Below are 57,671 nucleotides of genomic sequence, written 5' to 3' on the forward strand. Positions count from 1 at the left end.
GGGCCGCTGCGCCGCTTCGCGGCGGACCCTCCTCGAGGTCGGGTCGTGCGGGGCTGGGAGTGCGGGCATGGCGGACTCGGGGAATCCCATTCGAGTTGCTGGTGTGGCTCGCCATAAACTCCCCTCGTGGCTGCCTACTCCGCTGACCTGGACCTTGCTCTTCGATTGGCCGATGAGGCCGATGCCATCTCGAAGGAGCGCTTCGGTGCTGTCGACCTGAAAGTCGACTCGAAACCGGACCTCACTCCCGTCTCGGATGCCGACCTCGCGGTGGAACAGGTGATCCGTCGGGTGCTGAGTGCCGAACGCCCGGACGATGCCGTTCTCGGTGAGGAGTTCGGCGGTGATGCCGAGTTCACCGGCAGGCAGTGGGTGGTCGACCCGATCGACGGGACCAAGAACTTCGTTCGTGGCGTTCCTGTGTGGGCCAGCCTGATCGCCCTGCTCGAGGACGGTGTTCCGGTGGTCGGGGTGGTCAGCGCCCCGGCACTCGGTCGGCGCTGGTGGGCGGCGGCGGGGTCGGGGGCGTGGGCTCAGGTTCATCCCGGTGCTCCGAAACCCATCACGGTGTCGGCGGTGGGCGAGCTGGATTCGGCGAGTTTGGCGTTCTCCTCGCTGTCGGGCTGGCACGAACGCGGGCTGCGGGAGAAGTTCATCGACCTCACCGACGAGGTGTGGCGGGTCCGGGGGTACGGCGATTTCTTCAACTATTGCCTGGTGGCCGAGGGGGCGGTGGATATCGCCGCCGAACCGGAGGTGTCGCTGTGGGACTTGGCGGCACTCGACATCCTGGTCCGCGAGGCGGGCGGCACGTTCACCGCCCTGGACGGGCGCCCCGGTCCACACGGCGGCGACGCGGTGGCGACCAATGGCCCCCTGCACTCCGAGGTCCTTGCCCGTTTGCGGGCGTGAGAGGCGAGTTGTCCACATGTGAGCAGATCCCGGTCACGGCGGTGATCGGGGTCGGCGGCGGGGCTGCGGTCCCGGCGCTCGCTCGTAGGATGGCCCGGTGAGCAATTCCGGCGCCACAGCACCCGACGACTTCCCTCCGGAAGACTTCCCGCCCGACGACCCCTACTCGTCGGGCGGCGGTTACGTCTCCGAACACGATTTCGACGACACCGGCGGCTTCCACTTCGACGACCTCGCCCCCGCCACTCCGGGCCGGGCGGCGGCCCCCGCACGCGGTGAGACGGCCGACGAGGTCTTACGCCGGGTCTTCGGCTACGACAGCTTCCGTGGTGACCAGGCCGCGATCGTCGAACAGGTCATCGGCGGCGGTGACGCACTCGTTCTGATGCCGACCGGTGGCGGCAAATCCCTGTGCTACCAGGTGCCCTCGCTGGTCCGCCCGGGTGTCGGTGTCGTCGTCTCACCGCTGATCGCGCTCATGCAGGACCAGGTCGACGCGCTGAGTGCCCTCGGGGTGCGGGCCGGGTTCCTCAACTCCACCCAGTCGCCCGATCAGCGCCGCACGGTGGAGGCGCAGTTCGTGACGGGCGAGCTGGACCTGCTGTATCTGGCGCCGGAACGCCTGCGCCTGGAATCCACGCTGCGGCTGCTCGATCGCGGCACGGTCGCCCTGTTCGCCATCGACGAGGCGCACTGCGTGTCGCAGTGGGGCCACGATTTCCGGCCGGACTATCTCGCGCTGTCGCTGCTGCACGAACGCTGGCCCGATGTGCCGCGCATCGCGCTCACCGCCACCGCCACCGCGAAGACCGCAGCCGAGATCGTCGAACGACTCGATCTGGGTGAGGCGAAGCAGTTCGTCGCCAGCTTCGACCGGCCCAATATCCAGTACCGGATCGAGGGCAAGAACCGCCCCGACCGGCAGCTGCTCGAGTTCATCCGCACCGAGCATCCCGGCGACGCGGGCATCGTCTACTGCCTCTCGCGCAATTCGGTGGAGAAGACCGCCGCCATGCTCAACGAGAACGGTGTGCGGGCGGTGCCGTACCACGCGGGTCTGGACAACCGTGTGCGCGCGGAGAACCAGGCTCGGTTCCTGCGCGAGGACGGACTGGTCGTGGTGGCGACCATCGCCTTCGGCATGGGCATCGACAAACCCGACGTGCGGTTCGTAGCCCACCTCGACCTGCCGAAGTCGGTGGAGGGCTACTACCAGGAGACGGGCCGCGCGGGCCGCGACGGTCTGCCGTCGACGGCGTGGATGGTCTACGGGCTGGCCGATGTGGTGCAGCAGCGCAAGATGATCGACTCGAGCGAAGGCGACGCCGCCCACCGCAGGCAACTGCAACTGCACCTGGACGCCATGCTCGCCCTGTGCGAGACGGTCAATTGCCGACGCGCGCAACTGCTGAACTATTTCGGTCAACAGCCCACCGGACAGGGCTGCGGCAACTGCGACGTGTGCCTGAACCCACCCGAAACCTGGGACGGTACCGTCCCCGCGCAGAAACTGCTCTCCACGGTGCTGCGTCTCAAACGTGAACGCGGACAAGCCTTCGGCGCCGGTCACCTCGTCGACATCCTCCTCGGCAAGACCAACCCGAAGATCACCCAGCACCGCCACAACGAGCTCACCGTGTTCGGTATCGGCACCGACCTGCGCGACACCGAGTGGCGCGGGGTGGTCCGTCAGCTGCTGGCCGGCGGATTCCTCGCGGTACAGGGCGAATACGGTGTGCTCGCCCTCACCGACGCGGGCAACGAGGTGCTCTTCGAGGGCCGCAAGGTGGCGTTGCGTCGCGAACCCGAACGCCCCACCCGGCCCGCACGCGCACCCAAGGCGGCGAAGGCCGCGGCCGACCTGCCCGCCGCCGATGTGCCACTGTTCGAACGCCTCCGGGCCTGGCGCGCGGCCACCGCCAAGGAACAGGGTGTCCCCGCCTACGTGGTGTTCCACGACGCGACCCTGCGCGAGATCGCGGCCCGCAAACCCGGCGACCTCGCCGCCCTCGGCACCGTCGCCGGGGTCGGCGAGAACAAACTTGCCCGGTATGGGGAAGGGGTGCTGGCCACGCTGGCGGGCGACTAGCGGGAAGGGAACTCGCGACGGATCAGGGGGTGCCGCGTTAGTGTCGATTCATGGCCAATGGTGAAGGCTCCGAGTCGGAGACGTCGGGTGGGTCGAGCTCGGGTGGCGCGGATGCCCTCGCGCCGATGCCGCATCGGCATATCGACCCGGCGGTCGCACCGTCCTTGCTCGGCGGCCACCGCCCGGTGCACCGGGGCAGACCGCGCTGGTCGACGGTGGCACTCGTCCTCGTCTTCGCCTCCGCGCTCGCCCTCTATCTGCTGTTGCGTCCGGGCGGCTGACCCGGCGGCGACCGTAATGTTTGTGATGGCGCGGACCAGCAACGCCCACCACACCCTTGTGAATTCCGGTAGCCGCACGTCATAGCCCTTCCTGCGCCGCCTTCCGCGGCGCACCGTTGGCCTCCTCGACCGATCGAACGGTGATCGGTCCGCGCAAGGAGGCGACGGCCATGGCTTGGACCAAGTGGGCGATCCGAGGGGTGTGCACGGCCCTCACCGCAACCGGATTCGTCTGTGCCGCAGCACAATCGGTGTCGGCGGAACCGGCGGTGGTCACTGTGATCCAGGATCTGCGCCGGATCGTCGCGCCCGCTGTGCCGGGTACCTACGGCGGCGACACGGCGGTGGTCATCCTCGGGTACGGACTCACTCCGGAGGGCACCATGCGCGAAGAACTGCTGCGCCGGTTGCGGACCGGCTATGTGCAGGCGGTGTTCGCGCCGTGGTCGCCGATCATCGTCACGGGCGGCAACCCGCAGGCGGGTCGCAGCGAGGCCGACGCCATGGCGAGCTGGCTCGAGGACGCGGGTATCGACCCCGCCCGCATCCTGCGCGAGCCACACGCCGACTCCACCATCGGCAATGCCGACCACACCGCCGCCCTGATGAGCGAGCACAACCTGACCTCGGCCGTCCTCGTCACCTCCGCCGACCACGTCACCCGGGCGCGAGCCGCCTTCGACGCGGCCGGGGTCACCGTGGTCGGCGAACTGACACCCGACACCGCCCCCTGGCCCCACCTACCGCTGAGCATCGACCAGTTCGGCCCCATGCTGCCCGCGGACTAGCCGACGGTACGGCCCACTGTGATCGCACACAGTATTCCGCGACTGTGCCGACGCCCGCCACGACCTGGGCCGATCGTAGGGGCACGGACTCCGAGTCCTCTCCCGCAACTTCGAGGTGACACCAGATGCAGCTCCACCTGTCCGACCGCGACATCCTCGCCGAGCTCGAATCGACGGCCGAGGACAACCTCAACGACCACCTGGCCAAGGCCAAGGACTGGAACCCGCACGACTACGTGCCGTGGGACGAGGGTCGCAACTTCGCCGCCATGGGCGGAATCGATTGGGAACCGGGGCAATCCAAGCTCAGCGAAGTGGCGCGGGCGGCCATGATCACCAACCTGCTCACCGAGGACAACCTGCCCTCCTACCACCGTGAACTGGCCGATACCTTCGGCCTCGACAATGCCTGGGGCACCTGGGTCGGGCGCTGGACGGCCGAGGAGAACCGGCACGGCATCGTCATGCGCGACTACCTCGTGGTGACCCGCGCGGTCGACCCGGTCGCCCTGGAACAGGCACGGATGGCGCACATGACCGCCGGTATCGCCAAGCCGGAGAAGGGTTCCCAGTTCCTGCGCGGCGTCGCCTACGTCACCTTCCAGGAACTGGCCACCCGCATCAGCCACCGCAATACCGGCACGCTGTGCGGCGATCCGATCGCCGACCGGATGCTCGCGCGCATCGCCGCCGACGAGAACCTGCACATGATCTTCTACCGCAAACTGTGCGGCGCCGCCCTCGACCTCACTCCCGACGCCGCCATGGCCGCGATCACCGATGTCATCCTGCGTTTCCAGATGCCCGGTCTCAACCAGCCCAACTTCCGCCGCAACGCCGTCCTGCTCGCCAAGCACGGCGTCTACGACCTGCGCCAGCACCTCGACACCGTGCTGAAGCCGGTCCTGCGCACCTGGCGGATCTTCGAACGCTCCGACTTCGGCCCCGAGGGCGAACGCGCCCGCGACGAACTGCACGCCTATCTCACCGATCTCGAGGTCAAGGCCGCCCGCTTCGAGGAACAACGCGACCGCGCACTGGCCCGGGCCGCCGCCCGCGCCTGATCCGGCCATGGAATAAACCGCTGGCGCCGTCACTTACAGTTGACCGTTATGAAGGAGAAAGGCCGGAAGGTCATCGCGACCAACCGCAAGGCCCGGCACAACTACACGATCCTCGACACCTACGAGGCGGGGATCGCGCTGGTCGGCACCGAGGTGAAGAGCCTGCGTGAGGGCAAGGCCTCGCTCGTCGACGCCTTCGCGACTGTCGACAACGGCGAAGTGTGGCTGCGTGGCCTGCACATCCCGGAGTTCAGTCACGGCACCTGGACCAACCACGCGCCCCGTCGTAACCGCAAGCTGCTGCTGCACAAGCGTGAGATCGAGCACCTGGTCGGCAAGTCCCGCGAGGGCAACCAGACGCTGGTGCCGCTGTCGATGTACTTCTCCGACGGCAAGGTGAAGGTGGAGCTGGCCCTGGCCAAGGGCAAACAGGACTACGACAAGCGCCAGGATCTTGCTCGCCGCCAGGCCGAGCGTGAGGTCACCCGCGAGATCGGTCGGCGGGTCAAAGGCATGCGTTGATCTCCGTCGTCCTCGCCCTGATCGCGGCGGCGGGTTACGGAGTCAGCGACTTCTTCGGCGGCATCGCGGCCCGCAGAGTCACCGCTCTGCGGGTCGTCGTCGTCTCGTATCCGTGGTCGGTGCTGCTGGTCCTGCTGATCGCACCGCTGGTCGGCGGGCATCCCGACACCGCATCGATGCTGTGGGGGCTGGCCGCCGGTGTGGCGAGCGGGCTCGCGGTGTGGTGGTTCTACGCCGCGCTGGCCGACGGGCCGATGGCAGTGGTTTCCCCGGTCACGGCGGTACTGGTGGCCGGCATTCCGGTGGTCGCGGGCTTCTTCCTGGGTGAGCGCCCGGGCCCGGCCGCGATCGCGGGTATCGCGCTCGCGCTGGTCGCGGTGGTGCTGGTGAGCCGTGAGGCACCGGACGAGACCACCGAGGAGATCATCGGCGGACGGCAACTGCGCTTCTCCCGTCGCGTCGCCCTGCTGACCGTCGGTTCCGGCGCCGCGTTCGGATTCGCCTTCTTCTTCCTGCACGAAACCGACCCGGCCGCCGGGCTGTGGCCGCTGCTCGGCCAGCGCGGCGCCGCGACGGCGGTGGTGTGGATCTGCGCGCTGGCCGCCGGTCAGTTCGCCGGTCTGCACGGTGAACCGCTGCGGTTGGCGTTGTGGATCGGCGTGCTCGACGTGATCGCCAACGCCGCCCTGCTCTACGCCTTCCACGGGGCGATGCTGTCGGTGGTCAGCGTGATCGGTTCGCTGTACCCGGCGGCGACCGTGCTGCTGGCGATGGTGCTGCTCGGCGAACGAATCAGCCGCACCCAGAAATTCGGGCTGGTACTCGCGCTCGCGGCGGTCGCGATGATCGCCGCGGGCTGAGACCTACAACCGGGTGCAGGGTTCGTGCAGGCCGAGCCTGGCCAGCGTCGAACCCTGGTAGCCGACCGCGATCGGCCGCGCACCCATCGGCGCGCTGTCGTCGGGCTGGAACACCACGGTCCACTCCTTGCTCAGATCGGGCGCGTCCGCACCGACCGGATGGATGGCGACGATGCCTTCCCCGTCCGGTTTGAGCCCCTCGGCGGCCCGCCGCAGCCCCTCCCGGGTGAGCTCGCCGCGCTCCGCCGCCTCCGTGAGCAATGCCCTGAGCGGGTAGGAGATGGCCCAGCCGAGCGAATAACCGAAGTTGGACGGTTCGTGATCGGTCGCCTCGCGTGCCTTCTGAGCGCCGACACTGTCGCCCGCCCAGCTGTCGACGGGAGTCATGTAGTTGTAGCGGGCGGCGAGCGCCGGGGCGGCGGCGGTCTGGTGCAGTGCGGCGTTCCAGGTGGGCAGCGAACCGAGGAACCGGCCGGTGAACCCCGCGCGCACCAGCTTGCCCACGATTTCGGCCGTTTCGGCGGGGCCGGTGGCCAGCATCACCAGATCGGGATCGGCGGCGAGCACCTCCTGCACCGGCCCGTCCTGATTGCCCACCTCGCCGTTGGGCCCGGTGTCGATGCGGTCGGCGATGGTCGCGCCGTTCGCGAGCGCCCACTTCAGCGCGCCGCTGGCGTAGTCGCCGCCGTAGTTGCCGCGGTAGGACACCACCGCGATATTCGTCGGCGCGTAGTGGTTCTCGGCGAACCAGTCCAGGCCCATCACCGCTTCGGTGCAGTAGGAGTAGCCCGCGCTGAGCACCAGGTTGCGGTCGGCGCTGCGGTAGTTCCAGCCCGACCACTGGGTGGCGGCGGTGCTCACCATGTTGTCGACGTCCATCTGGTTGAGCATCGCGATGGTCTGCGAAGTGCCGAAACTCATCGCGAGGGCGAGCACATTCGGTTCGATCTCGGCGTAGCCGGCACGATGCCTGCCCGGGTCGAGAGAGGTGTTGCGGCTGTGGGTGGTGATGTCGATGTCGTAGCCACCGATCCCACCCGACTCGTTGACCTGGTTCCAGAACGCGAGCTGACCCTCGTTCATCGACGAACCGAGCGCCGAGAACGGGCCGTCGGCCAGGTCCGAGAGCACTCCGAGGTACAGGCAGCCGCGATCGGGGTGCGCGGAACCCGGACAGGGTTGACTGCTCACGCCGGGAGCCTGTTCCGACTCACCGGCCGAACACGCCGCGGCGAGCACCAGTCCGGCAACAGCCGGAATCACCGCGACCCGGCGCAGCCCACGCCGACGGGGGAATGCCATCAATCAACTCCTTGGTCCAGCCGCCCAGGCGATCTCGCTTCTCCTGGTTCGACCGATCGAGAACGATACTCGCCCCCACCGACTGTGCCGGACCAATTGGCCGGTTCGCTACCCGGTCACCACGACGCCACCCCGCGCTGGCAGAAATAAGGGGAAGAAACCGGGAAGCACGAGTGTTAATATGACTAGCCCGCAAGGTGCGGGCACGTACGGGGCTGAACGGTTTCGACTGCGTACGTTGATTCAGGGGAAGCGTGTCGGTGCAGGCAAGAGACCACCGTAAGCGTCGTTGCAACCAATTAAGCGCCGATTCCAATCAGCGCGACTACGCTCTCGCTGCCTAAGTAGCGAAGCGTGTCTGTCAGTCCGGGTTCGTCCCTCGACCCGGGTACTGGCATCAGCTAGAGGGAATCACCGTCCAGGTCGGTCGCGGATCTGGGCGGGACATCGAACAGCGACTGGGATCGTCATCCGAGCTTGTTCGCGAGACCCGGAGATCCGAGTAGAGACATAGCGAACTGCACACGGAGAAGCCCTGAAGACGCGGCGGAGGACCCGGGTTCGATTCCCGGCAGCTCCACTCGAGGCCCCTCACCTGACAAACAGGTGAGGGGCTTTTTCATGGAATCAGCCGCCCGCGCGACGACGGAACGTGCGCTTGCCGCCCGCAGCGGCGGACGTACCGCGCAGCTTGGCTTCGTTCTGGGCGGCGCCGGCCACGGAGGCGTTGCCGTTCTTGCGTTCGAGGGCTTCGCGGAACTTGCGTTTGGTCGCCTCGGTGGGTGACTCGGTCGGGTTTTCGTCTTCGGACATGGGGTAAGCCTGCCATCTGTGTGAGGGCATTGTTACCAGCTCGGTACGATCCAGCCAGGCGGGGGCCGGGCAGGAGGGACACGGGCGTGATCGAGGTATGGGGTGCGCGGGTCGCGGTGCGGTACGCGGACGGGCGCTTGGTGACGACGCCGCTGCGGGCCGACAACGAGATCGCCCTCGACGTCGGTGTGGCCGAACTCGCGCGGATCGCCCTGGCGACCACCGAGGACGGGCAGATGGCGTTGCTGCTGTTCTTCCGGTCGGCGGAGTTCGTGGTCGGTGGTGAAGCGACGCAACGGCATCCGGTTCCGGTGTTCCTGGAGACGGGGTTGCGTGAGCAGGCCCAGGTGCTGGTTCGCGCGGTCGAACGCGATCTCGTCGGTCTACGCCGGGTGTTCCCGCCACGTCCGAGTCTCGTTCCGCCGCGCCCGCTTCTCGGCCCGAACGGCCCGCGACGACCCGACGTCGGCGCGGCGGCGGCCCGCATGCGGCACGCGGGCAACTGCGCACGCGAGATCGATACCCTGCACGCCGCCGCCCGCCCGGACGAGTACGTCCTCGAGCTGGCGCAGGCCGGGCACGAGGGCGCGCCGGGCCTGCTCGTGATCACCACCCTGCGGTTGCTGTTCGTTTCCGCGTGGGCGATGTACGAGTTCCCGGTGTCCGTACTCACCGGCGCCTCGGTGCGGTCGGGCGCGGAAAACATGGTGACGCTGCGGATTTCGGGTGCGGGCACCGATCTGGACTTCCACGACTGGACCGCGACCGACTTCGAGCGAATGGCCGAGGCGATCCGCCTGGCCTGCGAGATCGAGCACGTCGACGGATCGATCGCGCCGTCGCTGCCGTCTTCGGCCGACCTGTTCGGCGAGTGGCAACTGCTGGTGGAGCGGCGCAAACTCGGGATGGTCGCCGACGAACCGTTCCGGCGTCAGGCCGTCGGGATCATGCTGACCATGCCGGGCTGAACACCGGCGCCCCCGCGTGCAGCGCCACCCGCCGCCAGGGACTCGACGGACGGAGGTGCAGACCCGCGATCATCCGATGCCGTTCCGCCACTTGCCTTTTCGCGGCCGACAGATCCTGCGTGGCGGCCCAGAAGATGGCTCCGGTGAGGAAGCCGTCGCCGAACTGACGCCAGTTGCGATAGTGCTGACGCGCCCGGTCGAGCCCGGTGAGCATGTGCTCGAAGGCCTCGTCCTCGGTGAGATACCCGGCGGTACACGAGGCACGGGCGATGAACACCAGCCGCGCCAGATCCCAGGCGGTGGCGTCGTTCTGCAGCGGTGCGGGCAGGTTGTCGGTGATGCCGAGTTTGATGGCCTGCAACCAGGCGTCGTAGTCCCGGTCGATACCCGCCGGACCCCGGTAGCCACGGAAACCCGAGAGCGTGTGCAGGAATTCGCGGTGCTCGTCGGCCAGCCCCGACCGGTCGACCCGCCCGGTGTCGGTGGCCGCGGCGACGGCGAGCGGGTGGACGAGTTCGAACAGCGGCGCGTGCATGCCCGCCAGTAGTCGGCGGATGGTGTCGCGCGCGTCCTCGGCGTGGTCGACGCCCCACGATTCGTGCAGGCCCTCGATCGCGGTCTCGCGGCGCGTGGCGGAACTGCCGGGCTCCTCCGGCAGGAAGGCGACACTGTCGCAGTAGGCGCCCCAGCTTCGCCCGTAGTAGGCGCCGACGGCCAGCGCGCGGATCCGGTCGTCGTCGAGCGCCGCGCCCGACCACACATCGGGTTCGGGGTCGATATCCGCGCCGGGAAACCCGGCCACGCGCGGTCGCCCGTGCACTGAGCCTGCCGATTGCATCCAGCCACCCCTCCGCCGAGCCGAACGTTGTGTTGCCAGATCTTACGGACGGGCGGCCTCCGGCGGAACCGAGTGTGTCGGTGGGCGGTACTACCGTCGGGGGATGGGCTACCGGGAACGTCGGTCACGAGTCGATCGCGCGGTGGTCTGGCAGCGCACCGGCGGGGGCGCGGGCCAGACCAGCGTGTTCCCCGACGGCTGCATGGACTTGATCTGGACCGAGGGCACCCTGATGGTGGCGGGCCCGGACAGCCGTGCCGCCCGGGTGCGTGCCGGTGCCGCCGAATTCGTCGGCGTCCGGTTCGCCCCGGGTGCCGCACCGGCTGTCCTCGGCGTGCCCGCCGTAGAACTGCTCGACCAGCGCGTCGACCTCGACACGATCGTGCCCGCCGCCACCGCCCGCGCACTGCTCGATCGGGTCGACAACTCGCCCGACCGCGTTGTGGCTCTCGAATCCGTCGCCGTCGACCTCGCGGCCGCGGCGCCCTCACCGGACCCGCTGCTCACCGACATCGCCGGGGCCATGGCCGCGGGCGAATCGGTCGCCCACACCGCTGCCCGCGCGGGACTGTCGGCACGCATGCTGCACCGCCGTTCGCTCGCGGCATTCGGTTACGGCCCCAAGATGTTGGCGAGGATTCTCCGATTTCAACGCGCACTGGAAACGATCCGCGCGGGCACTCCGGCCGCCGAGGTAGCGGCCCTGCACGGCTACGCCGACCAGGCGCATCTGTCCCGGGACGTCCGTGACCTGGGCGGATGCACGGTGCGCAGCCTGCAACCCGGCTGAGCGTGCCCGGAAAGTCTCATTCGGCTCAACTGCGATACGAAGTTATGCTCACTGTGCACGCCCCGTCGCATGTGCCAGGCCCAGTCCGAACCACGACGAGAGGATGTGACCCGATGATCGACGAATCCGTGTTCACCACGCTGCGTATCGAGGCCGAACGAGACGAAGTGCGCCGACTTGTCGTCGGCGCCGTCGTCGTGCGCCACGACCGGGTTCTCATCCTGCGCCGCCGACGATCCGACTTCCTCAGCGGACGGTGGGAGTTGCCAAGCGGCGTCGTCGAGCACGGAGAGTCGCTCGACGACGCCCTTGCTCGTGAGGTAGCCGAGGAGACGGGCCTCGAGGTCACCGGCGTCACCGACTACCTGGGCGACTTCGACTATCTGTCCGGCAACGGCGCGCGCACCAGGCAGTTCACCTTCGTCGTCGACGTCGCCACCACCGGACCCGTGCAACTCACCGAGCACGACGCTCACCTGTGGACCAAGCTGGACGGCGAACCGCCGGTCAGCGACGAGGTCCGCGAGGTGCTCGGCCGGTATCGGCGGCGCCTGCGCGACCCGCACGGCTGGTCGACCTATCCGCTGGGCAACGGCGCGTAGAGGTCGACACCGTGCCCGTCGGGGTCGGCGAGCGTGGCGTAGCGCTGGCCCCAGAAGGCGTCCCACGGCGCGAGTTCACCGTGGTATCCGGCGCCGACCAGTTCCTTGTACAGCGAGTCGACCTCGGCCGGATCGGCGCAGCGGAACGCGAGGCTGCTCCGGCCGGGGCCGCTGGGCGGTTGCCAACCGGGGGTGAACGAGGCGACCGTCGCCTCGGTGTCCAGCAGCAGCCGCATCCCACCCGACAGCGGAGCCTCGGCGTGCCCCTCGGTCTCACATCCCTCGGGGAAGTCCAGGCCGAGCGCACGGTAGAAGGCCACCGAGGTGGCCATGTCGGACACGATGATCGAGATGGCGTCGAGCTGAGGAGTCATGTCCGGCAGCGTATTCGGCGTGAAGGCCGGTCGTCTTGAACGAATCGGACATCAACGCGCGGGCACGGGCACCAGTTCGGCGATGAGGTTGCCGATCAGGATCTGCAGGTGATCGCGGATCCCGCGTACGACCTCGATCGGTTGCCCGGCCGGATCCGACAGCACCCAGTCGCGATAGCTGATGCCGGGGAAATACGGGCACACCTCGCCACAACCCATGGTCACCACCACGTCGGACAGCCCGACGACATCGTCGGTGAGCGGCTTGGGCCGTTCACCGGAGATGTCGATACCGATCTCGGCCATCGCCGCCACCGCGACGGGATTCAGTTCGTCGGCGGGCTCGCTGCCCGCGGTGCGGACCTCGATGCGATCGCCGGCCATGGCGCGCAGGAAGCCCGCCGCCATCTGTGATCGGCCCGCATTGTGGACGCAGACGAACAACACGCAGGGTGTGTGGGCCATGGTCGCCCTTTCGGTGCAGGGGCGAAGTGCTTGTGGCGCTTCGGATATCACCGCCATCATCGCATCTACCCGCGCGTGTGTGGGCGCGGCTACGGTGTTGTCCTGCGGTGTCCGCCTCAGTCGAGCGAACCGAGAACCCGGTTCACGTAGTCGTTGGCGAACACCCCGGTGGGGTCGAGGCGTTTGCGCACGGCCGCGAACCGATCCCAGTCGGGATAGCGTCCGCGCAGCGTCTCGGCGGTCTGGAAATGGTGTTTGCCCCAGTGCGGACGACCGTCGAACCGGTCGAAGACCGCTTCGCAGGCGCGCAGGTACGGTTCCCATTCCATGCCCTGGTACTGGTGCACCGCGATGTAGCAGGTGTCGCGCCCGCTCGCGGGGGAGAGGAAGGCGTCGTCGGGTGCCACCCAGCGCACCTCGATCGGCATGGGAGTACCGAATCTCTTTGCCAGCGTGATCATCTCGCGAACCGCCTCGGCCGCGTGCGCGCGCGGGACCGCGTACTCCATCTCGTTGAACCGCACCAGGCGCGGTGTGGCGAACACGCGGTAGGAGCGGTCGCGCTGACGGTTGTTGCTGCCCGCGACGGTGGCCACACGATGGATCAGCGGAACGGTCGCGGGAACGCGGCGACCCACCCGGCACAGGCCGTCGTAGAGATGGTTGGACAGCAGGATGTCGTTGACCCACTCGCTCAGCGCGCCCCGCGGCTGCTCGGGCTCGTCCGTGCGGTTGAGCGCCTTGGTCATCACCACGGAGCTGTGCGCGAAGGCGAAGAACTCGAAATGGTCGTTCCCGTCGACGAATTCGTCGAGGTCGGCGAGGACGTCGGCCAGCGGCAGCGGCCGTTCCACGCCTTCGAGCACGAACGACGGCTCGAGCCGCAGGGTCGCCTCGGTGACGATGCCGAGCGCGCCGATGCTCACCCGCGCCGCGCGCCAGCCCTCGGGATCGGTCTCCTCGTTCAGTTCCACCACGCTGCCGTCGGCGCACAGCACCTGCACCGAGTGCAGCGCCGCCGAGATGTTGCGCAGGCGCGCCCCGGTGCCGTGGGTCGCGGTCGCGGTGGCGCCCGCGACGGTCTGGGTATCGATGTCGCCCAGGTTGGGGAAGGCCAGTCCGTGCTCGTGCAACAGCGGGCTCGCCGCGTTCAGCGTCAGCCCGGCCTGCACGCGCGCGCGGCCGGTCGAGGTGTCGACGTCGAGCACCTTGTTCATGGCGCCGAGGTCGACGAGGGTGCCGTCGGTGAGCACGGCGTCGGTGAACGAGTGGCCCGAACCGGCGACACGCACCGTCCGGCCCCGCGCCGCGGATTCGGTGACGATCCCGGCGAGTTCATCGACGTCACGCGGCGTCGCGACGACGGCGGGTGCGCAGCGCTGCTCGCCAGCCCAGTTCACCCAGGTGTTCTTGGTCATGTGTCCAACTGTAGAGGACCAAGTGTGACCCGCGCTACTGAGGGAACGAAAATCAGCGGCGACGACCCAGGCAGGCGGCCGATTTGGCCTGCTCCACCTCGGCGTCGGTGAGCGGCGGGGCGAGCAGCGGCCTGCGCGGCACGGCGTCGGTGCGCACACCGTTGAGCGCCACGGCCATGTACCGCTGCCACACGTCGGGATTGACCGGTGCGGCGAACTCCATGAACGAATTGACCATGTGGATCAGCGCGAAGAAGTCGGTGGTGGTGATGTCGGGATGCACCGCGCCCGCGTCGCGTGCCCGGTCGACGATGGCCGCCACCGACGGGCGGATCCGCTCACGCATCTCGGCGAACCGGGTCGGGTCCTCTTCGAGTTCGAGCACCACTTCGCCGAAGCCGCGGTTGGTCGCCAGGTGCTTGCAGGCGTGTTCGAAGAACTCGACGAGTGCCAGCCACGGGTCCGGATTGCGGGTCGCGGCGTCGGCCGCGTCGGCGAAGTCGACCATGTTCTGCTCGAACACCTCGACGATGAGTGCCCGCTTGTTGGCGAAGCGCCGGTAGACCGTGCCGACACCGACGCCCGCGCGCTCGGCCACGTCGTCGAGGGTGATTTCCAGGCCGTGTTCGGCGAAGAGTTCCCTGGCTGCGACCACGATGCGTTGCTGATTGCGGGCGGCATCGGCGCGCAGCCTGCGGGGTGCTGCGGCAGTCGTCGTGGCGTGATTCACAGGTGCATCCTACTCATTGCCGGATTAAGTGGAGGTGGTTTCTCCGTTACTCTGGTAGCTTCGATTGAAGCGGAGGCTATATCTCCGATTATGCCACCGAAACCACCGACCTAGACCTGCAAGGGGAGTCATGACCACCACACTCGACAAGGGGACGAGTCCCGCGTCCGGTGCGGACACCGGGAACCGGCGAGGCTCACACGCGTTGCGCTGGTGGGTGCTCGCCGTCCTCGGTATCGCGCAGCTGATGGTCGTGCTCGATGCGACGATCGTGAACATCGCGCTGCCTGCCGCCCAGGCCGACCTCGGCTTCGGCGACGCCGACCGCCAATGGGTCATCACCGGCTACGCGCTGGCCTTCGGCAGCTTGCTGCTGCTCGGCGGCCGCCTCAGCGACCTGTTCGGCCGCCGCAACACCTTCATCGTCGGCCTGGTCGGCTTCGCGGTCGCCTCCGCCATCGGCGGCGCGGCCAACAGCTTCGAGATGCTGGTCGCCGCCCGCGTCGGCCAGGGCGTGTTCGGCGCACTGCTCGCGCCCGCCGCGCTCTCGCTGCTGACCGTCACCTTCACCGAACCCGGTGAACGCGCGAAGGCGTTCGGCATCTTCGGTGCCGTCGCCGGTGCCGGTGGCGCGATCGGCCTACTGCTCGGCGGCGCGCTCACCGAGTGGGCGTCGTGGCGCTGGGCGATGTATGTGAACCTGATCTTCGCCGCCGTCGCGCTGGTGGGTGCGGTGCTGTTGCTGGCCAAGCACGTGAACGCCGCATCGCGGCCCAAGCTCGACTGGCCCGGCACCATCACCGTCACCGCGGCGCTGTTCGGCATCGTCTACGGTTTCTCGCACGCCGAATCCCACGGCTGGAGCGACCCGACCACGTTGGCCTTCCTGATCGGCGGCACCGTGCTGCTCGCGGTGTTCGTCTGGATCGAGACCCGCGTCGCGCACCCGCTGCTGCCGCTGCGCATCGTCACCGACCGCACCCGTGCCGGTTCCTACCTGACCGTGTTCATCATGGGCATCGGCATGTTCGCGATCTTCCTGTTCCTGACGTTCTACATGCAGCTGTCGCTGCAGTACTCGCCGATCATGACCGGTGTGGCGTTCATGCCGATGGTGTTCGGCATGGTTGCCTCCTCCACCACCGCGCCCTCGTTGCTGCTGCCCAAGGTCGGGCCGAAGGTCGTCATCAGCGGCGGCTTCCTGGTCGCCGCGGCGGGCATGGTGTGGCTCACCTTCATCGGTCTCGACAGCAGCTATGTCACCCACATCCTGCCCGCGCTCGTCCTGCTCGGCCTCGGCCTCGGTGGCGCCATGTCGGTGGCCTTCCAGGGCTCGACGGCAGGCGTGCAGCACGACGACGCCGGTGTCGCCTCGGCGATGGTGAACACCAGCCAGCAGGTCGGCGGTTCCATCGGCACCGCGCTGCTCAGCACGATCGCGGCCTCGGCGATGACCGACTACGTGTCCACGCACGAGCCCGGTCCACTGACCGTGGCCCAGGGCGCGATCGAGAGCTACACCACCAGCTTCTGGTGGGCGGCGGCCACTTTCGTGCTCGGCGCGATCGTGATCGGTGTGCTCATGCCGAACAAGGTGCCCGCCCCCGCCGAGGGCGAGATGGTGCTCGCGCACTGATCCACCTGTCGTAAACCGATGGCCCGGACCGAGACTCGGTCCGGGCCATCGGCGTTCGCGCGTGGTGGCTGCTGGGGGTTTGCCGGACGCGCACCGCGCGCTAGTTTGTCGGGGGTACTCGATACCATGAGCAACGACCACCGTCGGACTAGCAGGGGAGGGCAGTGCATGGCATCGCGGCCCCCGGCGCTCGACCCGGCCGTCCTCGCGGCGATCTCGGTGGGCGGTGGTCTCGGGGCCACGGCCAGATACGGTGTGGGCCAGTGGTGGCCGGTGCGTCCTGGGCAGTTTCCGTGGTCGACGCTGACCGTCAATGTGGTCGGCTGCTTCGCCCTCGGCGTGCTGATGGTCGTGGTAACCGAGTTCTGGTCGGCGCCGATGCTGGTTCGCCCGTTTCTCGGGATCGGCGTGCTCGGCGGGTTCACTACTTTCTCCGCCTTCGGCCTCGAGCTTCGTACACTGATCGACACCGGTTCGCCGGGCACGGCCGTGGCCTATCTCGGTCTCTCGGTCCTCGCGGGCCTCGGCGCGATGGCGCTCGCCATGATCGGGACCCGCTGGGCGGCAGGCAGCGTGGGACAGAGCACGTGAATCCGACGACGGAAGGGGGCCACCCGATGGTCGCGATGTGGGCTCCCACGGCGGGAGGCGGGCGATGACCGCGGCACTCGTGTTCGCGGGTGGAATGCTCGGCGCCCCCGCGCGTTACCTCGTCGATCGGGCGGTCTCGGCGCGGTTCCCGGCCGGGCTGCCGTGGGGGACGTTGACGGTTAACATTGTCGGTTCGGCGTTGCTCGGGGGCCTGATCGGCGCGAGCGCGGGCAGTACTCTGCTCGCGTTCGCGGGAATCGGTTTCTGTGGTGCGCTGACCACGTTCAGCACATTCGGTTACGAGACCATACGTCTGGTGACCGAGGGCGCCTACGTGTATGCCCTGGGCAACGTCGCGATCAGTGTCGCGGCGAGCTTGGCCTCGGTGTATGCCGCCGCGTCCCTGACCAACTGGTTGTGCGCATGATCCTCATGACCAGCCGCGCCCAGCCGACACGGAAGGGAACACCCACCATGGCCCACGATCGCGCCGGACGGCCCGCCCGCCCGACCGACCTGGTGGATATCGCTCACCTGGTCACCGCGTACTACAGCCGCGTGCCCGATCCGGCCGAACCGAGCCAGCAGGTGGTCTTCGGCACCTCGGGTCATCGCGGTTCCAGCGAGGACAGCGCGTTCAACGAGGCGCACATCATGGCCATCACCCAGGCGATCGTCGAGTACCGCGCCACCCGCGACATCACCGGTCCGGTGTACCTGGCGCGCGACACCCACGCCCTGTCCGAACCGGCCTGGACCACCGCCCTCGAGGTCCTCGCGGGCAACGACGTCACCGCCGTGATCGACGCGCGCGGCCGCTACACCCCGACGCCCGCACTGAGTCATGCTGTGCTGCGCCATAATCAGGGCGGAACCAAGCACCAGGCCGACGGCATCGTGGTGACCCCCTCGCACAATCCGCCGCGCGACGGCGGCTTCAAATACAACCCGCCGCACGGCGGTCCCGCCGACACCAAGGCCACCGACGCCATCGCCGCGCGCGCCAACGAACTGCTGCGCGGCGGCCTGGCCGAGGTGAAGCGGGTGTCGCTGGAACAGGCGATGAAGACCCATGTGCAGCGCTACGACTACCTCGACCACTACGTCGCCGACCTGCCGAACGCGCTGAACTTGGACGCGATTCGCGGCGCGGGCATCCGCATGGGCGCCGACCCGATGGGTGGGGCGAGCGTGGACTACTGGGAGGAGATCGGGCAGCGCTTCGATCTCGAACTCGAGGTGGTCAACCCGTTCGTCGACCCCACCTGGCGTTTCATGACCCTCGACAGCGACGGCAAGATCAGGATGGATCCGTCCTCGCGCCACGCCATGGCCGGACTGGTCGGCATCAAGGACGACTACGACATCTCCACCGGCAACGACGCCGACGCCGACCGCCACGGCATCGTCACCCCCGACGGCGGCCTGATGAACCCCAACCACTTCCTCGCGGTCGCGATCGAATACCTCATCGCCAACCGGATGTGGTGGGACGCGCTCACCAAGGTCGGCAAGACGGTTGTCACGTCCTCGATGGTGGACCGGGTGGTCGGCGTGCTCGGGCGCGATGTGTACGAGGTGCCGGTCGGGTTCAAGTGGTTCGTGCCCGGATTGTTCAGTGGCAGTTTGGCTTTCGGTGGTGAGGAGAGCGCGGGCGCGTCGTTCCTGCGGATGGACGGCACCGTGTGGACCACCGACAAGGACGGTATTCTGCTGGCGCTGCTGGCCGCCGAGATCGCGGCCGTCACCGGTCAGACCCCCTCGGCTCGCTACGGCGAGCTCGAACGTCAGCACGGTAGCCCCGCCTACGCGCGCATCGACGCCGTCGCCACCAGCGAGCAGAAGGCCAAGCTCGCGCGGCTCAGCGCCGACGCCATCACCGGCACCGAGATCGCCGGCGAGGAGGTCACCGGCATCCTCACCACCGCGCGCGGTAACGGCGCTCCCCTCGGCGGGCTCAAGGTGACCACCGAGAACGCCTGGTTCGCCGCCCGCCCGTCGGGCACCGAGGACAAGTACAAGATCTACGCCGAATCCTTTCTCGGTTCCGAGCATCTGACCCAGGTGCAGGCCGCCGCCGAGGAGATGGTGAATCAGGCGCTGATCGAGTGAGTACCGCGACAAAGGTTCGACTACCCGCCGAAATCTGGGTGCTGATCGCGGCGGCGTTCGTCATCGCGCTCGGCTTCGGGCTGGTGGCGCCGGTGCTGCCGCAGTACGCCCGCGAGTTCGGGGTCGGTATCGCGGCCGCGTCGGCGATCGTGAGCGCCTTCGCGTTGATGCGCTTGCTGTTCGCCCCCGCCAGCGGGCGCCTGGTGCAGAAGCTCGGCGAGCGACGGGTGTATCTGGCGGGCATCCTCATCGTCGCGGTGTCGACCGGTGCGTGCGCGTTGGCGCAGACGTATTGGCAACTGCTGGTGTTGCGGTCGCTCGGCGGAATCGGGTCGACGATGTTCACGGTGTCGTCGATGGCGTTGATCATCAGGGTGTCGCCGCCTGCCGCGCGTGGCCGGGTGTCCGGTGTGTATTCGACGAGTTTCCTGATCGGTTCGCTGGTCGGTCCGCTGGTCGGTGGTGCGCTGGCCGGGCTCGGCTTGCGGGCCCCGTTCGTCATCTACGCGCTCGCCCTGCTCGTCGTGTGCGTGATCGTGTTCGCCGGTTTGCGCGAATCACCGGTCCTGAAGGACGACAGCGCGACGACCACACCGGAACTGACCTTCCGGCAGGGCTGGTCGGAGCCCGCGTATCGCGCGGTGCTGCTGTCGAGTTTCGCCGGCGGTGTCGCGGTGTTCGGTGTGCGGATGGCGTTCGTCCCGCTGCTGGTGGTGGAGACCCTGCGGCAGGAACCCGGCATGGCCGGTGTCGCGCTCACCGTGTTCGCGGCGGGCAACGGTGCGGTGCTGTTCGCCTCGGGTCGATTATCCGACCGGCTCGGCCGCAAACCGTTCCTGATCCTCGGCTCGGCGATCTGCGCGGTCGGTACCGGCGCGCTCGGTTTCGCGCCGTCGCTGCCGTGGTTTTTGCTCGCCTCGTTCGTCGCGGGCATCGGTTCCGGCATGTTCAGCCCGGTGCAGCAGGCGGCGCTCGCCGATGTGCTCGGCAGCCGGGCGCGCGGCGGGCCGGTCCTCGCGGCCTTCCAGATGGCGGCCGACCTGGGCGCGGTCCTCGGCCCGATCGTCATCGGTGAGGTGGCCGACCGCACGTCGTTCGGGGTCGGTATGGCGGTGACCGGGGCCGTGCTCGCGGTGTCGGCGACGGTGTGGGTGTTCACTCCCGAGCCGTCGCGGATCGTGCATCCCGAGGACCCGCAGCACCCCGACCACGCCGGCGACGGCCTCGACCCGCAATGCACCTGTGACGGCCCCGACGGGTCACCCGTCGTGCGTGACGGCATGGTTCCCGCGAACCGTCGCCCGGTCGACACGGAGAAATAGCTGGTAGAGCTGATATCGGCGTGCCCGGGCGGCGCGCCGATATCGGCTCGAGGCAGAGTGGACGGGTGAGCACAGCCGGTTCTTCGCACAAACCACGTCCCGTGTCGAGCAACACCACCTACGCGCTGGGCGCGGTGGCCCTCGTCGTGATCGGGCTGATCGTGTTCGCCGTCTACAAGTGGAGCGCCGAACCACCATCCGTCCGCAACGACGGTTACGGCGCTGTGCGCGAGGCGGCGGTGCAGGTCACCACCACGCCCGAAGGGGTGATCCGGCTCGGCCGCCCCGACGCCGCGAAAACCATCGACATCTTCGAAGACCCGCTGTGCCCCGCCTGCGGGGTGATGGAGACCAGCTACGGCCAGGAACTCGCCCAGAAGATCGACGAGGGCAAGCTCGCCGTGAACTACCACCTCGTCGCGTTCCTCGACGACCAGTCCAAGAGCAAGGACTACTCGACCCGCGCCATCGCGGCCAATCTCTGTGTCGCCCAAACAGGTTCGGGCCCCACCTACGGCAAGTTCCACAAGGCCCTGTTCGTGGACCGCCAGCCCGAAGAGGGCGCCGAGGACCTGAGCAACCCCGCCCTGGCCGCCCTCGCCACCGAATCGGGCGCCCCCGAATCCGTCGCCGCCTGCATCACCCACGCCACCCAGCGCGACGCCGCCGCGGCCGCCGCGAAATCGGCCCTCGCCGACCTCGACGCCCGCACCGGCAACAAATCCGCCACCCCCACCATCTACGACGGGACAACCACCGTCGACTGGCGCGACGAAAACTGGGTCACCACCCTCGCCCCCTGACCCACGTGAGGTTGCGCACATCCTAGACCCCCTCCGCGCCGCCCGCCCACCTCCCTGAATCGCCCCGTTTTCGCCATCTACCAGCCGATTTGTTCTCCCGGAGAACCATGGTGTAACTTCATTCAGGCAGCAGCGAGAGCAGCTGAAACAACAGAACACGGGGCTATGGCGCAGCTGGTAGCGCACCACACTGGCAGTGTGGGGGTCAGGGGTTCGAGTCCCCTTAGCTCCACCAAATAACAGGTCAGGCCCGGTCGTAGACCGGGCCTGACCTGTTATTCCGTGCTAGCCCACCGAACCCCCCCGTTTTGGCCGTGTGTTTGATGGACGCGGCCTGCGGACCGCTCCGGCTGCAGTTTCGATCACTACGGTTGTCGCAGGTTCGATTCCTCGGCAGGATACACAAACATGGGTAACTAGAAAACGTTTGGTCATCGGGGATTCTTATTCGATCTGACGATGCCGGTGCGCCGGTTCCTATTCCCCGCCTTCTGCTGGCGGTGACACGTGGCTGCGGCTTGAGAATCTGCTCAATCTGCCTCCTGTCAGTGGTGGTTGGCGTGGAGACACCGGCCCGGTGCCCACGGGGCCGGATGCCGAGCCGGACGCACCAGTGCGTCTGCGGCGTCGGCCTGCCACCGAGTCCGGCGGGGATTCCGTCGGTGCACAGTGACCACACGGTCCTCGACCACCGATCGAACGATCGAGGCGGCCACCTTCTTCGACGGCGGTCGCCTGACATTGGCGCGACAGCTGGCTGGCCTGCGTAAGACAGCCTTGGCGACGATGGTCGACAAGAGCCCGACTGCGGTCGCCAGCTGGGAGTCCGGTGCCAAACGTCCATCCGCTGCCGCGGTCGCTCAGTAGCCACTCGGGCTTGGGGTAGATCGGAGCTTCTTCGTTGTCCGCCCTGACGATGTCGCTTCGCTCAGCTGCACTCCGCACTTCCGGTCGTTGCGGTCGACCAGTCAACCCGCATGCGATCAAGCCTTCGCCTACGGGGCAACTAGCAGTCGACATCTCCAGCTGCCTCGAACGGCACGTCGAGTTTCCCGAAACCGACCTGCCGAGCTTTCCTATCGGTGTCGAGCACGATGACGACGACGGTCCGGAGCGAGCGGCGCGGCTACTCCGCCAACTATCGAATTTCGGAGACGGCCCAGCCGGCCACCTCATCCGCACCCTCGAGAATCATGGTGTGCTGGTCGTGTTCAGCCCCGACCAGGCAGCAGATGTCGACGCATACTCCTTTCGGACAGCCGACTGCGCCCCGTCGTGGCCTTGAATCCGATCAAGCGCGACTTCTACCGGCAACGGTTCGACGTCGCACACGAACTTGGCCACCTGCTGATGCACAGCGACGCCGAACCGGGCGGCAGGATCGTAGAAAATCAGGCCAACCGCTTCGCGTCCGAACTCCTGATGCCAGCGGACCTGATCCGAGGATCGTTGCCGACGAGCATGGGCGGCAGCGCCTGGAGAGACTTGCACCAGCTCAAGGAGTACTGGGGTGTCAGCATCCAAGCGATGCTCTACCGGGCTCGGTCGCTCGGTGTGCTGAGCGACATGTCCTACCGCAACGCGATGGCCACGATTTCGGCGCGCGGCTGGCGACGCGTCGAACCGGCATCGATCAAGGTGATGGAACAACCGTCGCTTCTTCCACGTGCCGTCGAGCTTCTCGGCAGTGAAGGTATCAGCGAGAAGACGTTGATCGAGCAGTCTCTGGTTCCTGCCGAACTTTTCCGAACGATTACGGCTAGAAGCCCACTGCCGACTATGCCGGGTGCGCCGATCCCACCGAACGGCAGTGGGGCTGCGGGCAAAGTCGTCTCGCTGTTCGATGTATCTCTGACCAGCGGTTGATGCGCTGGAGCACGATCGGCGCGTTCACTGACCGGTGTCCTGGGCGCATGTGACGAGCGTGCTTCCACCGCAGGCGGTGAACCTGTGGTCCGCCTGATCTGGATGAGGCGCTCCGGGCGCCGTTACCTGGGCGGTCTCGTCATCGGCGACGGACTGGGGCGCTGCGCTTCTACTCCGATGCCGTACACACCGCCAAAGAGGCAGGCGACGGCATTTCCGCAGCTCACGCCCTGATAAACGCTAGCATTATCGACCTGGATACGGCTGGATTGGTCGAGGGTGCCAGCCCGTCTCGGCACTCACGGCCGCAGAAGGCTGCGCACCTGGCGCAGGCTGCCCAGAGCGCGGCGCTCAAGCAGGGCGGCCCGAAGGAGCGGGCGCTGGCTGCGCTCCGGGAGGCGCAGGCACAGGGCGTGGTCGATAAGGCGGCGATGGGCAGGCGATCAGCAAGGCGCACCGGGCGTACGAGTCCGGTCGTGGCTTCGACCCGGATTGGGTGTGGCTGTCTGAAACCGAGATGAACGGCCTGATCAATCTCGTACATGTTCGCCGGGAACTACAAGCAGGCGGGGCAGCACCTCCAAGCCGCCCTTGACGCTGCGGCGTCGTGGCCGCGCGAACAGGTATTCGTGGCAGCTCTACCTCGCCCATACCTACATAGCCGACGGCGAACCGGCTCAGGCGTGTGCGCTGCTGAACGACAACGCTGCGGGTATCCATAGCGTGTCCTCCACCCGGCTCCAGCGGAAGCTGGATGCGATCACAACGGCCGTTCGTCCACATTCGGCGGTGCCGGAGGTAGGGGAGTTTTGCAGCGGTTGGCCTAGCCTAGGATCAGCCTGTGGGTCGACGCAGAGTGGAAGCTCTCAAATGTCGAGCGGGCAGTTGGCGGCGACTATACATAGTCTGCTAGTCGCGCTACATCCTGCGGGTATTCTCCGCAGGGCAATTGTCTGTTATTTTATTAGGTAGTTAGCCCTGACCGGGCGAATCAATTAATTAACGTAAACAGGGGAGTTGGTGCTATGCGGCAGTGTGAAGAGTCGGGCTCGTCGGGAGGTTTCAAATCTATAGCTATTAGGAATTGGCGCCAGTTTGGACGCGTGGATATCGACTTTCATCCGCGCCTGACTGTTCTGACAGGCGCCAATGCGACTGGCAAGAGTACAATACTGGGAATCTTGGGAAGGCATTTCAACTGGTCGCGGGCATATTCGTCTTCTCCGATTCGGCGCGATGGACAAGGAGGCGTTGAATGGCAGACATTTTGGGTGGAAGAGTCGGAGGAAGAATCCGTTCGTCGGGATGAAAACCAAAGTATGGTCGAAATCGGTACATTGACTTACGGGACGGGTGCGCCCACTCCCATTAGTGTTCCGTCGCGACCCGCGGCTGACTCGCAAAGAGGCAATTATGATCTGCACATGCCGCATGCGCAGGATGTAAAGGGCGCGTTTCTCACCTCGCATCGAACAATGACCAGTAGTTACACCTTAGTAGACACAATACCTACTCTTTTTGGTGATGCCAACCAAATATTCGAACAATTTACGAATGAACTGCGTGTCCGATGGCAGGGAAGCTGGACAGGGAGGAGTCCTCAGCGTGCACTGAAAGAGTCGCTAATGGCTGCAGCGACTTTCGGAGGTCGGGGTAATGAATCGGTGGATTTTAACCCCGAGGCTGCTGCGGTCTGGACGGGATTCCAGGAGATTCTGAGAAATGTCATGCCGCCTTCTGCTGGATACTCAGGTATGCGGGTCCGCATACCTGACGTGATTGTCCAAATGCGTTCGGGCGATTTTATTCTGGATGACCTATCGGGAGGTCTCTCGGCCATTATCGAGATATCTTGGCAGATTTTCCTGAAATCTCGGACGGAATCGGCCTTTACTGTACTTCTTGACGAGCCGGAGAATCACCTCCATCCGAGCTTGCAGAGAGAGATTCTTCCCAGTTTACTTCGAGCCTTCCCGTCTGTACAGTTCATTGTCGCTACGCATAGTCCATTTGTGGTAACTGCTACTCCTGACTCGGCAGTGTATGCATTCGATTACAATGAATCAGGCCATGTAGAGTCGAGGCAGCTGGACTATGCGAATAAGGCAGCGAGCGCTGATGCTATTCTACGGCGGGTACTTGGTGTTGAGAGCACTATGCCACGGTGGGCAGAGGAAGCATTTGACGAAATCGTGAGTCGATATGCGAGTGCACCACTTGACGCCTCGCGGCTGCGGGCGCTTCGGGAAGAGCTGAAGGAACGAGGCCTGGACACAGAGTTCCCGGATGCTGTAATTGAATTGACTGACCGTCCTGATGCGGAGCCGCTGAGGTGAGGCGGCTGGTAAAGGGTGAGATGCCGTCTGTATTGCAGGAGAATGAGGAAGATTGGACGGCTGCGTACGTCGCCGCAGTCACGGCCAAAAGCAAAAATAAGCCAGAAAAATGGCGTGATCCGCAGATCAAAGACGCACTGAGCGAGGAAACGGCCGGAAAGTGCGCCTACTGCGAGTCAACCATCGCCGACGTGTCATATCCTCATGTGGAACATATGGTTCCGAAGTCGATTAGGCCTGATTTGGCCCATCGGTGGAGTAATATGACTTGGGCATGCCAGGTATGTAATACAGAAAAAGGGGACTTCTACGATGCTGTCCAAGGCATCTTGAGTCCGTACGATGACGATATGGCCGAGCATCTGCATTTTGCCGGTGGTATCCTCAGTTTTCAACTCGGCGCGGTGCGTGGCGAGATAACGGTCAGGGTTCTGAAACTAAATCGCATCGACTTGGTTCGCGAAAGGTGTGACAGGCTTACAAAAGTCCGGGATATGTTGGAGCGCTGGAATGTAGCTATTGGGGTCCAGCGAGAAGTCTTGGCCGATGCGATTCGAATTGATGCCGCTGAAGGAGAGTTCACCTCGTCAGTCGATGCATATCTGCGTAGCTTTGGCTTCCCAGTAGAGGCTGGGCAGGGTATGAAGGAGGGAGTTTCGGGCGTTGGATAATCTGGCCAGATTGGGAGCGCGAGGGTGTTAAAGTGCGGCCAGGTGTAGCAGGTCGTATCGAACAAAGGTTGTTTGGCGTAGTATTTATGTCTATGGTTGCATCGTGGGATACGGAGTAGATTACCTAAATGGCGGATAGTAACTCAGACGAGGTGTTTAGAGCTCTCACGCCCGAGGAAAGACGCAGGGTGGAGTCGTTGTATGGGGCTATGCTTCCGAAGATTCAAGGACCCAAGCTGCCTCGGATGAATTTTCCGTTCCCGCAACTTCCAGTCCAATCCTCGCTAATCGAGGCTATCGAACGCATAAATGCATCGAGATCTGGTCTTGGTATTGATTGGGCGCAATCGCTAACGAAAAACTTGCCAAAGTTCCATCTCGACCTACCGGCGCTCAGTGTCGATTACTCTCGGCTGTTCGCTCCAGCATTGAACTTGCAGAATCTAACTCAGTTCCACAGTGTGGACACGGCCAGTCTTGATGCCTTCCGGACTATTTACGAGGAGCAGCGGAAAAAATTCGAAAAGCTTTTCGATTGGGAACGGATTCAGAAGCTAGTCGGCTCTCTGTTTCCTCCGAATTGGCGAGGTGTTGACACTGAGGGGTGTGATCTTGAGGCTCTGCTGCTCGATGAGGGTTTACCGTTAGGTTGGGTGCCTGATTCGAAGACTGTCCAAGCACTGTTCGACGCGTCGACACCGCAGGAAAGACGAAAGATACTAGGACGTAGATGGAAGTCGATCCTAAAGTTCTGCCGTTCGAATCTAGATTCAGTGGTAGACCCAAAACTCCTTAACTACTGTGTTTTTGCAATGCAGGCAATAGATTCGATTGAAGCGAATATTCCAGCTGGCGGACAGGCGTTGGCTGCCAATTTGTTGGACACCATGCTTCGTGACACGCTCGATAGTGTGGCTCGTAGTCTGGTGACATCTCAGAAAGATCGTTTGGATCTGGATGATTTGCCTGTTCGGGCGAGCATAGTTTTTGGTGGCATATGGGGCTCTTTCACTGAGTTCTGGGCGAGTCGAGGGGATGTTGTCCCTCGCGGCTACTCGCGCCACGCCAGTGCGCACGCAGTCGGGAAGCGGCAATATTCGCGTATCAACGCAGTAATCGCAGTCATGCATGTGACGGCGTATATCAAGCTCTTAGAAAGTGGTGATCTCGACGGGTAGCCTACCGCTCGCTCCCGTGCGAATCCCGCATCCTTACCCTACGCCCGGTCAGCGCTGTATGAACGGTCGTGGAGTCCACCCCATACCGTTCACCGAACCGGGTCAGTGACAGCCCTGTTCCATACAGGCGCGCCACCTCGATCACCTAATCTTCGCTCAGCCCTTGGTTGCGCATGGTGACTCCTGCCTCGCGGAGGATCTTGAGCGCCGTGCCTTGCCGCTCTGGTAGTCACGCACGAGCTGTGTCGAGGGGATGCGCGCGGCGTACTTCGACGCGATCTGGTCACGCAGGGCTGGCGTCAGACGAGTGCCGCTCTTGGGACGGGCGTCACCGTGACCGGAGTCCTCGGCGGCCGCCCGGCAAGGCGTTCGTGCAGGGTGCGGAACCGATCGCGTAGGTAGTCCTTCCTGGAATACGTTCCTATGTAGTCCACTTAAATAGCAGGTCAGGCCCGGTCTTAGGACCGGGCCTGACCTGTTTGTGTCTTGCCCCGCGTTGACCCCCGTTTTGGTCCCGCGTTCCGTCGACGGCTTGTGCCGATGGGGATGGATCTGACTGCTTCGGGTTTGGCTGCCACGCGGCAGCTGTCACTGCATCCTGATCCGTCACCGTGGAATTCAACCAGCGGTGCGCAGAAGCGGGAGAGTCGAAGAGACCCGGCAGCGGCAGGACCAAGCAGCGGCATAACCGGGGTAGCGCCCGATCGGGTCGAATCCGGCTGCGGCCCATGGCCGAGACGGCCTCGTGGGAGGGAATCCTCATAGCGCTCTGTTGCCCTTGCGACGGCCACACGGCTGGCAGGGGCCCTGCCGGCCGTTCTTCACTGCGGACAGACGGGGGTAAGCCCACCTCACCACACGTCAGGCACGCGCATCGCCATGGTTCGTCGGCCCCGACATACGGTTCCAGCGGTTCGGCTCTGGCAGCACGCATCCGCTTCGTCAAGCGGCGCAATGAGACTCCGACTGCCCGAGCTGAACGCGGCTCTCGCGGTGTCGATCTGTTTGTTCGGTTGTAACAGGGACCGATCCGCGGTGACAGCGTCTTCGGGAACCGCCTTGGGCAGTGCCATGCGAGAGCGATTTCACGTTGTCCGGCATCATCATCGGATCAGCCAGTGAAGGAACTTGGTCGCACTTGCCGCCGCGGCCACGCCGATCAGCGTTGCTTCATAGGGCGAGTGTCGGGCAAAGGTCGTGAGGACGCTTGCTCCGACACCGGCGATCAGCGCGCATAGGAAGATCAGCGCGCTGCGCACGGACAACATCGCACCTGACTTCTCGTTGTCAGCCACGGCATCTACTCCTTTGGTGTGCCCCTCGGCGGGGGCGGTGTTCGTGCAGATATCGCTGCCCAAGCTGCCAGCCGGGGTGGTGATGCATCGAGTGCAACGCGTTGCAAAACTCTGCGCAACGTCGACACGACCGGCCAGGCGCGATATGACTGGACAGGTGCGCCACACCTCCGGCCAGTTCGGGCCGCTGAGACCAGACCTGCCCGGCGAACGCCGTGCACTCGCCGATGCACTGCGGTACCAGTTCGCTTTGCTCGGTGCAATATCGGCGCGCGAATACGCCAAGAAACAGGCGCTACAGCCGAGTACGGTGACCCGCTACTTCAACGGTGCGGTTCTGCCCTCCGAAGAGTTCATCAAAGATCTTGTCGACGAGGTTCAACTGCGGTCCGGGCATCCGCAGCCTGGACAGCCTGAGCAGCTCTTGGAATTGCTGTACGCCGCCCAGGACGCTCACAGCGGAACGTGGGGTCATGCCAAGCGTTTGCAGGAGCAGTGCGCCGTTCTCCGAGAACGCCTCAAAGCCGCTGACCTCCAGTATCGAGAACTGCTCGTAGAGAACGATGTCCTCCGACACGGCCAGCCCGCGGCGGTTGCGGCCCTCCATGATCAGCTGAGCGTGGCGCGGGAGCGGATCGTCGAGCTTGAACGTGAGCGTGCGATCTTGCTGATAGGGTCGGCCAGAGCCACTTCTTCGAGCGTGGCCGCGAATCTTGCCAACGACTACTGCTGGCAGTTCTATAGCAACGCTCTCGCGCTGCGTGGCTGGTCGCCACCGGCTGTTGCTCAAACCGAAGCCGTCGCGAACGAGGTACTCGCTCTGCTCGACGCCCCTACGGACGCAAAGCCCGAGAACCGCAATGGCCTGGTCTTGTATCCAATCGGGGGTGGCCGAACGAGCGCCGCGATCGGACTCGTCGCGAAGGCAGTCGATGCTGATTATCGGCTGGTCATCGTGCTCGCCGGAAACCTGAACGACCTCCGCCGACAGGTGCAGCAGCAGGTTGATCGTGACCTTCCCCCGTCTGGCGTCATACGCCTCACGGGGCAGGATCTTGACTACAGCAGGCTCGGGCCCGCGCTCCGTGCGCTCACCTTCGAGAAGGAGGTGCCAGACCTGCCCCTGAACTCACCGGAGAATCTGTCTGGAGCGCCGACGCGCTTGCTGGTCATCAAGAAGAACAGAGCCGTGCTGCGGAAGGTGATCAAGGACCTCCGCGCCGGCCTGTCGCCGAGCGAAGAAGTCCCGGCTCTCGTGGTCGACTTGGACACAGATGCTGCACAACCCCACTCGGCCTTAGACAACTACGTCACGGCGCTGCTCAACGCCTTACCTCGAGCCCAGTACGTCGCCTACACGGCAAGCCCGTTTCGCGATGTCTCTACTCCTGGCCGGAACGATTTCATCGTGCGCGCACGGCGGTTGCCAGGCCAGATAATATCGGACTTCTTCTTCTCCGATGCCGCTGGCGTGCAGCCTGGGCCAGGCGATCTGGCCGTACCTGGGGAGAAGGCATTCGTCCGCAAGGTCGATCGTGACGACAGTGGCTTGGTGGCTGCGATGGATGCGTTTGTGCTGACCGGGGCGATGAAGATCCACCGTTCCAAGCAGGCAGGAAGAGACACCCTCCTGCGGCACGTGCTCTTCGTGAATGCATCTCCCCGGATCGAGGACCAGGCTGCACTGCGCGAGCGACTCGTGGCCTGTTGGCGCGCAGCCGATTACGCCGGCTCGACGGGGCTGGGCCGCCTGCGAGACATCTTTGACACTGACATTCTGCCGGTATCGCGCGCTCTTGCGACCGATACCGATTTGCCTTCGTCTTTCAGTGAATTGTCCCCAACGCTGACGGCCGCACTGGACCGGATAGGCGACGAACCGATAACAGCCGACCTCGGAATCGGAACGGAGCCACTGTGGAAGATGGTTGTGTGCAGTGCCAGCCGTGCAAGCGAGTTTGCTGGTGATGGCATGACAGTCCTGTTCCTCCACCACACTCCCGGACCGAAAACTATGTTTCGGATATTCGACATGTGGTTCGGATCACGCTCTGACTGCACAGATCTCCTTCGGCTCTTTGTCCCTCGCGATTCCTCGACCGGTATCGACTCGTATGCACAAATCGTCGATATATGGCGAGAGCACGGCGGACTATGACACGTGGGTTGCCGATTGAGTCAGCGAGCCTTTACGGGTGAGTGCTATCGACTGCAAGTCAAACAAGGATTCGCCGATATCACCCATGGTGGCCCCGCTGGCTCACATGCTGGCTGGCTTGGCCGGACACGCCAGCAACATCCGCCGCGATGCTGTTGCTTGATCAATCGGTCATCCACGAATCGTCTTCGGCGACGACAGAATTGCCAAGTTAAGCCGAGTGGTCCCGCCGAGACCGAACTGCAGGCTTCCCCGCCTAGCACCACCGGAGGATCACCATTGCTGACTGAAACCTCCGCGGTGGCGGACGCCCTGCGTGAAACCACTTGAGCCTGACTCGGCGAACGACGCTCGTCCGCCGACGCGCACGGTGCCACCGATCATAGTCGGCTGCGCATCGACAGCGGTGGGCTTCGCCGGACAGCTCACCTGTGCTGGCAGTGGTCTGACGATGTCGAGGAGCGATCGTGACCGTTCCGGTGGAGACTCTTGAGCTGGCCCCCGGTTATCCCCCGCTTTCGTCGCCGAGATGGTTCCGGGTCTTCCGATGAGATGCTTGCCCGCAGATCTGAGGGACGTTGGTTACAGTTTCGTTCTGCCTGGTCAGTGGCGATTTGGATATCACCGCCCATCCCTTGCCGCGGTGAATGGGGGTGCTGTGATGGCGTCGGTGGCATTTGACGTTCTGAATACCGGTCATGAGGGCTATATGTCCGGCGTGGGGTCTGTCGAGGCGGCCCCGAGTGGAAGCCGCCCCGCCCAGTCCCGGCTGACATTCTGCAATGAGCAGTGTAATCCCTTGTCGCCGAACAAAATTCGGTACAGTTTGCCGCCGAGTGGACCTTCGCGCATCTGTCGATCCGTTGGTGTGGACGCTGAAGATCGATCCCCGCCAGTCCGATCGGCTCATGACGCTCTAAGTGGGGGTCAGGGGTTCGAGTCCCCTAACCTGTTTTTGTTGTGACTCCGGAACTCCAGACCACTTGTGGACGAGTTCCGCCAGGCTCATCCGGCGAGGAAGCGCAGCAGTTCGGAGGTGACGAACTGAGGGTTCTCCTCGATGAGCCAGTGGCCCGCGTTCGGCACATCCACTGCCCGCACGATATTGGTCATCCGTGGGGCCGCGGTCGTCCGGACGGGGTCGAGCTGGCCCTGGGCGGTCATCAGCAGCGTGGGCACCGGTGTCGGTGCTGCTGCCACGGCATCGCGGACGTCCTGATCGAGAGCACGGTAGAGCTCGAAGCCGCCTGCCAGCTTTTCAGGTCGGCTGTAAGTCCGTGTGTACTCATCGATCTCGGCGTCGGTGAACGGGGATCGGTCCGAGGTGCCACCGAAGGCTGATCCGCCGAAGGAGACCTGCGGATAGAACAGCGCCAGATATTCGCGGACGTCGTCGACGACTGCCTCGGGGACCCGCCGTTGGGAATGGAAGGCGATATGCCAGCTCATCGACCGGTATGTGGCCGCATCGATCGAGGGCCCGGGTAGCGGCAGGTCGAGGTAGCCGAGACGTGCGGTGTCGGCGGGGAACTGGGTGGCGTACTGGAATGCCACCGCGGCACCGAAATCGTGCCCGATGACGCGGGCGTCACGCACCCCGAGCCGATCGGCGATCAGGGTGTGCACGTAGCGGGCCAAGGTGGCTTTGTCGTAGCCGCTCGGTGAGCCGGTGCTGTCGCCCAGCCCGGGAAGGTCGATAGCGTAGACGGTGTGCTTCTCGGCCAGCTCCGGCATGATCGGCCACCAGCCGAACCAGGTCTGCGGCCAACCGTGGATCAGCACCACCGGTGTACCGGTGCCACCGGTCACGTAGTGCATCCGCACCCCCTCGATATCGGCGAACTCGTGCCGGAAGGTCCTGTCGAATTCCGGATCGTTGTGGGTAGCAAGGGCGTATGGGGGAATGTCGGCAGAGATGGGCGTGGTGCACGCGGCGGTGCCGACCGTGAGCAGCAGAGCCAGCGTGCCGGTCACCATCGCGTGTACGGCTCGGCGGAAGCGGTGCGGTGACGGCCGGATTGCGGTGATCATGTGTTCCTGTCCAGAGAAATCGGCGGATGCTGAGAGCGGGACGCGGCGGCATGGGGCGCCGAGAACGGCGCTCCCGGTCCCGTTCCAGAAGGTGACCGCATGGATGGCGCTCATCGAGACCCCTTTGAACGGGACACCTCTCAGTGTTTCCGGATCGGACACGATCTGGCACGCAAACTTGCTGTTCCAGCAACATTAACTCGTGCATCGAAAGCGAGAATCGCAGCCGCCGAGGCTATTTCGGCCGGAGGCGGGAGGTCCGGTAATGAACTGTCAGCGCCGGGTGACGAGCTTCGCACTGCGGAGCATCCACACCGCCGGGACCAGGCAGCACAGCAGCGCGAAGAGACTCGCCTCCGGACCGAATGCCCCACCGGTCAGCACATCCGGTCCGGAGAGGACGGTGCGTAGCAGGCCGGGTTCGCCGTCGGCGCCGGATACCGCAGTGCCGAACACGCCGGACTCCGTGAAATTCCAGGCGAAATGCAGGCCGATCGGCAACCACAACGACCGCGTGGCGGTGTAGGCGATGGCGAGCAGCGCACCACCTTCGACCGCGATGGCCAGAGCACCCCACAGCGTGGCATTGCTGTTGACCAAGTGCGTCAGGCCGAAGATCAGTGACGAGACCGCGATCGCGACGATGCTGCCGGTCCGTTCTTCCAGGATGCGGTGCACCACGCCACGGAACAGCAGCTCCTCGGTGACCGCCACCGAAGCCATCGAGCCCGCGACTCCCAGGCAGGCTCCGAATGAGCCACTGGTGATGTCGGCGTCGGTGAACAGGATCGCGAGCAGCATCGTCGCGAGGAACGCCCCGGCTCCGATGAGTACACCGTGCCCGAGCCCCCGCCACCGCCCAGCGGCGGCCAATTCTGTGACCTCCGCGCGTTTCTCGACACGGCAGGAAAGCCACCTGAAAGCGAAGACCGCCCCGACCGCCGCGCCGATTCCTAGGAAGAACCGCAACACAGGCACATCCGAAACGAGCGCGTCCACGCCCCGCGCGGCGATCAGCAACACGACCGCCCCGACGAGCAGAACCGGCACCCGGAACCGCTGCATCGGCGATCTCCGCTCGGTGGGGATGATCATCAAATGTCCTCTCGCCGTTGGTCAGTATGGCGAGATTACGAACGAGCCGAGCCGAGCCACATCACTCCGTGGGAGCGTCCTCGGTAGTACTCGCGAGTGAGGCGCTGCTTTCGGTCGCTGGATGCGGCGTTCAGTTTCCGGAACCCACGATGGCGGTGACTCGAATCTCCACGCGCATGGCGGCGAGACCGAGCGCGGTCACCCCGGTCTCGGTCCAGATCGGCGCGCGGCCGCCGAGGCGCCGACGGAACTGCTCGGCCATCACCTTGTTGTGGTCGTCTCCGATGACGCCGCTTCCCGCTTCGACCTTGTGGTAGGAGTTGACGTGAATGACGTCCCTCCAGGTGGCGCCAACGGTGGCGAGCGTTCGCTCCACGTTGTCGAAAGCCTGGACGATCTCGTCCTCCAGTGAGTCGGGAACGATCAGCTCGTCATTCACCCCGGCCTGACCAGAGGTCTCCACCCGGTCGCCGACCCGGACGGCGCTGCTGTAGCCGAGCGCTTGGTGCAGCTTCTCGCCTGCGCCGGGACTGATGCCGAAGGTAACCGTGCTCATGATGCTCTCATTCGTGTGGAGGGGCGTACCGCGATGTATGACTTCACACGTAAACTAACCCTGCGCAACCAATAATTCAACCTTGAAGTCATTGCCGGCTCGAGTCAGCCGGCAACAGACCTCCTGAGCAGCACGGAGACACGCATGGGCGACCAGGAAGATCGCTGGCTCGATGAGCACGAGAAGGCGGCGTGGACAGGGCTGATCTCCCTGGTCCTACTGCTGCCCGGGAAGCTGGAGTCACCACTGCGGCAGGAGCACGACCTCACCCTTTTCGAATACCTCGTGCTCAGTCACCTCTCCGAAGCGCCGCAACGCAAGCTGCGCATGGGGGAACTCGCCGTCCTCGCCAGCGGGTCGCTGTCGCGCCTGTCCAACGTCACCAAGCGCTGTGAACAGCGCGGTTGGATCGTCCGAGCACCCGACCCGGCAGACGGTCGCTACACCCTCGCCGAACTCACCGACGCCGGCCTGGACATCGTGCGTCTGGCAGCTCCGACACACCTGCGTTCAGTGCGCCGCACCGTCCTCGACTCGCTCAGCAAGAGTGATCAGAAAGCCCTCGCCCGCATCGCGCAAAAGCTTCGCATCGTTCCGGACGGCCTCGGCTGAGGACAGTCCCACGCGACGGGCTCGGTATGGGGCGCTCGGTCAGGACTTGGCCGCCTCGTAGGCGGCGGTGAGCTCGGCCAGGACGCCGTCGCGCGGGGTGGGTGCGCCCTCGAGGTGTGTGGCGCGCAGCTCCGCCATGAATCGCTCCCACAGCGGTGGTCCGCCCGCGGCGAGAAGTTCCGCGCGCACGGTCAGTTCCGGTGTGGTCTCGAGCCAGCGCGCGCCCCAGGCGCCTAGCTGAGCCAACACCGGGACGAGATCGATCGCGGCCTCGGTGAGCCGGTATTCCACCTTCTGTCGGTGCGACGGATCGTCGTGGCGGGTGAGCAACCCGGCCGAAACCAGCTTCGCCAGCCGCGCCGCCAGGACGTTCGATGCGATCCCTTCGATCGAGCCGGTGAGCAGCTCCCGGAAGTGCGTGTGCCCGCCGAACATCATGTCGCGCAGCACGATCATGCTCCAGCGGTCGCCGAGCAATTCGACGCTCCGGTTGATCGGGCATCCGGATTTGCCGGGCGGCACCGGCAGCTTGTTCTTCGAAACTGGTTGCATCACAGGATCAGTTTAGGCTACCGTCGCAACTGCTTGCAGATCGCAATCAGAAAGGGGTGCCGCCGTGGCACAGCTGGTCCGGGTGCAGAACTTCAGCATTTCCACCGACGGGTACGGGGCAGGTGAGGGGCAGAGCCGCGAGCGGCCGTTCGGCCACGCCGACCCGGGGGACTTCATGTCCTGGGCGGGCGCCACCGCGCACTGGCCCGGCCGCACCGCGCCGGGCGGCAGCTACGGCCTCGACGACTACATCACCCGCGACTACGCCCGCAATATCGGCGCGGAGATCATGGGCCGCAACAAGTTCGGCCCGGAGCGCGGTCCGTGGGAGAACTACGACTGGCAGGGCTGGTGGGGCGACGAACCGCCCTTCCACACACCGGTTTTCGTGCTCACCCACCACGAGCGTCCTTCGTTCACGCTGTCCGACACCACCTTCCACTTCCTGAACGCCTCGCCGAAGGAGGCACTGGCGCGGGCTCTCGACGCCGCCGACGGCAAAGACGTGCGCATCGGCGGTGGCGTGGCGACGGTCCGGGAATTCCTCGACGCCGACCTCGTCGATCAACTGCACATCGCGGTCGCCCCGGTGGAGCTGGGCGCGGGGGAGCGGCTGTGGGAGAGCCCGGCCGAACTGGCGGACCGCTTCCAGCACGAAGAAGTCCCCAGCCCCAGCGGGGTCGTCCACCACTTCTTCTGGCGGCGCTGAGGCAATCGGTCGTCATCGATCTGCAACCCGTTCACCCGGCTGTGGCCTCCATGCGCCATGCTTGTGCGGTGGTTATAGCGTCAGATGTCGTCCCCGTGCGTGGCAGTGAGTTCTCGGTCCTGTTGCGTCGTGTCCGGGAGGCGAACCTCTTGGACCGGCGGTTGCGGTATTACGGGTGGAAGAGTGCCCTCACCGCGGCGGCTTTCGTCGCTGGGTGGGCGGCATTTTTCGTCATCGGGGACTCGTGGTGGACGCTGCTCGTGGCGGCGTTCCTCGCGATGGTGTTCTCGCAGATCGCCTTCCTCGGCCACGACGCCGGGCACAAGCAGATCTTCGCGGGCCGCAAGGCCAACTACCTGTACGGCCTGATCGCGGGCAATCTGGCGATCGGGTTGAGTATCGGCTGGTGGACCAGCAATCACGCCCGCCATCACGCCCACCCCAATACCGAGGGCATGGACCCGGACGCGATGGGGGTGCTGGCGTTCTCCGGCGAGCGGGCGCGAACCGGAAAGGGCTGGCGCCGCTTCATCTTCCGTTACCAGGGGTGGTTGTTCTTCCCGCTGCTGCTGCTCGAGGGCGGCAGCCTGCACTGGAAGAGCATCGTCGCGGTGTTCCGCTGGCCGATCGCGAACCGCGTCTGGGAGGGTGCGCTGCTCGCCACCCACTTCGTCGGTCTGCTGTCGGCGGCGTTCCTGGTGCTGTCGCCGGGCAAAGCGCTGGTGTTCATCGCCGTGCAGCAGGGCCTGTTCGGGCTGTACATGGGTTCGACGTTCGCGCCCAACCACAAGGGCATGGAAGTCCTGCCCGAGGGCGACAACACCGACTTCCTGCGTCGTCAGGTCCTCACTTCACGCAATGTGCGCGGCAGCTTCCTCGTCGACCTGGCGATGGGCGGCCTGAACTACCAGATCGAACACCACCTGTTCCCGTCGATGCCGCGCGCCAACCTGCGCCACGCACAGCCGATCGTCGCGGGCTTCTGCGACGAGATCGGCGTGCCGTACTGCGAGACAAGTCTTTTCGAGTCCTACCGGCAGGCGCTGACCCACCTGGACGAGGTCGGCCGCCACGCGAAGTAGGTCAGTGCTCGCAGAGGTAGAACTCCCGCTCGAAGTATTCCTCGTTGTGTTCGTCGACGAAGAACTTGCGTTCGTGCATCAGTTGTTCACGGAATTCCTCTGCTTGGGCCCTGGTCATCGTGGAGGCGGGTGACCACGGCTGCTGCGGCGGGACGTCGGCGGTCGAGGTGATGGTGACCGACGGGTCCACCAGGAAGAAGGCCACGATCTTTCGGTGACCGTTTCGGGTCGGATCGTCGAGCCGGAACGGGGCGACCCGGTGCTGGTAGATGTTCGGAAAGGCCACGCACCGGCCCGTCGTGGTGTGGACCGAGCCCAGTTCCTGGTTGAGCGCGTCCTCGTCGTCGAGACCGTAGACCTCGCGGACTCCGGTGCGGTCGTTCTGCTCGTAGTAGGGCTCGTCGATGGCGGTGCGGAAGCCGAGCAGGCTGTCGGTGATGTTGTCGCTGTCCCAGTAGTAGATGGCGGTGGTGACGATGCGTTCGTTCAGCATGGCCTCGACATGCCATGAACCACCGGAATATTCGGGCTTGTCCGGGGTGAGATGGATATTGGCGAGTTTGACGATCACCTGCAGTCGGCGGCCGCTGAGCGTGACGGTGTGGGTGTCGTCCCGCTCGGGCGGCTGGAACTCGGGCGCGTCGGGGAGGGCGGGGCGTCGTTCCTCCCACCACTTCTCCATGGCTTCTTCGTAGGCTTCCTCGGCCGCCTCGTCGTCGTCCTCCGGGGGTTGCGGTTCGGTGTCCTCGTACCAGCCGAACGGGTCGGCGACGATGCGCACTCGTTTCGGGGCGCGCAGATCGGTGAGCACGTTCTCCAGCAGGGGGAGCGTCCGGCCGAAGAGCTCGGGCAGGACGGCGGCGAGCTCCTGATGGCGGTCCGGGTCGACATTGTTCACGTAGGAAAGGAACGCCACGGAACCGTCGGCGCCGACCTCGACATCGGTGGGCAACCACTGGAACTTCTTCGAATGCGAGGCCGACTCTGCGTTCTTCTCCGGGTCGGGCCACGGTGCGTCCTCGGGCAAGCTCACGCCACGCACCAGGCAGTACATCGAGGGATGCACCAGATCGAGCACCTGCCCGTCGGATCCCGGATGCCAATCCAGTTCCGCCGCAGGCACTTCCTCCAGTACGCGCACCGCCTCGGCCAACCGCTTGCGCAGATCCTCGTCGACCACCGAGTCCGACTGCCACACCCCGTCGACAGCCGACACCTCGATCCCGCGCTCCACATCACGAAGCTCGGCGTAATACCCCAATTCGTCGAGCACATACCGGATCTGCGCCTGGGTCATCCCCTGCTCGGCCGCCTCCCGCGACCACCGCGCCACGACCTCGGCATCCTCGCGCTTGCGATACCACTCCGGCTTGGCCCGGATACTCGCACTCAACCGCATCATCTCGAGCTCCCGCACCGTCCGAACAGGCGCGACACACGCCACATGGGCGGCACGAAAGGGCAACGGGAAAAGATCCAACTCAGTCAATTCTCTGATCTCTCAACAGTTCTGCCGCACCCACGGCGGTTCCACGGATGCTCCTGCGACCCTGCCACAGAACTGCTGCCCAACCCATCCCCCGTCATCGGATGAGACACCGCCCGCGCCGGCTGGGCGCGGACGGCGGGTCTACAGGCGGGGGTCGGTGGGTGTCGACTCCATGGCGAGGACCGCGAAAACCAGCTCGTGGACCCGCCACAACGGCTCGCCGGCGGCGATAGCGTTCAGGGCGGTGAGTCCGAGGCTGTGTTCGCGGAGGGCAAGGCCGCGTTTGCGGTTGAGGTTGCGGTCTCGTAGGCGGGTGAGGTGTTCGGGGGCTGTGTAGTCCGGGCCGTAGATGATGCGGAGGTATTCGCGGCCGCGGCATTTGATGCCCGGCTGGACGAGTTTGCCCTTGGTGCGGGTGGACAGGCCCGCGTAGGGCTTGATGACCATTCCTTCGCCACCCGAGCCCGTCAGGTCGAGCCACCAGGTGGTGGCCTCGGCTTCGGCGGAGGGGTCCGACAGGTCGACCACGCGGCGGCCGGTGGATCGGAACGTGGTGGGGTCGGCGGCGACCAGGCGGTCGCAGATGTCGAGGTGCCAGCCGTGATCGCGGTCGGCGAAGGTGGTGCCTTCGGCGGCGAGCAGGGCGAACGGTGCCAGCGCCACGCCGTCGAGATCGTCGGTGGGCCAGCAGTATCGACGGTAGGCGGTGGTGAAGTCGTCGGCGTTCGCGGCGCGGGCGGCGGTGCGAGCACGCAGGGCGGTGAGGTCGAGACCGCGGTCGACGCCCGCTGCCAATGCGGCCAGCGTCGGGGGGAGGGCGGAGCGGGCGGCCGCACCGGCCGCGGCGTACTGGGTGCGGATCAACCCGCCCGCCTTGGCCGACCACGGCAGCAGTTCGCAGTCGAGCAGCAGCCAATCGGTGTCGAGTTGGTCGAACAGTGTCCCGGCGGCGGCCCGTACCCGGGCGAGCAGTGTTTCGGTGAGGGCGGCGTCGCTGAAGAAGGATCGGCCGGTGCGGGTGTAGACGGCACCGGAGCTGTCGTCGGAGACGCCGAAACGTGTGGTGGCAGCGGCCTGGTCGCGGCAGACGAGCACGACGGCACGCGAACCCATGTGCTTCTCCTCGCACACCACCGTGTCCACGCCCGCCGCCCGGTAGTCGGCGAACGCCTCGGTCGGGTATTCGAGATACCCCTCCACCGACGACGTGGACGGCGGCGACATGGTCGGCGGCAACCACAGCAGCAGACGCGGATCGATGGCGAACCGGCTCATCACCTCGAGCGCGGCCGCCGAACTCTCGGCGTCGACGATGACGGTGCCGTCGTCGGTACGCACGTGCCTGCGCCCGGTGACATCGGCGAGATTCAGCGTCTCGTCGTCACGAACCGGTTCGGTGACAAGCGGTTTCACCGGCTCGTAGTACGTCCGTTCGGCGGGCACCGCGGCGAACGTCTTCTCCGGGTAGCGCAGCGCGGTCAGCTCACCACCGAAGACGGCACCGGTGTCGAGGCACACGGTGTTGTTGACCCACTCCACCTTCGGTGTCGGCACGTGCCCGTACACCACCATCGCCGAGCCGCGATAGTCGCGCGCCCACGGATAGCGAACCGGAAGACCGTATTCGTCCGTCTCCCCGGTGGATTCACCGAAGAGGCAGAAGTCGCGTACCCTCCCGGAGGCGCGTCCGTGGTATTCCTCCTTGAGTCCCGCGTGCGCGACGACGAGCCGCCCACCGTCGAGCCGCAGGTGGCTGACGAGCTTGTCGATCCACCGCGCCGCCTCGTCGACGAACTCCGGTGGCTCCGCCGCCAACTGCTCGAGCGTCTCGGCCAGTCCGTGCGACACCGTCACCTGCTTGCCGCGCAACTTGCGCAGCAGCTTCTGCTCGTGATTGCCGGGCACGCACAGTGCGTGGCCGCTGTCGGTCATGCCCATCACCAGCCGCAGCACGCCTGGCGAATCCGGTCCACGGTCCACGAGATCGCCGACGAACACGGCCTGGCGCCCGTCCGGGTGAGTCGCGTCGACCGGGCGTCCGGCCTCGTCGCGCACCAGCACCCAGCCGAGTTCGGTGAGCAGGGACTCCAATTCGGCGCGGCACCCGTGCACGTCGCCGATGATGTCGAACGGTCCGGTGAGTTCGCGCCGGTCGTTCCAGGCCCGCTCGTAGGAGATCGTGACATCGGCCGGGTCGCTCACCACATAGACCTTGCGGAACCCCTCGCGTCCGAGCTGCCGCAGTGATCGCCGCAGCTCCTGGCTCTGCCGCCGCAGGACGTGCCGTTCGAAGGTGCGATCCGTGCGGGTCCGCGTCCGTTCCCACGCAACGGCTTCCGGTGTGTCGAGCACGATCGCGACCGGTAGCACATCGAAAGACCTTGCCAGCGTGACCAACTCGGCGCGGGCGTGCTTCTGCACGTTGGTGGCGTCGACGACCACGCGTCGACCGGCACGCAAGCGGATCCCCGCGACGTGCCCCAGTGCGTCGAAGGCGTCCTTCGTCGCGGTCTGGTCGTTCTCGTCGTCGGCGACCAGGCCGCGGAAGAAGTCCGAGGACAGCACCTCGGTCGGCTTGAAGTGCGCGCGGGCGAAGGTGGACTTGCCGGAGCCGGAGATGCCGACGAGGGCCACGAGCGACAGCTCGGGAAGGTCGATGTTCATCAGGCGGCCTTACGGAAGAGAGCGAGCTGGGTGGGGGAGCCGGTGCGCGGGTCGTGTTCGCCGACGGGACGGATGTCGACGGTGTAGCCGAAGGTATCGGCCACGCGGGCGGCCCAGTCGGCGAATCGCGCACGGGTCCATTCGAAGCGGTGATCGTCGTGACGGTGACCGTCGAGAGTTTCGTAGTGCACGTTGTACTCGACGTTCGGCGTGGTCACGATGACCGCGCCGGGCGCGGCGTGCCCGAAGACCGCGCGCTCGAGGGCGGGCAACCGGCTCTCGTCGACGTGTTCGATCACCTCCATCAGTACGGCCGCGTCGAAGCCGCGCAGCCGGTCGTCGTGGTAGGTCAGCGCCGACTGGACGAGGGTGATCCTGGCCCGCTGCCGGTCGGGCATGCGGTGGAACTTCAAGCGCCGCTCGGCGATTGCCAGCGCACCGCCGGACACGTCGGCGCCGACGATCTCGGTGAATCGCTGGTCGGCGTGCAGTGCGAGCAGGAGAGTGCCCGGCCCGCAACCGAGGTCGAGGACGCGGGTGGCGCCGGTTTCGGCGAGTGCGGCGAGCACCGCGTCGCGGCGCAACTTCACCAGCGGCGTCCTGCGCTCGGTGGCCTCCACGAGTTCGACCGGGTCCTCAATGGTTTCGGGCTCGAGCTGGTCGTCGGCGGCGCGCAGGCGTTCGAGCGCGGACTGGGTGAGCGAGTGCCGTCCGGCCAGGTAGCGCCGGGTGATCAGTTCGCGGTCGGGGTGGGTGCCAAGCCATCCGGAACCGGCGCGCAACAGTTTGTCGACCTCGTCGGCGTCGACCCAGTAGTGCTTGGCGTCGTCGAGCACCGGCAGCAGCACGTACAGGTGGTTCAGCGCCTCGGCCAGGCGCACGGTCCCGGTGAGCCGCAACCGGGTGTAGGGCGAGTCACCCCACTCCGGGAACTGTGGGTCGAGCGGTTCGGTGGTGGTCGCTACCTCCCAGCCCAGGGGTGCGAACAGCCGCTCGACGATCTCGCTCCCACCCCGGCACGGCACCGCGGGCACCTCGATCTGCAGCGGGATCGCCGTGCCCGCCAGCTCGGCCCGGTCCCGGCTGGTGCCGTTGAGCGCCGACCGGAACACCTTCCCCAGCGCCACCGACAGCAGGCTCGACGCCACATACGGCCGGTCGTTGACGTAGCGCCCCAGCGCCGAGCTGTGCCGGCCCTTCGCCGGCCTGGCCAATTCCACGGGGTCGATCTCGAGCAGCAGCGCCACCGTGCACCGGTCGGTGTCGGCGTGGGGGTAGAACACATGTGCCGTGCCGCCGGTCGTCGCGAACGACTGCACCCGGTCGGGGTGTTTGACCAGCAGGTACCCGAGATCGGTCGCCGGGGAGTGGGTCGTGGAGATCGTCAACAGCACAGACCGATCCTGTCACGGCCGGTCCAGCGAATTTCTTGCGAAAACCTTCAGGCGAAGGCGAACAGCGGCCCGATCACGACAACGACCACCGCCGCCCAGGCGCCGTAGACCGGGAGGTAACGGGTCTGCCAGTGTTCCAGCGCGGTGAAAGGGGTTCGGCCGCGCAGGAATCGCAGACTCAGGTGGGCCGACCAAGCCAGGTTCACCAGCAGCACGACATTCATGCCGAGCGCGACGATTTTATTGGGGCTGGAACCGAATTCGGCGATCCGGGTGGCCATCACCGCCAGCATCATCACATCGACGATCAGGGCGCTCGACACCAGCACCAGTTGCACACGGTCGAAGAAGGCGGGTGGTGCCAGCGGGTCGCGGGCCGAGATCGTGTAGAGCAGCAGGCCGAGCACGAGGACCAGGATGAGGTCCATCTGGATCAGCAGGTCCCGGTCGATGCCGGTGAAGCTGCGGGTGGTGGCGAAGGCGCCGAGCAGGGCGAGCAGCATCAGGATGGTGAGCGGCGTGAACACCCTGGTGAGCACGGGGGCGATGTTCTCGATCACGTTCTGTTTGGCTTCGACCAGCCACGCCGCGATGATCACCGCACCGGCCGCGCCGAACGGCATGATCCAGCGGGTGATGACCGGTTCGATATCGAGATCGAGGGCATCGAACGCGGCGGCCGTGAGGCCCATCAGCACACCACCACCGAGGGCGAGCAGCGTGAGATAGACGAACCACTCCCCGGTGAACCGGATGAAATCCATGCGCGGACGGTCCGAGCGCCAGTCACCGCCGGCATATGCGAGACCGACCACCAGCCACAGCGCTATCGGGGCGTGGATGCCCGCCAGCACCACGGTCGAACCGCCGTCCTCGAACGGGTACAGATTCAGTACGAGTGCGGCCAGCACGAACGGCACGATCAAGGCGACGGCGACGGGCGCGCTCACCTGCCGCTTCCAGGCGAAATACCCGGTGAGGAAAGGCAGGACGAGAAGGCTGAGGTTGAGGGCGAGCGTCTCCTCCTGCAGGAACGTGATCCCGGTCTTCACCGCCAGGCCCGCGGCGAGCGCGATGGCGATCACCATCATCAGCTCCCGATTACTCTGGCGCCCAACGTCTTCGGGCATCAGCACCAGCTGTTTCCACAACCGGTCGGAATGCTCACGGGCGAACTCGCGCGAGATCGAGTCCACATTGCCCATCCGCTTGACCGCGACGAGAAACGCTTCCTCGCTGCTGAGACCGGCATCCTGCAATGTCGAGACCTGTTCGCGCAGATGGTCTTCCATCTCGTCTACATCGGCCACCGAGATCACCCGGTGCCGTTGGACATAACCGCGCCACAGGTCCACCGCGGCGTCGAGTTCGGCATCCATCACGCCCACCCCTGCGCCGCGGCCGGCGGCTGATTGATGCCGCGCCAGACTTGGTCGAGGGCTTCGGCCACGACGGTCCACTGCGCCCGGCGTTCGGCGAGGGCGGCGCGGCCCGCGTCGGTGATGAGGTAGTGCTTGCGGCGGCGACCGCTGTCGGACACGCGCCAGGCCGAGGACACGTAGCCGAGCCGTTCCAGCCGGTGCAGCAGGGGATAGAGCATGCCGTCGGTCCACTGCATGCGGCCGTTGGACAGCGTGTTCACCTGCTCGAGGATGGCGTAGCCGTAGGACTCGCCGTCGGCGAGTATCCCGAGTACGAGCGGCGTCGCCGAAGCCGCTACCAGGTCTTTGTCGATGCGCACAGCACTCCCATACCTAGAACAGTTAGGTATGACCCTAGCAGATCTAGGTATGGGAGGCGGGGAACCTCAGCTCAGATGCACCGGCAGTGTCGCGTGACCGTTGGAGATGAAACTGGCCACCGAACCGAATTCCTCCGTGGCGCCGGCCAATCGGATTCCGGGAAAGCGTGCGAACAGAGCGGGCAGGGCGATCTCGGCCTCGAGCCGGGCCAGCGGCGCGCCGAGGCAGCGGTGCACGCCGTAGCCGAATGCCAGGTGTTCCTTGTTCACCCGGGTGACATCGAAGTCGTCGGCGGTGTCACCGTGCAGGTTCGGGTCACGGCTCGCCCCGGCGTAGGAGGCGAGGATCGGGTCGCCCGCCGCGATGGTGACGCCCTCGAGCTGGATCTCCTCGACGGCGAACCGCAGCGGCAGATGCGCGACCGGCGCCTCGAAGCGCAGCGATTCCTCCACCACATCGGCCCAGGTGGCCTTGCCCTCGCCGACTGCCGCCAGCTGCTCGGGATGGGTGAGCAGGGAGTGCACCGCCTGATCGAGCAGGTTGACGGTGGTTTCGTGGCCCGCGCTGATCACCAGCAGCAAGGTGTCGACGAGTTCCTGCTCGGTGAGCTGGGTGCCGTCGTCCTCGTCGCGGTGGGTGATGAGCAGGCTGGTCATGTCGTCGCCGGGGTTGGTGCGGCGGTAGGCGACCAACTCGCCGAGGATGCCGTACATGTTCATGTAGTTGGCCTGCGACTCCTCCGGGCTCAGCGAGGTGTCGAAGATGCCGTCGACGCACTTGCGCAGGCCCGCGTGCAGCGAATCCGGCACACCCATCAGCTCGGAGATCACCTGGATGGGCAGCGGGTAGGCGAAGCGTTCGCGCAGGTCGATCACCTCGCCTGCCGGGACGGCGGCCAGCTCGTCCAGCAGACCTGCGGTGATTTTCTCGATCATCGGGCGCATCGCCACCGTGCGCCGATGGGTGAAGGCGGGTGCGACCAACTTGCGCAGGCGCGTGTGGTCGGCGCCGTAGGCGGTGAACATGTTGTTCACGGCCACCCAGAGGAACAGCGGCCAGTCCGGCGGCACCTCACCCGCGGCGAACGCGGGCCAGTGCTTGGTAGCGGACTTGGACACCCGTGGGTCGGCCAGCAGCTTCTTCAGCGTGGCGGCGTCGGTGACCGACCACGCCCGCACCGCACCCGGCAGCTCGACGAGCGTCACCGGCCCCCGTGCCCGAATCCGCGCGGATTCTCCCTGGATATCCGCGCCTGCGGGGTCCAGTACCAGTGCCACGTCGTCCATTCAGGTCTCCTCATCGCTCGCACATCACACTGCTTGCGGGGCAAGCCTTTTCGGTACGAATGCCCCCGTTTCACGGTAACAGTGCCACCGATCGCGCGCCGATGCTTTCATTCGGTACCACTCGCCGGGAACTGCTCGGCGCGGATGTCGAATCGGCACGTCACAGCCGGTGGGACCGAGGGTGTGGATTTCGCACCCTAGGGCTGGGATTCGCATTTTTCGCCTAACGGGGTCGGCGAGAGTCTCGATGGAGTCGTTGTCCGCGCCGACAGCGTGCGGGGGACTCGGAATCGAGGAAATCATGAAGAACGCAGTTCGGATGAGTGCGCTGATCGCGGTGGCGGCGGGGATGGTCGCGGGCTGCACCGGGGACGACGGGGGCACTGCCCGCCCGGCGACCTCGGTGACCGCCACGTCTTCGGTTCCGGTGGAACCTCCTGTGGAGCGAACCATTTCACCGTCGCCGGGCACGCCGTCGCCGGGGAGGCCGTCGGTTGAGGTGCCGCCGGTGATCGACTCACCGGTGCCGTCGGATCCGGAGCCGCCGGTGGTCACGCCGCCCGCCGACGACATCAGCGGGCCGGATCGGTGCGTCGACCCGGGCTCTGGCGGTGTGCGCAAAGCGCTCGCCGGGCTCGGTGACGGCTGGGCCGCCTCGCAGGCCTCGGAGGACCGGCCGGGCAGCTGTGGTCAGCTGCTGTGGGTGCGCGCCGTCGGTGGGAATTCGGCGGGTTCACCGATTCACATCCTGTTCTTCCACGACGGAAAGTACCTGGGCACAGCGACTTCCGAGGCCTACGCGTTCACCTATGTCGCCGGGGCGAGTGGCAACTCGGTGACCGTGAATTACAAGTGGCTCGTCGGTGACGAACCGTTCGCGGCGCCGCAGGGTGGCCCGGCGGCGATCACCTACAGCTGGACCGGTTCCGGTGTGGCGATGAGCGGTCCGTTGCCGAGCGAGGTCACCCAGCCGCATCGCTGACAGTTCAGGCGGGCTCCGGGTGGAGCACCAGAACGGTGATCTCGCTGGGTGCGAACACCCGCAGCGGCGGTCCCCAGAACCCGGTGCCACGGCTGGTGTAGAGCTGGGTGTTGTTCGCGTGCCTGCTCAGCCCGGCCACGACCGGCTGGTCCAGTCGCACCAGGTAGTGGAACGGCCAGATCTGACCGCCGTGGGTGTGACCGGAGATCTGCAGTGCCACTCCGGCCGCGACGGCATCGGCGATCTGCTTGGGCTGGTGGGCCAGCAGCACCACCGGCAGGTCGGGGTCGGCACCGGTCAGGGCTGCGGGCAGATCGGGGCCGTGACCGGGAAGTCCGCGCCCGGTCGGGTCGTCTATTCCGGCGATGACCAGGCGGTCACCGTCGCGGGTGAGGGTGCGGTGTTCGTTGTGCAGTGGCTGCCAGCCGAGGGCGGCCATGTAGTCGATCCAGCCCTGCGCGTCGCCGAAGTACTCGTGATTGCCGGTGATGTAGAAGCGGCCGAGCGGTGCGACGACCTTGCCGAGCGGGTCGACCTGGGTCTGGCGTTTCTCGACCGAGCCGTCGGCGAGATCACCGGCGTGGCAGGCGATATCGGGTTCGAGGCCGTTCACCACGTCGACCACTTTCTCCGACCAGCGCACGCGGTTCAGCGCGGCGTAGTGGGTGTCGGTGACGACAACCATCCGCAAGCCGTCGAGGCCGGGGGCGAGGCCGCGGATGGCCACGTCGACCGTGCGCACGCGCGGCACCCGGCGTGCTTCGTACACGCCCCAGCCGGTGAGGGCGAGCGCGGTGATCGCCACCCCGGCAGCGACCGGGCGGGCGGGGTCGTCGACACCGATCACCGTCAGTGCGCCGCGGACGAACACGCCGATGACCGACCAGGCGAAGAACACCCAGGACACCCCGAGCAGGGCGTCGCCGACGATCACCGCCGGGTCGGATTGGGCCGGGCCGTGCCCGAGGAACATCGCCACCGGCAGGCAGGCGAACAGGACCGCGACGACGGCGGTCCCGATCCAGAACAGCGTTCCGGTACCGCCGGTGGGTGCCCAGACCAGGGTCCACCAGGGCAGGGCCAGCAGCAAGGCTGGGATCAGCATGAACATCAGGCGTACAGCGAGCTTCACGGGGTCCCGTTCTGCAGGGGCCGCCGGGGTCGCGGCACGAATTTCCCCACCAGCGTAGCGTCCGGATCCCCGCCGGCGCCGGGCCGAAAGCCCAGGCCGGTGAAGGTGGCTGCGTCGCACCGTAATTCGGTATGTGCCGGTGGCAGCCGGGCGCGCTATGCTGCGCGGCAGGACATCGCCGTGGGGGCGGGTCGTGTGGGGAGCGGCGTGGCCGCGTCAGCGAAAGGTCGATCATGCGTGGCGTAAACGGGGGAGGGGCGCCTGCGCGCCGATCCGGGCGGGTCCGGCGGACCCTGATCGGGGTCACGGCGGCGGTGTTGCTGCCGTTCGGGACGGTGGTTCCGGCGGGTGCCGATGCCGATCCGAACGCGATCGACTTCGCGGTCGAGTCGTCGATGGGCACCATCAACACGCGCATCGTGCGTGCGGCCGACGGCAACACCGACCGGGTGGTGTACCTGCTCGACGGTGAACGCGCCGAAAACGACCTCAACGGCTGGGAGAAGCACACCTCCATCCCGGCGCAGATGGCGAAGTTCAACATCAATGTGGTGATGCCGGTCGGCGGGCAGTCCAGCTTCTACGCCGACTGGGAGCAGCCGAGCAGCTTCAACGGGGTGAACCCCGACGGGTCGATGCTGCCGAGCGCCGACTCCGGTTCGGCCATCGGCGGCTGGGAGGACACCCAGGGCAAAACCACCGCCTACCAGTGGGAAACCTTCATCACCAAGACGCTGCCCGAGGCCTTGAAGTCGCGGTTGGGATTCAGTTCCACGCGTAACGGTGTGCTCGGGCTGTCCAGTGGTGGCAGTGCGGCGCTGTTGATGGCGGCCTACTACCCGGAGCAGTTCAGCTATGCGGCATCGCTGTCGGGGTACCTGCACATGTCGATGCCCGGTATGCGGGAGGCGCTCGGTGCGGCCATGATCGCCAGCGGCGGGTACAACATCGAGGCGATGGCGCCCGCGGGCAGCGAGAAGTGGCGGCGGATGGACCCCTACGGCTTCGCCGAGAAGCTGATCGCGAACAACACCCGCCTCTACATCTCCGCCGGTAGCGCCAAGCCCGCCGATCAGGATCTGTCGTCCATCGACGCGATCACCCAGGGCATGCCGCTGGAAGCGATCGCCCTCGCCAACACCCGTTCATTCGAAAAGCGCCTCACCGCACTGGGTTACACCAACGTCAGCTACGACTTCCCCGACATCGGCATCCACAACTGGGGCACCTGGGAGCAGGTGGCGATCCGTTTGATGCCGGACATGGCACCCCACATCGGCAAGCCCCTGCCCGCCGGCGCCAAGCCACCCGCCGCTGCCGCGCCCCCGGGCGCTCCCGGTGCGGAGCCGCCGGCCGGTGGTGCACCGCCGAAGTAGTTTCTCCCACAACCCGACCGCCGCTGCCCTTCTGGACAGCGGCGGTTGCCGTTTCGGCTGGTCGCGCTTGTGGTCAGTTGGTTCTGATCGGTGCGGCGGTCGACCAGCCCCAGGTGGGTTCGGTGTCGATGGTGATCTCGGCGGGGGGAGCGGTGATCAGGCGGGTGAGGCGTTGGAGTTCGCCCCAGTCGCGGGTCCAGTCGTCGGCCAGGTAGGACGGGATGGTTTGCGACCGCATGAGCATGCCGGTCCAGCCGAGGGGGCCGCCGCCGGTGTCGCCCTGCCAGGTTTCGGAGACCTGGGCGTTGAGTTTGTCGGGGAGGATGCGCCAGATCGGCATCTCCGCCACGCCTGCTCGATGATCGAAGGGGCGCTGGCATGGGAAGGCCAGGCCCACATGCCAATCCGCGAGTACCGGGTTCTCTTCGCCGACCATCGTGTTCAGCGTTGTCAATTTCGGCAGGCGTGGTGGGGTGAGTGCCACCCACTGCATCGGATCGGGGTCCCCCTCCGTGATGAGGCGAACAGCGTTGGTGCCCAATGGAATTCCATCCAGAGAGACTGGAAGATTCCGCCACCCCGGTGCGCCACCCACACTCGGCGGGGTTGCCTCGCCCAACAGTGAGAACGTTCCCCCGGCCTCCCGGCCGAACTCCACGCGGAGCCGCTGTCCCGGCATCGGCGCCCCATCAGGCCCCACTCCTTCGATGCGTCCGGCAACGGTGAGGATCAACACCCGATAAGCCGGATCACGCTGCACCGCTGCCAGATCCATCCGGAACCACTGGGTGACCAACTTGCTGGCGCGAGGCGCACCCACGGCGTAACTTCCGAGCACCGGCGTCCGCTCCGGAGCAAGCCCGAACGGAAGCGCCACGGTACTCCCGTTGACACCGGCTGGTGCGCCATTGCCAGGTCCTGCGGCAGCGCTTGGCCCATCGCTCGGCCCGCCGGGAGCGCCCGCCGGGCCGCCGTTCGCCCCGCGCGGTGTTTCGTTGCCACTCGGCTGCCCACCGGGGAAGGCGCCATTCTGTCCGCCGGGTGCGGCGCCGGTCGGCCCAGAGCTGCTGGGCCCTGGGCCGCCACCAGGCGCGCTGCTGGGTGCTGGACTTCCAGGTGCTGGGCCGCTGGGGCCGCCACCGGGTCCTCCTCCGCTGGGGCTTCCTTGCGGAGGACCGGCCGTGGCTCCAATCGGCCCGGCGGGCGCGCTCCCACTCGGGCCGCCGCTGCTGGGCCCTGCGCCGGCACCGGGTGCCGAACCACCTGGCGCTGGACCGGTCGCCGCACCATTCGGGCCGCTGGGGGCGGCACCAGTTGGACCGCCGGGTGCGGCGCCACTCTGGCCGGCGCTGGGGGGACCTGCGCTGCCACTGGGCGCTGGGCCGCCTGGGGCGCCAGGTCCTCCACCGCCGGGTCCACGTTGTGGAGAACCAGCTGCCTCGCCATTCGGACCGCTCGGTGCGCCGCCGGGGCCGCTACCTGGCCCTCCACCGCCGGGGCCGGAGCCGGAGGGTGGTGCGGACGACTGGCCGGGGCCGGGGTCCGGGGCGAGGCTGCCCACGCCGTTCGGGGTGAAGCCGGTGTTCTCGGCGGCGAGGCTGTCGGCGATGGTGCCGGTGTAGGGGGTGAGCAGAGAGTCCGCGGTGTTGGTTTCGACCAAGACGTCGTCGGCCATGGCGCAGGGGTTGCCGCCGAGCGCGCGCAGGTTGGACAGGCCGACCGAGTAGGCGGGGTACTGCGAGACCGCCGCCGAGGCAAGCGAACCCACCTCGAAGAGCACCAGCGCTGCCGCAACGAGGGTCAGCGGCGCGACCGGGGCAATCTTGAAACGACCAGCCGCAGAACCCTTCCCAGCAAACGGCAACCTTCTGTCGGTCTCCGTTGCTCGAGGCTCACCGTCGTTCTCGTCGTCGAGAAGTGGTGCGCCATGCTTGTCGACCACTGGGTTGTCGCGCTCGGATATGCGCGGATAGTCCACCGCCTGCTGGCCGTCATGCTCGGGTGACAGCGAATGGTCGTCGCGCTGGGAATCGGCAGGGGCGTTGTCGTGTTCGGCGGAGTCTCGCCGGGTCTCGCACTCCGAGGTGCGCGGTTGGCTGTGGTGGTCGCCAGCGGGTGTCTGGGTGCCGCCCTCGCGCGGGCGGGGTTCGCGGTAGTACTGGTACAGCGCGAGGAGGAGGGTTGCGGCGGTGGCGGTCAGGGCGAGGGTGGACAGGCTTACGCTGCCGAGGGTGGGGGCGCGGTCGGGCCAGGGGACGCCGTAGCCGGAGACGTACCACCAGCCGTTGGAGCCGGTGAGGCTTACCGCGAGGAGGAACAGGACCGCTGCGGTGAAGAGAGTGCGGACGTAAGTGGCGTGAATGAGCCTGCGGTTCAAGGCGACTGCGGTGACGGCGGCGAGGGCGGCGGCCAGGCCCGCGTACACGCCGAAGTGGTGGGTCCACTTGGTGGGGGTGAACATCATCAGCAGTAGTGCCATGAAAACCACTGCGAGCAGGCGGGTTACCGGTCCGCGGGCGGTGCGGGGGACGCGCCCGTGGCGCAAGGTGGTGAGGACGCCGATGATCAGGCACAGCAGCATGGCGAGGATGCCGAAGCGGCGGGCGAGGGAACCGTCGGGGTTCACCGACAGCAGGGTGTCCCAGCGGGTGCGTTCCTCGAACCAGGACATGTCGGGGCCGACGAGCTGGCGGACGCGGGTGGCTTCGAGAACGGTCGCCAGGGTCTGGTCGGCGAAGACCACAACCAGAACGAGTGTTCCGGCGGCGGCGATCGGTGCGAGCAGGGTCGCGTATCCGCTCGGAGTGGAGCCGGAGCGGGCGACGATGGTGCGTATAACCGGACGTGAAGCGGCCAGAAGCGCTGCCGTGCAGATCAATCCGGTGGGACCGGCGGCCAATGAGAATGCCGCGACGAGCACGGCGACGGCGGCCGGCATCAGACGCCGGGTCGCGACTGCGCGCTCCATAGAGCACCAGGTGACCAGTGCCCCGACGGCGATCAAGGGTTCCGGACGCAAACCGTTGTTGTACGGCAGCCAGATCGAGAGGAACACCAGCGCACCGGTCCACACCGCCCAGCGGTTCGCGGCAATGCCCAAGCGGGGCAGTACTTCCCGGCTGAGCACCAGCCAGCACACGAGTCCGGCGAGCAACGCGGGCAACCGCATCCACACGCCTGCCTCGCTGACCCTGCTCATCCAGGCGAGCACCTCGTACGGCCAGCCGAACGGCGCCTCCGCCACCTGGAACCACCGGTAGTAGTTGGCCGTATACCCGGCCTCGCGCGCGGACCGGGCCATCGTGAGGATGTACCCGTCGTCGGAACTGTTCGCCCCGATCACATGCCACACGGCCAGCACGCCCGCCACGGTCGCGTCGACCGCGCGGAACCGCCACCAGCCCATCGGAAGTAACCGGCGGGTGCGCCTGCCGTCCCGAAGGTCACTGCGGTGCAGGCAGATCAGAGCCAGCAGCGTGCACAGCACCGCACCGATGATCGCCGCCAGCTTCCACCCACTCGGACTCGACGAGAACCGGGCGTCGATCTCGGCGTGCAACCTCGCATCACCGAGGCGACCCCGATCGAGTTCGGTGAACACACCGACAACCTGCGGCCGCACATCGCCCTGCACAGCCGTCCGCATCACCGCGCCGTCGCGTGCCGCCACTCCGACGATCTCGGCACTGGTGCTCCCCGCATCGGAGAAGACGACAAGCGCACAGCGACCGTCTGCCGAGCCTGGCGCCACGCCACTCTCAGGCAGTGCGGATGGCGCTCCCGAAGGTGCGGCAGGCGCCGAGGGCAAGGGTGCTCCCTCTACCCCAGGCGCTGCCGGACCGGTCGGGAGGCTGGTGAGGGGGACGCTCAGCAACAGGCGGTCGCGCAACACCATCGACAGCGTGCGGCCCTGGTCGGGGCGGTCCTCGATGCGGGCGACCAGGCCCTTGGAACCCGCTCGGGGAGCTTGGGGTGGGACGGTGGACAGGACGGTTCCGCCGGTGAAACCTTGCAGGGCGGTGCAGGGGATGCGTAGATCGAGGCTCAGCGGCACGTAGTCCACGAGCGGTGCGCTGACCTGTAGCGACTTGTCCTGCGGCCAATCCAGGCTCGCGCGCTGTTGCTGCACGGGAAGCAGCGGGACGAGAACCGCCAGCAACAAACCGAGCGCCCCCGCCACGATCCCACCAATTTTCGCTCGGCCGAAGCCGGAATCTCCACCCACGAATGACGATGCTAGGCCGTCGAACCGGCTCGCACCCAGTCACTTCGAGATCACCACGCGCTGATGGCGGCATCGCCCGAGAGCCGAACGCCACCAGAGCGTGGTGATCGTTTGTCCAGGAAGGGGTCAGGGGGTGGGGCGGCGGAGTTCGGTGACGGCGATGCGGGCGGCCTCGCCGATGGCGGCGTCGACGACGGGGAGGGCGGGGTCGGCGCGTGCCGCGCGGGTGAAGACCGCGACGGCGACGGGGATTTCGCCGGGGAATTCGACGACCGCGACCTCGTTGCGGATGATGCCGACAGTGCCGGTCTTGCCCGCGACCACGACACCGCGATGTGGGAAGCCGGCAGCGACACGGTGCGGCCAGATCTGGTTGCGCATGACCGCGCGCACGAATTCGGTGCTCTCCGTCGACAACACGTCGCCGGACCAGAGCCGCCACAGCAGGCGCGTCATCTCCTCGGGAGTGGTCGCGCTGGCGTAGGCGGGATCGTAGGCCGACACCGTCCACGCCTCGTCGTTGTCGGCCAGCGCCGCGAACGCCTCGGCGGTGCTGTGGGTGTCGGTGTCGCGCACCAGGCTTCGGTGCTGATCGGCGGTGCCGCCGACGACCCGGGTTTCGGTGAGGCCGAGTTCGGCGGCCATGTCGGTGACGGCGGCCAGCCCGAGTTCACCGAGAAGAACGTCGGCGGCCGCGTTGTCGGACACCGTCATCATCGAGGTCACCAGGTCGCGACGGCTCAGCGTGATCGGATCGTGCAGTGCGGCAATACCGGTCGGGCCCGGGGTGCAGTCGGCGGGATCGATGGTGAGCCTGCCCGCCGGATCGATGCGCCCGTGGTCCACCTCGCGATAGAACGCCACGCACAACAGCAACTTGTACACCGACGCCATCACCACCCGATCCCGCCCGCCCACCGAGATCTCCGCCGCCGAACCGTCACACCGCCGCGCATGCAGCCACCCACTGCACCCGGCATCCGCGAACACCGCCCGAATCCTGTCCGTAGCCGTCGGGACAGCCCGATCGGCAGCCCGGAATCCCGACTCCGCACGCAGCATGTCGAACGACCGGCTCACCGCGCGCTCCATCGACGATCGCTCCGCATACTCACGCGATGCACTCTTCCGCTGCGAGACACCTCATCGCGCACAGATGCGTGATTCGCGCCATCACCGCAACCGCTCCCGGTACAGCACGCGATCGAGCACGTCCGCCTGCCCGCGCGTATCAGTCCGCCGAACCACCCTGACCCGCAACGCGACCGACTGCGGCGCCAAGGTCAACCACGCGACGCCCGGCGTGGGAGTGGGTGGGGTGGTGGTGAGGCCGAAGCTGGTTCCGGCGGCCACCGCTGCCAGCACAGCGCGGTCGTCGGGGGCGGGCAGCGGCGGAGTGTCGAGGCCGCGTTCACGCAGGAGATCTAGGAGCGCGTCGTAAGCGGGTGGGTTGGCCGGACGCGGGGGATGGGCGAAGTGCAGACCGGTGAGCATGGGGAAGGTGGGGCGTTCGGTGGTGGTGGTGCGGTGACCGGCGGGAACGACCAGCCAGCGGGGGAGTTTCACGACGGGGCCCGCTTCGACGCCGTCGACCAGAGCGGGATGTTCGATCACCGCGACATCGCAGATGCCCGAGCGCACGTCGGCGACGAGGTCGACGGTGCTGCCGATCGTGGTCGACACCGTCCCGTCCGCGGGCCGCAACGCGGTGACGCAGGCGGTGACCACACGGTCCGGCAAGGCGGTGGTCGCCGCGAAGCGGGTGGTGCCGCTGAGCTGGGCGATGCGCCGGGATTCGGCGAGCAGGCGATCGGCGTCGTCGACGAGCAGCCGGGCGCGCGGCAGCAACTGCCTGCCCGCCGGGGTGAGCACGGCGCCCTGGGTGGTCCGGTGGACGAGCTCGATGTCGAGATGCTGTTCCAGGCGACGCAAACCCTGGGACAGCGGTGGTTGGGTCATGTCGAGTGCCGCTGCCGCCCGCCCGAAATGGCCCTCGTCCGCGACGGCGACGAAGAACCGGAGGTGGCGCAGCAGGTCCATGGGGCCATTGAACCAGCGGTCACGCAACGGCTCGCCCGAACCGGACGAAGTGCCCAGCGCATCGCCTCGGATACCGCACCTCAACTGCGGCGATATCGATCACGACTCGCCGCGGACGGCATCCGGTATTGGCCGCGCCCCGCCCGCGATGGTGTGGTGCAACGGTGACTTCTTCCGCTACCGAGCACCCGATCCGCAGACGCCTCGCGGCCGCCGCACTCGCGGTCGCCACGCTGACCTTCACCGCGTGCTCCTCCGAACCCGCAGCCCCGAGCGAAACCTCGGCCGCGCCGGGCACCGCGTCCGCCGATACCACCCAGTTCGCCGCCTTGGAATCGAAATACACTGCGCGACTAGGTCTCTCGGTCACCGATACCGGAACCGGCGCCACCGTCGCCTACCGGGCCGACGAACGTTTCCCCATCGCCTCCACCTTCAAGGGCCTGGCCTGTGGCGCCCTCCTGCAGGCGCATCCACTCTCGACCGGCTACTTCGACCAGGTCATCCACTACACCGCCGCCGACCTGGTCGAGTACTCACCCGAAACCGAGAAGCACGTCGACACCGGCATGACCGTGGCGGCCCTCTGCCATGCCACCATCACGCTCTCCGACAACACGGCGGGCAACTTGGTGCTCCGCTTGCTCGGCGGCCCGGCGGGTTTCACGGCGTTCCTGCGGACCCTCGGTGACAACGTGACCCGCCTGGACCGTTGGGAAACCGAACTCAACACCGCCATCCCCGGCGACGAACGCGACACCACCACCCCGGCCGCCCTGGCCGCCGACTACCGCGCCCTCGTCCTCGGGGATGTCCTCGCCGAGCCCGAACGCACCCAGCTCGCCGACTGGCTCAAGGCCAACACCACCGGCGGCAAACGCATCAAGGCCGGCCTACCCACCGACTGGACTGTCGGCGACAAGACCGGCAGCCCCGCCTACGGTTCGGCCCTCGACGTGGCCATCGCCTGGCCCCCGAACCGCCCGCCCCTGGTACTCGCGGTCCTGTCGACGAAATCCGAGCAGGACGCCGAACCTTCCAACGAACTCCTGGCCGAGGCGACGAAAGCGGCGGTCGCCCAGCTCAATTGATCCGCCACCCCGCCCGCACGGAACGGGCGCACAGCTGCGGTTCGTCGCCTGCTCCGACGAACAAGGCGGTGAGCATCGGGATGCCGTGGTCGAGTGCCTCGGCGGGCAACGGGCCGGTCGCAACCAGCGCGGCCAGCCCGTGCCCGATCACCCAGCTCTGCGTCGCCAGTTCGAGGGGGTCGGCCTCGGCCCGGAAGCGGCCGAGGTCGCGGGCCCTCGCCGCGGCCGCCACCAGCCGTTCCAACGTCGCATCGGCGGCCGGTGCGTCCTCGAGTTCGAAACCGGCGTCGAACATCACCCGGTACAGATCGGGTTCGGCCAGTGCGTTGGCGAGGTAGGCGTTGCCGAGCGCGGCCAGGTCGCGCACGGGATCGCCGGTGTCGGGGACGTGGGCGAGGCGCGCGGCCAACCGGGTGAACCCCTCCTGCCGCACCGCCCGCCACAACCCGTCGATCCCGTCGAAATAGGTGTACACGGCCATCGTCGACACCTCGGTCCCGGCGACGAGCCCGCGCAGCGTCACCGGTTCACGCGCCGCGACCATCTGCGCCGCCCGCTCGATCAGCATCGCCCTGATCCCCGGATTCCGCGTTCTGCCCATGGCGCCACATTACATAACAGCGTTATGGTTATGGCACCGACGACGGGAGCGAACATGACCGTGGAACTGATCAATCCGGAGGGGCTGCCCAAGCCCGACGTGTACCGGCAGCTGTCGATCGCGACCGGCTCACGCCTGGTCTTCCTGGCCGGGCAGGTGGCCCGCGACGCCGACGGAAACCCCGTCGGCGCCGGCGATTTCGCCGCCCAGGTGGAACAGGCCTACCTG

The 57,671-nt window shown here is 66.6% G+C and carries 52 protein-coding genes, 1 tRNA gene and 1 other RNA gene (1 of these 54 running past the window's edge); 31 read left to right on the plus strand and 23 right to left on the minus strand.

Annotation, left to right across the window (positions count from 1 at the left end; translation table 11 throughout):
- Positions 1 to 126: 126 nt before the first annotated feature.
- The 7 genes from hisN to NI2_RS16360 all read left to right on the plus strand — a co-directional run bounded on the left by hisN (position 127) and on the right by NI2_RS16360 (position 6,516).
- The gene (gene hisN, locus NI2_RS16330; RefSeq protein ID WP_067491757.1) at positions 127 to 912 is read left to right on the plus strand and encodes a histidinol-phosphatase; all 786 of its coding nucleotides are present in this window, start codon (positions 127 to 129) and stop codon (positions 910 to 912) included.
- 97 nt (positions 913 to 1,009) lie between these two features.
- Positions 1,010 to 3,001, plus strand: coding sequence for a DNA helicase RecQ (recQ, locus tag NI2_RS16335; protein WP_067491759.1), 1,992 nt, complete (start codon positions 1,010 to 1,012; stop codon positions 2,999 to 3,001).
- Positions 3,002 to 3,051: 50 nt separating this feature from the next.
- Positions 3,052 to 3,282, plus strand: coding sequence for a WLR motif membrane protein (locus NI2_RS16340; RefSeq protein ID WP_067491761.1), 231 nt, complete (start codon positions 3,052 to 3,054; stop codon positions 3,280 to 3,282).
- Between the two features lie 170 nt (positions 3,283 to 3,452).
- A complete protein-coding gene (locus NI2_RS16345; RefSeq protein WP_133733817.1) occupies positions 3,453 to 4,070 on the plus strand; it encodes a YdcF family protein in 618 nt (205 codons plus the stop codon).
- A gap of 125 nt (positions 4,071 to 4,195) precedes the next feature.
- Positions 4,196 to 5,134 carry an acyl-ACP desaturase gene (locus NI2_RS16350; protein WP_067491765.1) on the plus strand — a complete coding sequence of 313 codons (939 nt, stop codon included), beginning with the start codon at positions 4,196 to 4,198 and terminating at the stop codon, positions 5,132 to 5,134.
- 48 nt (positions 5,135 to 5,182) lie between these two features.
- On the plus strand, positions 5,183 to 5,656 hold the full coding sequence (gene smpB, locus NI2_RS16355; protein WP_067491767.1) for an SsrA-binding protein SmpB: 474 nt from the start codon (positions 5,183 to 5,185) through the stop codon (positions 5,654 to 5,656).
- Positions 5,653 to 6,516, plus strand: a complete 864-nt coding sequence (locus NI2_RS16360; RefSeq protein ID WP_084476470.1) for an EamA family transporter — start codon at positions 5,653 to 5,655, stop codon at positions 6,514 to 6,516. Before smpB ends, NI2_RS16360 begins: the two co-directional genes overlap by 4 nt.
- A 3-nt stretch (positions 6,517 to 6,519) precedes the next feature.
- Here NI2_RS16360 and NI2_RS16365 read toward each other — a convergent pair whose 3' ends face one another.
- On the minus strand, positions 6,520 to 7,818 hold the full coding sequence (locus NI2_RS16365) for an ABC transporter substrate-binding protein (protein WP_067491769.1): 1,299 nt from the start codon (positions 7,816 to 7,818) through the stop codon (positions 6,520 to 6,522).
- A 211-nt stretch (positions 7,819 to 8,029) separates the two neighbouring features.
- Between NI2_RS16365 and ssrA the strand changes: the two genes are divergently transcribed.
- Positions 8,030 to 8,401, plus strand: a transfer-messenger RNA (tmRNA) gene (gene ssrA, locus NI2_RS16370).
- A gap of 44 nt (positions 8,402 to 8,445) precedes the next feature.
- On the opposite strand, the gene NI2_RS16375 is transcribed toward ssrA, so the two are convergent.
- Positions 8,446 to 8,631 carry a DUF5302 domain-containing protein gene (locus NI2_RS16375; RefSeq protein WP_067491771.1) on the minus strand — a complete coding sequence of 62 codons (186 nt, stop codon included), beginning with the start codon at positions 8,629 to 8,631 and terminating at the stop codon, positions 8,446 to 8,448.
- 86 nt (positions 8,632 to 8,717) lie between these two features.
- Between NI2_RS16375 and NI2_RS16380 the strand changes: the two genes are divergently transcribed.
- Complete coding sequence (locus NI2_RS16380; RefSeq protein ID WP_067491773.1) at positions 8,718 to 9,599, plus strand: hypothetical protein; 882 nt, start codon at positions 8,718 to 8,720, stop codon at positions 9,597 to 9,599.
- Here NI2_RS16380 and NI2_RS16385 read toward each other — a convergent pair.
- Positions 9,577 to 10,401 (minus strand): DUF1266 domain-containing protein, encoded by an 825-nt coding sequence (locus NI2_RS16385; protein WP_067491775.1) that lies wholly within the window; start codon positions 10,399 to 10,401, stop codon positions 9,577 to 9,579. The two genes, NI2_RS16380 and NI2_RS16385, sit on opposite strands and share 23 nt — an antisense overlap.
- Before the next feature lie 139 nt (positions 10,402 to 10,540).
- Here NI2_RS16385 and NI2_RS16390 point away from each other — a divergent pair, with 139 nt between their 5' ends.
- Complete coding sequence (locus NI2_RS16390) at positions 10,541 to 11,227, plus strand: helix-turn-helix domain-containing protein (RefSeq protein ID WP_067491776.1); 687 nt, start codon at positions 10,541 to 10,543, stop codon at positions 11,225 to 11,227.
- Between the two features lie 113 nt (positions 11,228 to 11,340).
- The gene (locus NI2_RS16395) at positions 11,341 to 11,829 is read left to right on the plus strand and encodes an NUDIX hydrolase (protein ID WP_067491778.1); all 489 of its coding nucleotides are present in this window, start codon (positions 11,341 to 11,343) and stop codon (positions 11,827 to 11,829) included.
- Here the strand turns inward: NI2_RS16395 and NI2_RS16400 are convergent.
- The 4 genes from NI2_RS16400 to NI2_RS16415 all read right to left on the minus strand — a co-directional run bounded on the left by NI2_RS16400 (position 11,805) and on the right by NI2_RS16415 (position 14,816).
- Positions 11,805 to 12,203, minus strand: a complete 399-nt coding sequence (locus tag NI2_RS16400; RefSeq protein ID WP_067491780.1) for a VOC family protein — start codon at positions 12,201 to 12,203, stop codon at positions 11,805 to 11,807. The genes NI2_RS16395 and NI2_RS16400 overlap by 25 nt on opposite strands.
- Positions 12,204 to 12,254: 51 nt before the next feature.
- Complete coding sequence (locus tag NI2_RS16405; protein WP_067491782.1) at positions 12,255 to 12,668, minus strand: arsenate reductase ArsC; 414 nt, start codon at positions 12,666 to 12,668, stop codon at positions 12,255 to 12,257.
- A gap of 116 nt (positions 12,669 to 12,784) precedes the next feature.
- Complete coding sequence (locus NI2_RS16410; RefSeq protein WP_067491784.1) at positions 12,785 to 14,086, minus strand: D-arabinono-1,4-lactone oxidase; 1,302 nt, start codon at positions 14,084 to 14,086, stop codon at positions 12,785 to 12,787.
- Between the two features lie 52 nt (positions 14,087 to 14,138).
- Positions 14,139 to 14,816, minus strand: a complete 678-nt coding sequence (locus NI2_RS16415) for a TetR/AcrR family transcriptional regulator (RefSeq protein ID WP_067491786.1) — start codon at positions 14,814 to 14,816, stop codon at positions 14,139 to 14,141.
- Between the two features lie 130 nt (positions 14,817 to 14,946).
- On the opposite strand from NI2_RS16415, the gene NI2_RS16420 reads away from it, so the two are divergent.
- The 12 genes from NI2_RS16420 (at position 14,947) to NI2_RS33860 (ending at position 27,331) form a co-directional block, all read left to right on the plus strand.
- Complete coding sequence (locus NI2_RS16420) at positions 14,947 to 16,452, plus strand: MFS transporter (protein WP_067491788.1); 1,506 nt, start codon at positions 14,947 to 14,949, stop codon at positions 16,450 to 16,452.
- 168 nt (positions 16,453 to 16,620) lie between these two features.
- Positions 16,621 to 17,043 carry a fluoride efflux transporter FluC gene (locus NI2_RS16425; protein ID WP_067491790.1) on the plus strand — a complete coding sequence of 141 codons (423 nt, stop codon included), beginning with the start codon at positions 16,621 to 16,623 and terminating at the stop codon, positions 17,041 to 17,043.
- 64 nt (positions 17,044 to 17,107) lie between these two features.
- Complete coding sequence (locus tag NI2_RS16430; protein ID WP_067491792.1) at positions 17,108 to 17,470, plus strand: fluoride efflux transporter FluC; 363 nt, start codon at positions 17,108 to 17,110, stop codon at positions 17,468 to 17,470.
- 47 nt (positions 17,471 to 17,517) lie between these two features.
- On the plus strand, positions 17,518 to 19,155 hold the full coding sequence (pgm, locus tag NI2_RS16435) for a phosphoglucomutase (alpha-D-glucose-1,6-bisphosphate-dependent) (RefSeq protein ID WP_067491874.1): 1,638 nt from the start codon (positions 17,518 to 17,520) through the stop codon (positions 19,153 to 19,155).
- A complete protein-coding gene (locus NI2_RS16440) occupies positions 19,152 to 20,477 on the plus strand; it encodes an MFS transporter (protein WP_067491794.1) in 1,326 nt (441 codons plus the stop codon). The genes pgm and NI2_RS16440 overlap by 4 nt, the downstream gene beginning before the upstream one ends.
- Before the next feature lie 65 nt (positions 20,478 to 20,542).
- Positions 20,543 to 21,280, plus strand: a complete 738-nt coding sequence (locus NI2_RS16445; RefSeq protein WP_067491796.1) for a DsbA family protein — start codon at positions 20,543 to 20,545, stop codon at positions 21,278 to 21,280.
- Between the two features lie 159 nt (positions 21,281 to 21,439).
- Positions 21,440 to 21,515: transfer RNA gene (locus tag NI2_RS16450), tRNA-Ala, on the plus strand.
- Positions 21,516 to 21,949: 434 nt separating this feature from the next.
- On the plus strand, positions 21,950 to 22,147 hold the full coding sequence (locus NI2_RS35160) for a helix-turn-helix domain-containing protein (protein ID WP_243749728.1): 198 nt from the start codon (positions 21,950 to 21,952) through the stop codon (positions 22,145 to 22,147).
- Between the two features lie 396 nt (positions 22,148 to 22,543).
- Positions 22,544 to 23,146, plus strand: a complete 603-nt coding sequence (locus NI2_RS35165) for an ImmA/IrrE family metallo-endopeptidase (RefSeq protein WP_371851987.1) — start codon at positions 22,544 to 22,546, stop codon at positions 23,144 to 23,146.
- A 1,025-nt stretch (positions 23,147 to 24,171) separates the two neighbouring features.
- Positions 24,172 to 25,482 carry an AAA family ATPase gene (locus NI2_RS33130; protein WP_084476472.1) on the plus strand — a complete coding sequence of 437 codons (1,311 nt, stop codon included), beginning with the start codon at positions 24,172 to 24,174 and terminating at the stop codon, positions 25,480 to 25,482.
- A gap of 20 nt (positions 25,483 to 25,502) precedes the next feature.
- A complete protein-coding gene (locus NI2_RS33135) occupies positions 25,503 to 26,153 on the plus strand; it encodes an HNH endonuclease (protein ID WP_133733816.1) in 651 nt (216 codons plus the stop codon).
- A 245-nt stretch (positions 26,154 to 26,398) separates the two neighbouring features.
- Entirely contained in the window at positions 26,399 to 27,331 is a 933-nt protein-coding gene (locus tag NI2_RS33860; RefSeq protein WP_133733815.1) for a hypothetical protein, read from the plus strand.
- Positions 27,332 to 28,434: 1,103 nt separating this feature from the next.
- Here NI2_RS33860 and NI2_RS16460 read toward each other — a convergent pair.
- Positions 28,435 to 28,626 carry a hypothetical protein gene (locus NI2_RS16460; RefSeq protein WP_133733814.1) on the minus strand — a complete coding sequence of 64 codons (192 nt, stop codon included), beginning with the start codon at positions 28,624 to 28,626 and terminating at the stop codon, positions 28,435 to 28,437.
- 37 nt (positions 28,627 to 28,663) lie between these two features.
- On the opposite strand from NI2_RS16460, the gene NI2_RS16465 reads away from it, so the two are divergent.
- Positions 28,664 to 30,784 (plus strand): hypothetical protein, encoded by a 2,121-nt coding sequence (locus NI2_RS16465; protein WP_133733813.1) that lies wholly within the window; start codon positions 28,664 to 28,666, stop codon positions 30,782 to 30,784.
- A 1,005-nt stretch (positions 30,785 to 31,789) separates the two neighbouring features.
- On the opposite strand, the gene NI2_RS16470 is transcribed toward NI2_RS16465, so the two are convergent.
- The 3 genes from NI2_RS16470 to NI2_RS16480 form a co-directional block, all read right to left on the minus strand.
- Complete coding sequence (locus NI2_RS16470) at positions 31,790 to 32,815, minus strand: alpha/beta fold hydrolase (protein WP_166655720.1); 1,026 nt, start codon at positions 32,813 to 32,815, stop codon at positions 31,790 to 31,792.
- Positions 32,816 to 33,088: 273 nt separating this feature from the next.
- Positions 33,089 to 33,910 (minus strand): CPBP family intramembrane glutamic endopeptidase, encoded by an 822-nt coding sequence (locus NI2_RS16475; RefSeq protein ID WP_133733812.1) that lies wholly within the window; start codon positions 33,908 to 33,910, stop codon positions 33,089 to 33,091.
- 130 nt (positions 33,911 to 34,040) lie between these two features.
- Positions 34,041 to 34,466: a Rid family hydrolase gene (locus tag NI2_RS16480; RefSeq protein WP_067491802.1), complete on the minus strand. Its 426-nt coding sequence runs from the start codon at positions 34,464 to 34,466 to the stop codon at positions 34,041 to 34,043.
- A gap of 144 nt (positions 34,467 to 34,610) precedes the next feature.
- Between NI2_RS16480 and NI2_RS16485 the strand changes: the two genes are divergently transcribed.
- Entirely contained in the window at positions 34,611 to 35,078 is a 468-nt protein-coding gene (locus NI2_RS16485; RefSeq protein ID WP_067491804.1) for a MarR family winged helix-turn-helix transcriptional regulator, read from the plus strand.
- Positions 35,079 to 35,117: 39 nt separating this feature from the next.
- On the opposite strand, the gene NI2_RS16490 is transcribed toward NI2_RS16485, so the two are convergent.
- Positions 35,118 to 35,630, minus strand: coding sequence for a winged helix-turn-helix transcriptional regulator (locus NI2_RS16490; protein ID WP_067491806.1), 513 nt, complete (start codon positions 35,628 to 35,630; stop codon positions 35,118 to 35,120).
- Positions 35,631 to 35,694: 64 nt separating this feature from the next.
- Here NI2_RS16490 and NI2_RS16495 point away from each other — a divergent pair, with 64 nt between their 5' ends.
- Together NI2_RS16495 and NI2_RS16500 are read left to right on the plus strand one after the other, a co-directional pair.
- Positions 35,695 to 36,339 (plus strand): dihydrofolate reductase family protein, encoded by a 645-nt coding sequence (locus NI2_RS16495; RefSeq protein ID WP_067491809.1) that lies wholly within the window; start codon positions 35,695 to 35,697, stop codon positions 36,337 to 36,339.
- Positions 36,340 to 36,407: 68 nt separating this feature from the next.
- Complete coding sequence (locus tag NI2_RS16500) at positions 36,408 to 37,421, plus strand: fatty acid desaturase family protein (RefSeq protein WP_243749726.1); 1,014 nt, start codon at positions 36,408 to 36,410, stop codon at positions 37,419 to 37,421.
- Between the two features lies 1 nt (position 37,422).
- Here the strand turns inward: NI2_RS16500 and NI2_RS16505 are convergent, their stop codons facing one another.
- The 6 genes from NI2_RS16505 to NI2_RS16530 form a co-directional block, all read right to left on the minus strand.
- Entirely contained in the window at positions 37,423 to 38,910 is a 1,488-nt protein-coding gene (locus tag NI2_RS16505) for a DUF4246 domain-containing protein (protein ID WP_067491811.1), read from the minus strand.
- A 141-nt stretch (positions 38,911 to 39,051) separates the two neighbouring features.
- The gene (locus tag NI2_RS16510; RefSeq protein ID WP_067491813.1) at positions 39,052 to 41,574 is read right to left on the minus strand and encodes a polynucleotide kinase-phosphatase; all 2,523 of its coding nucleotides are present in this window, start codon (positions 41,572 to 41,574) and stop codon (positions 39,052 to 39,054) included.
- Entirely contained in the window at positions 41,574 to 42,968 is a 1,395-nt protein-coding gene (locus NI2_RS16515) for a 3' terminal RNA ribose 2'-O-methyltransferase Hen1 (RefSeq protein ID WP_067491815.1), read from the minus strand. Before NI2_RS16515 ends, NI2_RS16510 begins: the two co-directional genes overlap by 1 nt.
- A 47-nt stretch (positions 42,969 to 43,015) precedes the next feature.
- Positions 43,016 to 44,347 carry a permease prefix domain 1-containing protein gene (locus tag NI2_RS16520; protein ID WP_067491879.1) on the minus strand — a complete coding sequence of 444 codons (1,332 nt, stop codon included), beginning with the start codon at positions 44,345 to 44,347 and terminating at the stop codon, positions 43,016 to 43,018.
- The gene (locus tag NI2_RS16525; RefSeq protein ID WP_067491817.1) at positions 44,347 to 44,709 is read right to left on the minus strand and encodes a PadR family transcriptional regulator; all 363 of its coding nucleotides are present in this window, start codon (positions 44,707 to 44,709) and stop codon (positions 44,347 to 44,349) included. The genes NI2_RS16520 and NI2_RS16525 overlap by 1 nt, the downstream gene beginning before the upstream one ends.
- A gap of 66 nt (positions 44,710 to 44,775) precedes the next feature.
- A complete protein-coding gene (locus NI2_RS16530) occupies positions 44,776 to 45,996 on the minus strand; it encodes a cytochrome P450 family protein (RefSeq protein WP_067491819.1) in 1,221 nt (406 codons plus the stop codon).
- A 301-nt stretch (positions 45,997 to 46,297) separates the two neighbouring features.
- Between NI2_RS16530 and NI2_RS16540 the strand changes: the two genes are divergently transcribed.
- Positions 46,298 to 46,978, plus strand: a complete 681-nt coding sequence (locus NI2_RS16540; protein WP_166655719.1) for an LppP/LprE family lipoprotein — start codon at positions 46,298 to 46,300, stop codon at positions 46,976 to 46,978.
- A 4-nt stretch (positions 46,979 to 46,982) separates the two neighbouring features.
- Here NI2_RS16540 and NI2_RS16545 read toward each other — a convergent pair whose 3' ends face one another.
- The gene (locus tag NI2_RS16545; protein WP_067491880.1) at positions 46,983 to 48,089 is read right to left on the minus strand and encodes a metallophosphoesterase; all 1,107 of its coding nucleotides are present in this window, start codon (positions 48,087 to 48,089) and stop codon (positions 46,983 to 46,985) included.
- Positions 48,090 to 48,343: 254 nt separating this feature from the next.
- On the opposite strand from NI2_RS16545, the gene NI2_RS16550 reads away from it, so the two are divergent.
- The gene (locus NI2_RS16550; RefSeq protein WP_243749724.1) at positions 48,344 to 49,486 is read left to right on the plus strand and encodes an alpha/beta hydrolase; all 1,143 of its coding nucleotides are present in this window, start codon (positions 48,344 to 48,346) and stop codon (positions 49,484 to 49,486) included.
- Positions 49,487 to 49,559: 73 nt separating this feature from the next.
- On the opposite strand, the gene NI2_RS35170 is transcribed toward NI2_RS16550, so the two are convergent.
- From NI2_RS35170 to NI2_RS16565, 3 genes are all read right to left on the minus strand, one after another.
- A complete protein-coding gene (locus NI2_RS35170) occupies positions 49,560 to 53,711 on the minus strand; it encodes an arabinosyltransferase domain-containing protein (protein WP_243749723.1) in 4,152 nt (1,383 codons plus the stop codon).
- A gap of 126 nt (positions 53,712 to 53,837) precedes the next feature.
- Positions 53,838 to 54,773, minus strand: a complete 936-nt coding sequence (locus NI2_RS16560) for a serine hydrolase (RefSeq protein ID WP_067491883.1) — start codon at positions 54,771 to 54,773, stop codon at positions 53,838 to 53,840.
- A gap of 111 nt (positions 54,774 to 54,884) precedes the next feature.
- Positions 54,885 to 55,751 carry a LysR family transcriptional regulator gene (locus NI2_RS16565; RefSeq protein ID WP_067491885.1) on the minus strand — a complete coding sequence of 289 codons (867 nt, stop codon included), beginning with the start codon at positions 55,749 to 55,751 and terminating at the stop codon, positions 54,885 to 54,887.
- Positions 55,752 to 55,942: 191 nt separating this feature from the next.
- Between NI2_RS16565 and bla the strand changes: the two genes are divergently transcribed.
- Positions 55,943 to 56,842, plus strand: a complete 900-nt coding sequence (gene bla / locus NI2_RS16570; RefSeq protein ID WP_067491887.1) for a class A beta-lactamase — start codon at positions 55,943 to 55,945, stop codon at positions 56,840 to 56,842.
- Here the strand turns inward: bla and NI2_RS16575 are convergent.
- The gene (locus NI2_RS16575; RefSeq protein WP_067491825.1) at positions 56,835 to 57,443 is read right to left on the minus strand and encodes a TetR/AcrR family transcriptional regulator; all 609 of its coding nucleotides are present in this window, start codon (positions 57,441 to 57,443) and stop codon (positions 56,835 to 56,837) included. The genes bla and NI2_RS16575 overlap by 8 nt on opposite strands.
- Positions 57,444 to 57,497: 54 nt before the next feature.
- Here NI2_RS16575 and NI2_RS16580 point away from each other — a divergent pair, with 54 nt between their 5' ends.
- Positions 57,498 to 57,671, plus strand: partial view of a RidA family protein gene (locus NI2_RS16580; RefSeq protein ID WP_067491827.1) — the 5' end (the start) only. It continues 234 nt past the right edge of the window; 174 of the gene's 408 nt are visible here — the first part of the coding sequence; its start codon is at positions 57,498 to 57,500; its stop codon lies beyond the right edge, outside the window.

The organism is Nocardia ignorata NBRC 108230, from assembly GCF_001612905.1.
Classification (GTDB): domain Bacteria; phylum Actinomycetota; class Actinomycetes; order Mycobacteriales; family Mycobacteriaceae; genus Nocardia; species Nocardia ignorata.

Bases quoted from the DNA above. Each gene is read 5' to 3' on its own strand.
- NI2_RS16340 (WP_067491761.1), top strand. From the start codon at position 3,052: ATGGCCAATGGTGAAGGCTCCGAGTCGGAGACGTCGGGTGGGTCGAGC.
- NI2_RS16345 (WP_133733817.1), top strand. From the start codon at position 3,453: ATGGCTTGGACCAAGTGGGCGATCCGAGGGGTGTGCACGGCCCTCACC.
- NI2_RS16350 (WP_067491765.1), top strand. From the start codon at position 4,196: ATGCAGCTCCACCTGTCCGACCGCGACATCCTCGCCGAGCTCGAATCG.
- smpB (WP_067491767.1), top strand. From the start codon at position 5,183: ATGAAGGAGAAAGGCCGGAAGGTCATCGCGACCAACCGCAAGGCCCGG.
- NI2_RS16365 (WP_067491769.1), bottom strand. From the start codon at position 7,818: ATGGCATTCCCCCGTCGGCGTGGGCTGCGCCGGGTCGCGGTGATTCCG.
- NI2_RS16375 (WP_067491771.1), bottom strand. From the start codon at position 8,631: ATGTCCGAAGACGAAAACCCGACCGAGTCACCCACCGAGGCGACCAAA.
- NI2_RS16390 (WP_067491776.1), top strand. From the start codon at position 10,541: ATGGGCTACCGGGAACGTCGGTCACGAGTCGATCGCGCGGTGGTCTGG.
- NI2_RS16395 (WP_067491778.1), top strand. From the start codon at position 11,341: ATGATCGACGAATCCGTGTTCACCACGCTGCGTATCGAGGCCGAACGA.
- NI2_RS16400 (WP_067491780.1), bottom strand. From the start codon at position 12,203: ATGACTCCTCAGCTCGACGCCATCTCGATCATCGTGTCCGACATGGCC.
- NI2_RS16405 (WP_067491782.1), bottom strand. From the start codon at position 12,668: ATGGCCCACACACCCTGCGTGTTGTTCGTCTGCGTCCACAATGCGGGC.
- NI2_RS16410 (WP_067491784.1), bottom strand. From the start codon at position 14,086: ATGACCAAGAACACCTGGGTGAACTGGGCTGGCGAGCAGCGCTGCGCA.
- NI2_RS16420 (WP_067491788.1), top strand. From the start codon at position 14,947: ATGACCACCACACTCGACAAGGGGACGAGTCCCGCGTCCGGTGCGGAC.
- NI2_RS16425 (WP_067491790.1), top strand. From the start codon at position 16,621: ATGGCATCGCGGCCCCCGGCGCTCGACCCGGCCGTCCTCGCGGCGATC.
- NI2_RS16430 (WP_067491792.1), top strand. From the start codon at position 17,108: ATGACCGCGGCACTCGTGTTCGCGGGTGGAATGCTCGGCGCCCCCGCG.
- pgm (WP_067491874.1), top strand. From the start codon at position 17,518: ATGGCCCACGATCGCGCCGGACGGCCCGCCCGCCCGACCGACCTGGTG.
- NI2_RS33130 (WP_084476472.1), top strand. From the start codon at position 24,172: ATGCGGCAGTGTGAAGAGTCGGGCTCGTCGGGAGGTTTCAAATCTATA.
- NI2_RS33135 (WP_133733816.1), top strand. From the start codon at position 25,503: ATGCCGTCTGTATTGCAGGAGAATGAGGAAGATTGGACGGCTGCGTAC.
- NI2_RS33860 (WP_133733815.1), top strand. From the start codon at position 26,399: ATGAATTTTCCGTTCCCGCAACTTCCAGTCCAATCCTCGCTAATCGAG.
- NI2_RS16470 (WP_166655720.1), bottom strand. From the start codon at position 32,815: ATGATCACCGCAATCCGGCCGTCACCGCACCGCTTCCGCCGAGCCGTA.
- NI2_RS16475 (WP_133733812.1), bottom strand. From the start codon at position 33,910: ATGATCATCCCCACCGAGCGGAGATCGCCGATGCAGCGGTTCCGGGTG.
- NI2_RS16480 (WP_067491802.1), bottom strand. From the start codon at position 34,466: ATGAGCACGGTTACCTTCGGCATCAGTCCCGGCGCAGGCGAGAAGCTG.
- NI2_RS16485 (WP_067491804.1), top strand. From the start codon at position 34,611: ATGGGCGACCAGGAAGATCGCTGGCTCGATGAGCACGAGAAGGCGGCG.
- NI2_RS16490 (WP_067491806.1), bottom strand. From the start codon at position 35,630: ATGCAACCAGTTTCGAAGAACAAGCTGCCGGTGCCGCCCGGCAAATCC.
- NI2_RS16510 (WP_067491813.1), bottom strand. From the start codon at position 41,574: ATGAACATCGACCTTCCCGAGCTGTCGCTCGTGGCCCTCGTCGGCATC.
- NI2_RS16520 (WP_067491879.1), bottom strand. From the start codon at position 44,347: ATGGATGCCGAACTCGACGCCGCGGTGGACCTGTGGCGCGGTTATGTC.
- NI2_RS16530 (WP_067491819.1), bottom strand. From the start codon at position 45,996: ATGGACGACGTGGCACTGGTACTGGACCCCGCAGGCGCGGATATCCAG.
- NI2_RS16540 (WP_166655719.1), top strand. From the start codon at position 46,298: ATGAAGAACGCAGTTCGGATGAGTGCGCTGATCGCGGTGGCGGCGGGG.
- NI2_RS16545 (WP_067491880.1), bottom strand. From the start codon at position 48,089: ATGTTCATGCTGATCCCAGCCTTGCTGCTGGCCCTGCCCTGGTGGACC.
- NI2_RS16550 (WP_243749724.1), top strand. From the start codon at position 48,344: ATGCGTGGCGTAAACGGGGGAGGGGCGCCTGCGCGCCGATCCGGGCGG.
- NI2_RS16560 (WP_067491883.1), bottom strand. From the start codon at position 54,773: ATGCTGCGTGCGGAGTCGGGATTCCGGGCTGCCGATCGGGCTGTCCCG.
- NI2_RS16565 (WP_067491885.1), bottom strand. From the start codon at position 55,751: ATGGACCTGCTGCGCCACCTCCGGTTCTTCGTCGCCGTCGCGGACGAG.
- NI2_RS16575 (WP_067491825.1), bottom strand. From the start codon at position 57,443: ATGGGCAGAACGCGGAATCCGGGGATCAGGGCGATGCTGATCGAGCGG.